The 55,926-nt window shown below is 70.3% G+C and carries 51 protein-coding genes, 5 tRNA genes, 1 other RNA gene and 1 pseudogene (1 of these 58 cut by a window edge); 20 read left to right on the top strand and 38 right to left on the bottom strand.

Annotation, left to right across the window (positions count from 1 at the left end):
- Positions 1-46: 46 nt before the first annotated feature.
- Positions 47-424 (bottom strand): hypothetical protein, encoded by a 378-nt coding sequence (locus tag IE206_RS25750; RefSeq protein WP_189965971.1) that lies wholly within the window; start codon positions 422-424, stop codon positions 47-49.
- Between the two features lie 84 nt (positions 425-508).
- Here IE206_RS25750 and hrpA point away from each other — a divergent pair, with 84 nt between their 5' ends.
- The 3 genes from hrpA to IE206_RS25735 all read left to right on the top strand — a co-directional run bounded on the left by hrpA (position 509) and on the right by IE206_RS25735 (position 5,139).
- Positions 509-4,429 (top strand): ATP-dependent RNA helicase HrpA, encoded by a 3,921-nt coding sequence (hrpA, locus tag IE206_RS25745; RefSeq protein ID WP_189965969.1) that lies wholly within the window; start codon positions 509-511, stop codon positions 4,427-4,429.
- A 90-nt stretch (positions 4,430-4,519) separates the two neighbouring features.
- A tRNA-Asp gene (locus tag IE206_RS25740) sits at positions 4,520-4,594 on the top strand.
- Between the two features lie 371 nt (positions 4,595-4,965).
- Positions 4,966-5,139 (top strand): DUF6274 family protein, encoded by a 174-nt coding sequence (locus IE206_RS25735; protein ID WP_189965967.1) that lies wholly within the window; start codon positions 4,966-4,968, stop codon positions 5,137-5,139.
- A gap of 388 nt (positions 5,140-5,527) precedes the next feature.
- Here the strand turns inward: IE206_RS25735 and bldC are convergent, their stop codons facing one another.
- Together bldC and IE206_RS25725 are read right to left on the bottom strand one after the other, a co-directional pair.
- The gene (gene bldC / locus IE206_RS25730) at positions 5,528-5,734 is read right to left on the bottom strand and encodes a developmental transcriptional regulator BldC (RefSeq protein ID WP_003949541.1); all 207 of its coding nucleotides are present in this window, start codon (positions 5,732-5,734) and stop codon (positions 5,528-5,530) included.
- A gap of 575 nt (positions 5,735-6,309) precedes the next feature.
- Positions 6,310-7,152, bottom strand: coding sequence for a DUF8083 family protein (locus IE206_RS25725; protein WP_189965965.1), 843 nt, complete (start codon positions 7,150-7,152; stop codon positions 6,310-6,312).
- Between the two features lie 165 nt (positions 7,153-7,317).
- Between IE206_RS25725 and IE206_RS25720 the strand changes: the two genes are divergently transcribed.
- A complete protein-coding gene (locus IE206_RS25720) occupies positions 7,318-8,406 on the top strand; it encodes a Leu/Phe/Val dehydrogenase (RefSeq protein ID WP_189965963.1) in 1,089 nt (362 codons plus the stop codon).
- Positions 8,407-8,686: 280 nt separating this feature from the next.
- Positions 8,687-8,950 carry a DUF3073 domain-containing protein gene (locus IE206_RS25715; protein ID WP_189965961.1) on the top strand — a complete coding sequence of 88 codons (264 nt, stop codon included), beginning with the start codon at positions 8,687-8,689 and terminating at the stop codon, positions 8,948-8,950.
- A gap of 107 nt (positions 8,951-9,057) precedes the next feature.
- Here the strand turns inward: IE206_RS25715 and purM are convergent, their stop codons facing one another.
- From purM to IE206_RS25695, 4 genes are all read right to left on the bottom strand, one after another.
- Entirely contained in the window at positions 9,058-10,125 is a 1,068-nt protein-coding gene (purM, locus tag IE206_RS25710; protein ID WP_189965959.1) for a phosphoribosylformylglycinamidine cyclo-ligase, read from the bottom strand.
- A gap of 35 nt (positions 10,126-10,160) precedes the next feature.
- On the bottom strand, positions 10,161-11,687 hold the full coding sequence (gene purF / locus IE206_RS25705; protein ID WP_189965957.1) for an amidophosphoribosyltransferase: 1,527 nt from the start codon (positions 11,685-11,687) through the stop codon (positions 10,161-10,163).
- Positions 11,688-12,190: 503 nt separating this feature from the next.
- On the bottom strand, positions 12,191-12,988 hold the full coding sequence (locus IE206_RS25700; protein WP_189965955.1) for a maleylpyruvate isomerase family mycothiol-dependent enzyme: 798 nt from the start codon (positions 12,986-12,988) through the stop codon (positions 12,191-12,193).
- A gap of 10 nt (positions 12,989-12,998) precedes the next feature.
- Entirely contained in the window at positions 12,999-13,637 is a 639-nt protein-coding gene (locus IE206_RS25695; protein ID WP_189965953.1) for a TetR/AcrR family transcriptional regulator, read from the bottom strand.
- 80 nt (positions 13,638-13,717) lie between these two features.
- Between IE206_RS25695 and IE206_RS25690 the strand changes: the two genes are divergently transcribed.
- A complete protein-coding gene (locus tag IE206_RS25690) occupies positions 13,718-15,262 on the top strand; it encodes an MFS transporter (RefSeq protein ID WP_226598971.1) in 1,545 nt (514 codons plus the stop codon).
- Positions 15,263-15,320: 58 nt separating this feature from the next.
- On the opposite strand, the gene purL is transcribed toward IE206_RS25690, so the two are convergent.
- The 3 genes from purL to purS are packed head-to-tail and all read right to left on the bottom strand — an operon-like array spanning position 15,321 to position 18,507.
- The gene (gene purL, locus IE206_RS25685; RefSeq protein ID WP_189965951.1) at positions 15,321-17,570 is read right to left on the bottom strand and encodes a phosphoribosylformylglycinamidine synthase subunit PurL; all 2,250 of its coding nucleotides are present in this window, start codon (positions 17,568-17,570) and stop codon (positions 15,321-15,323) included.
- The gene (gene purQ, locus IE206_RS25680; RefSeq protein ID WP_189965949.1) at positions 17,567-18,250 is read right to left on the bottom strand and encodes a phosphoribosylformylglycinamidine synthase subunit PurQ; all 684 of its coding nucleotides are present in this window, start codon (positions 18,248-18,250) and stop codon (positions 17,567-17,569) included. Before purQ ends, purL begins: the two co-directional genes overlap by 4 nt.
- Positions 18,247-18,507: a phosphoribosylformylglycinamidine synthase subunit PurS gene (purS, locus tag IE206_RS25675; RefSeq protein WP_078966365.1), complete on the bottom strand. Its 261-nt coding sequence runs from the start codon at positions 18,505-18,507 to the stop codon at positions 18,247-18,249. The genes purQ and purS overlap by 4 nt, the downstream gene beginning before the upstream one ends.
- Positions 18,508-18,822: 315 nt before the next feature.
- Between purS and IE206_RS25670 the strand changes: the two genes are divergently transcribed.
- The 8 genes from IE206_RS25670 (at position 18,823) to IE206_RS25635 (ending at position 23,391) form a co-directional block, all read left to right on the top strand.
- Positions 18,823-19,140, top strand: coding sequence for a histone-like nucleoid-structuring protein Lsr2 (locus IE206_RS25670; protein WP_189965947.1), 318 nt, complete (start codon positions 18,823-18,825; stop codon positions 19,138-19,140).
- A 134-nt stretch (positions 19,141-19,274) separates the two neighbouring features.
- Positions 19,275-19,346: transfer RNA gene (locus IE206_RS25665), tRNA-Gly, on the top strand.
- Positions 19,347-19,424: 78 nt separating this feature from the next.
- Positions 19,425-19,497 (top strand) — tRNA-Gly (locus IE206_RS25660).
- A 133-nt stretch (positions 19,498-19,630) separates the two neighbouring features.
- A complete protein-coding gene (locus tag IE206_RS25655; RefSeq protein ID WP_189965945.1) occupies positions 19,631-20,629 on the top strand; it encodes an ABC transporter ATP-binding protein in 999 nt (332 codons plus the stop codon).
- The gene (locus IE206_RS25650) at positions 20,626-21,441 is read left to right on the top strand and encodes an ABC transporter permease (RefSeq protein ID WP_189965943.1); all 816 of its coding nucleotides are present in this window, start codon (positions 20,626-20,628) and stop codon (positions 21,439-21,441) included. The genes IE206_RS25655 and IE206_RS25650 overlap by 4 nt, the downstream gene beginning before the upstream one ends.
- A gap of 29 nt (positions 21,442-21,470) precedes the next feature.
- A complete protein-coding gene (locus IE206_RS25645; RefSeq protein WP_189965941.1) occupies positions 21,471-22,688 on the top strand; it encodes a sensor histidine kinase in 1,218 nt (405 codons plus the stop codon).
- On the top strand, positions 22,685-23,296 hold the full coding sequence (locus tag IE206_RS25640) for a response regulator transcription factor (protein ID WP_189965939.1): 612 nt from the start codon (positions 22,685-22,687) through the stop codon (positions 23,294-23,296). The genes IE206_RS25645 and IE206_RS25640 overlap by 4 nt, the downstream gene beginning before the upstream one ends.
- 22 nt (positions 23,297-23,318) lie before the next feature.
- Positions 23,319-23,391, top strand: a tRNA-Gly gene (locus tag IE206_RS25635).
- Positions 23,392-23,434: 43 nt separating this feature from the next.
- On the opposite strand, the gene IE206_RS25630 is transcribed toward IE206_RS25635, so the two are convergent.
- From IE206_RS25630 to ffs, 6 genes are all read right to left on the bottom strand, one after another.
- On the bottom strand, positions 23,435-24,334 hold the full coding sequence (locus tag IE206_RS25630) for a phosphoribosylaminoimidazolesuccinocarboxamide synthase (RefSeq protein WP_189965938.1): 900 nt from the start codon (positions 24,332-24,334) through the stop codon (positions 23,435-23,437).
- A gap of 97 nt (positions 24,335-24,431) precedes the next feature.
- The gene (locus IE206_RS25625; protein WP_189965936.1) at positions 24,432-25,922 is read right to left on the bottom strand and encodes a N,N-dimethylformamidase beta subunit family domain-containing protein; all 1,491 of its coding nucleotides are present in this window, start codon (positions 25,920-25,922) and stop codon (positions 24,432-24,434) included.
- A gap of 258 nt (positions 25,923-26,180) precedes the next feature.
- A complete protein-coding gene (locus IE206_RS25620) occupies positions 26,181-27,851 on the bottom strand; it encodes a M48 family metalloprotease (protein ID WP_189965934.1) in 1,671 nt (556 codons plus the stop codon).
- A gap of 443 nt (positions 27,852-28,294) precedes the next feature.
- Positions 28,295-29,551 (bottom strand): phosphoribosylamine--glycine ligase, encoded by a 1,257-nt coding sequence (purD, locus tag IE206_RS25615; RefSeq protein ID WP_189965932.1) that lies wholly within the window; start codon positions 29,549-29,551, stop codon positions 28,295-28,297.
- 58 nt (positions 29,552-29,609) lie between these two features.
- The gene (locus tag IE206_RS25610; RefSeq protein ID WP_189965930.1) at positions 29,610-31,883 is read right to left on the bottom strand and encodes a DNA polymerase III subunit gamma and tau; all 2,274 of its coding nucleotides are present in this window, start codon (positions 31,881-31,883) and stop codon (positions 29,610-29,612) included.
- Between the two features lie 114 nt (positions 31,884-31,997).
- Positions 31,998-32,096, bottom strand: an RNA gene (gene ffs, locus IE206_RS25605) — signal recognition particle sRNA small type.
- 71 nt (positions 32,097-32,167) lie between these two features.
- Between ffs and IE206_RS25600 the strand changes: the two genes are divergently transcribed.
- Positions 32,168-32,255 (top strand) — tRNA-Ser (locus IE206_RS25600).
- Between the two features lie 79 nt (positions 32,256-32,334).
- Here the strand turns inward: IE206_RS25600 and IE206_RS25595 are convergent.
- From IE206_RS25595 to IE206_RS25555, 9 genes and pseudogenes are all read right to left on the bottom strand, one after another.
- Positions 32,335-33,594 carry a tyrosine-type recombinase/integrase gene (locus IE206_RS25595; RefSeq protein ID WP_189965928.1) on the bottom strand — a complete coding sequence of 420 codons (1,260 nt, stop codon included), beginning with the start codon at positions 33,592-33,594 and terminating at the stop codon, positions 32,335-32,337.
- A gap of 8 nt (positions 33,595-33,602) precedes the next feature.
- Entirely contained in the window at positions 33,603-33,845 is a 243-nt protein-coding gene (locus IE206_RS25590; protein WP_189965926.1) for a helix-turn-helix domain-containing protein, read from the bottom strand.
- 459 nt (positions 33,846-34,304) lie between these two features.
- Positions 34,305-35,783 (bottom strand): annotated as a pseudogene (locus IE206_RS25585) (AICE element replication initiation protein).
- Between the two features lie 5 nt (positions 35,784-35,788).
- A complete protein-coding gene (locus IE206_RS25580) occupies positions 35,789-36,679 on the bottom strand; it encodes a bifunctional DNA primase/polymerase (RefSeq protein WP_189965924.1) in 891 nt (296 codons plus the stop codon).
- An 85-nt stretch (positions 36,680-36,764) separates the two neighbouring features.
- A complete protein-coding gene (locus tag IE206_RS25575) occupies positions 36,765-37,034 on the bottom strand; it encodes a hypothetical protein (RefSeq protein ID WP_226598972.1) in 270 nt (89 codons plus the stop codon).
- A 19-nt stretch (positions 37,035-37,053) separates the two neighbouring features.
- On the bottom strand, positions 37,054-37,521 hold the full coding sequence (locus IE206_RS25570; RefSeq protein WP_189965920.1) for a hypothetical protein: 468 nt from the start codon (positions 37,519-37,521) through the stop codon (positions 37,054-37,056).
- 205 nt (positions 37,522-37,726) lie between these two features.
- Entirely contained in the window at positions 37,727-39,826 is a 2,100-nt protein-coding gene (locus IE206_RS25565; protein ID WP_189965918.1) for an FtsK/SpoIIIE domain-containing protein, read from the bottom strand.
- A 93-nt stretch (positions 39,827-39,919) separates the two neighbouring features.
- Positions 39,920-40,096: a hypothetical protein gene (locus IE206_RS25560; protein WP_189965916.1), complete on the bottom strand. Its 177-nt coding sequence runs from the start codon at positions 40,094-40,096 to the stop codon at positions 39,920-39,922.
- A gap of 38 nt (positions 40,097-40,134) precedes the next feature.
- Positions 40,135-40,701 (bottom strand): hypothetical protein, encoded by a 567-nt coding sequence (locus IE206_RS25555; RefSeq protein WP_226598973.1) that lies wholly within the window; start codon positions 40,699-40,701, stop codon positions 40,135-40,137.
- Positions 40,702-40,774: 73 nt separating this feature from the next.
- Between IE206_RS25555 and IE206_RS25550 the strand changes: the two genes are divergently transcribed.
- Positions 40,775-40,927, top strand: coding sequence for a hypothetical protein (locus IE206_RS25550; protein WP_189965914.1), 153 nt, complete (start codon positions 40,775-40,777; stop codon positions 40,925-40,927).
- A gap of 4 nt (positions 40,928-40,931) precedes the next feature.
- Here IE206_RS25550 and IE206_RS25545 read toward each other — a convergent pair whose 3' ends face one another.
- The 5 genes from IE206_RS25545 to IE206_RS25525 form a co-directional block, all read right to left on the bottom strand.
- Positions 40,932-41,318, bottom strand: a complete 387-nt coding sequence (locus IE206_RS25545) for an RRQRL motif-containing zinc-binding protein (protein WP_189965912.1) — start codon at positions 41,316-41,318, stop codon at positions 40,932-40,934.
- On the bottom strand, positions 41,318-42,175 hold the full coding sequence (locus IE206_RS25540; protein ID WP_189965910.1) for a DUF2637 domain-containing protein: 858 nt from the start codon (positions 42,173-42,175) through the stop codon (positions 41,318-41,320). The genes IE206_RS25545 and IE206_RS25540 overlap by 1 nt, the downstream gene beginning before the upstream one ends.
- A complete protein-coding gene (locus IE206_RS25535) occupies positions 42,172-42,483 on the bottom strand; it encodes a hypothetical protein (protein WP_189965908.1) in 312 nt (103 codons plus the stop codon). Before IE206_RS25535 ends, IE206_RS25540 begins: the two co-directional genes overlap by 4 nt.
- A complete protein-coding gene (locus tag IE206_RS25530; RefSeq protein ID WP_189965906.1) occupies positions 42,480-42,743 on the bottom strand; it encodes a DUF6284 family protein in 264 nt (87 codons plus the stop codon). The genes IE206_RS25535 and IE206_RS25530 overlap by 4 nt, the downstream gene beginning before the upstream one ends.
- 87 nt (positions 42,744-42,830) lie before the next feature.
- Positions 42,831-43,286 (bottom strand): DUF3307 domain-containing protein, encoded by a 456-nt coding sequence (locus tag IE206_RS25525; protein ID WP_189965904.1) that lies wholly within the window; start codon positions 43,284-43,286, stop codon positions 42,831-42,833.
- Between the two features lie 419 nt (positions 43,287-43,705).
- Between IE206_RS25525 and IE206_RS25520 the strand changes: the two genes are divergently transcribed.
- Positions 43,706-44,479: a GntR family transcriptional regulator gene (locus tag IE206_RS25520; RefSeq protein ID WP_189965902.1), complete on the top strand. Its 774-nt coding sequence runs from the start codon at positions 43,706-43,708 to the stop codon at positions 44,477-44,479.
- Entirely contained in the window at positions 44,476-45,042 is a 567-nt protein-coding gene (locus IE206_RS25515) for a GNAT family N-acetyltransferase (RefSeq protein ID WP_189965900.1), read from the top strand. The genes IE206_RS25520 and IE206_RS25515 overlap by 4 nt, the downstream gene beginning before the upstream one ends.
- A 373-nt stretch (positions 45,043-45,415) precedes the next feature.
- Here the strand turns inward: IE206_RS25515 and IE206_RS25510 are convergent, their stop codons facing one another.
- Both IE206_RS25510 and IE206_RS25505 read right to left on the bottom strand, forming a co-directional pair.
- Positions 45,416-45,799 (bottom strand): STAS domain-containing protein, encoded by a 384-nt coding sequence (locus tag IE206_RS25510; RefSeq protein ID WP_189965898.1) that lies wholly within the window; start codon positions 45,797-45,799, stop codon positions 45,416-45,418.
- Positions 45,800-46,043: 244 nt separating this feature from the next.
- The gene (locus IE206_RS25505; protein WP_189965896.1) at positions 46,044-46,565 is read right to left on the bottom strand and encodes a response regulator; all 522 of its coding nucleotides are present in this window, start codon (positions 46,563-46,565) and stop codon (positions 46,044-46,046) included.
- Positions 46,566-47,057: 492 nt separating this feature from the next.
- On the opposite strand from IE206_RS25505, the gene IE206_RS25500 reads away from it, so the two are divergent.
- On the top strand, positions 47,058-48,260 hold the full coding sequence (locus IE206_RS25500; protein WP_189965894.1) for a hypothetical protein: 1,203 nt from the start codon (positions 47,058-47,060) through the stop codon (positions 48,258-48,260).
- Positions 48,261-48,352: 92 nt separating this feature from the next.
- Here IE206_RS25500 and IE206_RS25495 read toward each other — a convergent pair whose 3' ends face one another.
- From IE206_RS25495 to IE206_RS25475, 5 genes are all read right to left on the bottom strand, one after another.
- Positions 48,353-48,907: a GNAT family N-acetyltransferase gene (locus tag IE206_RS25495; RefSeq protein WP_189965892.1), complete on the bottom strand. Its 555-nt coding sequence runs from the start codon at positions 48,905-48,907 to the stop codon at positions 48,353-48,355.
- A gap of 211 nt (positions 48,908-49,118) precedes the next feature.
- Positions 49,119-50,648 (bottom strand): alpha/beta hydrolase, encoded by a 1,530-nt coding sequence (locus IE206_RS25490; RefSeq protein ID WP_189965889.1) that lies wholly within the window; start codon positions 50,646-50,648, stop codon positions 49,119-49,121.
- A gap of 79 nt (positions 50,649-50,727) precedes the next feature.
- The gene (locus IE206_RS25485) at positions 50,728-51,588 is read right to left on the bottom strand and encodes an SDR family oxidoreductase (protein ID WP_226598975.1); all 861 of its coding nucleotides are present in this window, start codon (positions 51,586-51,588) and stop codon (positions 50,728-50,730) included.
- A gap of 96 nt (positions 51,589-51,684) precedes the next feature.
- Entirely contained in the window at positions 51,685-52,608 is a 924-nt protein-coding gene (locus IE206_RS25480) for a cation diffusion facilitator family transporter (RefSeq protein ID WP_189965887.1), read from the bottom strand.
- A 134-nt stretch (positions 52,609-52,742) separates the two neighbouring features.
- Positions 52,743-54,986, bottom strand: coding sequence for a terpene synthase family protein (locus IE206_RS25475; RefSeq protein WP_189965885.1), 2,244 nt, complete (start codon positions 54,984-54,986; stop codon positions 52,743-52,745).
- Between the two features lie 279 nt (positions 54,987-55,265).
- Here IE206_RS25475 and IE206_RS25470 point away from each other — a divergent pair, with 279 nt between their 5' ends.
- Positions 55,266-55,844, top strand: a complete 579-nt coding sequence (locus IE206_RS25470) for an HhH-GPD-type base excision DNA repair protein (RefSeq protein ID WP_189965883.1) — start codon at positions 55,266-55,268, stop codon at positions 55,842-55,844.
- Between the two features lie 53 nt (positions 55,845-55,897).
- Here the strand turns inward: IE206_RS25470 and IE206_RS25465 are convergent, their stop codons facing one another.
- On the bottom strand, positions 55,898-55,926 hold the final stretch of the coding sequence (locus tag IE206_RS25465) for a helicase HerA-like domain-containing protein (RefSeq protein WP_226598988.1). It continues 1,453 nt past the right edge of the window; only the last 29 of its 1,482 coding nucleotides appear in the window; its start codon lies beyond the right edge, outside the window — the gene reads right to left on this strand; the stop codon is at positions 55,898-55,900.

The raw sequence follows: 55,926 nt of genomic DNA, 5'->3' as shown, positions 1-55,926 counted from the left end.
GCGTACGGATAAGGGGACGGCGGTCGCGAGAAGGCGGGACCGGCGTCTAGACCCTGAGCACCGAGAGTTCGACGGGGGTGGGCGCGCTGAGCGTGGGGCCGCGCACCGGCGGGTTGCGGTGGGCCGCGTACAGGCCGCACAGCGCGGCGGGGGCGACGCGGTCCTCCAGGACCGGGGCCTGGTCGTGGGCGGAGCGGGCCCGGACCGGAGCCGCCGGATCGGAATCCTGGTGCTGACCACCCTGCTTGCAGCCGGGCGCGGCCGAGCCGTCCGTGAAGGCGGGCGCCGATGCCTTCTTCGCCACGGCGCCCGCGGGCGCGGCCGAAGCCGCCGGGGTCGGCCCGCACAGCGCCACCGCGAGCACCCCGAGCACCATGAGCAGCACCGCGGTGAGGCGGCGGCGCGGGGCACGGGAGCGGGGCATGCCCGAAATGGTACGGGGTGGGTCCGGGAGCGCGCCTAAATGCGTTCGCCACTCGTCCTCGGCGGGTGAGATCCTGAATCAGGTATGTCTACTTCCTTCGCCGATCTCCAGACGCTGCTCGACGGGGCCTCGCTGCGCGACGCCCACCGGCTCGGCCGCCGTCTCGAAGGCGCCCGCCGCATCCGTAAGCCCGAGGCCCGGCAGGCCGTGCTCGACGAGATCGCCGCCGAGGCCCAGAAGTCCGCCGACCGCATCGCCCGGCGGTCCGCCCGCATGCCCGAGGTCAGTTACCCCGAGCAGCTCCCGGTCAGCCAGAAGAAGGACGAGATCCTTCAGGCGATACGCGACCACCAGGTCGTGATCGTCGCGGGTGAGACCGGCTCGGGCAAGACCACCCAGATCCCCAAGATCTGCATGGAGCTGGGCCGGGGCCTGCGCGGCATGATCGGGCACACCCAGCCCCGCCGGATCGCGGCCCGCACGGTCGCTGACCGCATCGCGGAGGAACTGAACGTTCCGCTGGGCGAGGCCGTCGGCTGGAAGGTCCGGTTCACCGACCAGGTCGACCAGGACGCCACGTTCGTGAAGCTGATGACGGACGGCATCCTGCTCGCCGAGATCCAGACGGACCGCGAGCTGCGCGGCTACGACACGATCATCATCGACGAGGCCCACGAGCGGTCCCTCAACATCGACTTCCTGCTCGGCTATCTGGCCCAGCTGCTGCCGAAGCGCCCCGACCTGAAGGTCGTCATCACCTCGGCGACCATCGACCCCGAGCGCTTCTCGCGGCACTTCGGGGACGCCCCGATCGTCGAGGTCAGCGGCCGTACGTATCCGGTCGAGGTGCGTTACCGCCCGCTGCTCGAAGAGGACTCCGAGGATTCCGACCGCGACCAGATCACCGCGATCTGCGACGCCGTGGACGAGCTCCAGTCCGAGGGCCCCGGCGACATCCTGGTCTTCCTGTCCGGCGAACGCGAGATCCGCGACACGGCGGACGCGCTGATCAAGAAGAACCTCCGGTTCACCGAGGTGCTCCCCCTCTACGCGCGCCTCTCGCACGCCGAGCAGCACCGCGTCTTCCAGCAGCACAGCGGCCGCCGGATCGTGCTCGCGACCAACGTCGCCGAGACCTCGCTGACCGTCCCCGGCATCAAGTACGTCATCGACCCGGGCACCGCCCGCATCTCGCGCTACAGCCACCGCACCAAGGTGCAGCGCCTGCCGATCGAGCCGGTCAGCCAGGCCAGCGCCAACCAGCGCAAGGGCCGCTGCGGCCGTACGAGCGACGGCATCTGCATCCGCTTGTACAGCGAGGACGACTTCGTCACGCGGCCCGAGTTCACCGACGCGGAGATCCTCCGTACGAACCTCGCCTCCGTCATCCTCCAGATGACCGCGGCCGGCCTCGGCGACATCGAGAAGTTCCCGTTCATCGACCCGCCGGACCACCGCAACATCCGCGACGGCGTCCAACTCCTCCAGGAATTGGGGGCGTTGGACCCCACGGAGAAGGATCCGAAGAAGCGCCTCACCCAGCAGGGCCGCAAGCTGAGCCAGCTTCCCGTGGACCCGCGCCTGGCCCGCATGGTCCTGGAGGCCGACCGCAACGGCTGCGTACGCGAGGTCATGGTCATCGCGGCCGCGCTCTCCATCCAGGATCCGCGCGAGCGCCCGAGCGAGAAGCAGGCCCAGGCCGACCAGCAGCACGCCCGCTTCAAGGACGAGACGTCCGACTTCCTCGCCTACCTCAACCTGTGGCGGTACGTACGCGAGCAGCAGAAGGAGCGCGGCTCCAGCTCCTTCCGCCGGATGTGCAAGCAGGAGTACCTGAACTTCCTGCGCATCCGCGAGTGGCAGGACATCTACTCGCAGCTGCGTACGGTCGCCAAGACCATGGGCATCCACCTCAACGAGGAGGACGCGCCGGAGCAGTCCGTCCACACCTCCCTCCTGGCCGGCCTGCTCTCGCACATCGGGCTCAAGGACACCGACAAGAACGAGTACCTCGGCGCCCGCAGCGCCAAGTTCGCGATCTTCCCGGGCTCGGCGCTGTTCAAGAAGCAGCCCAAGCTCGTGATGTCGGCGGAGCTGGTGGAGACGTCCCGGCTGTGGGCCCGGGTCAACGCCAAGGTCGAGCCCGAGTGGATCGAGCCGCTCGCCCAGCACCTGGTCAAGCGCACCTACAGCGAGCCGCACTGGGAGAAGGACCAGGCCGCGGTCATGGCGTACGAGCGCGTGACGCTGTACGGCGTGCCGATCGTGGCCAACCGCAAGGTCAACTACGGCCGCATCGATCCCGAGGCCTCGCGCGAGCTGTTCATCCGCAACGCGCTGGTCGAGGGCGACTGGCGCACGCACCACAAGTTCTTCTCGGACAACCGCAAACTCCTCACCGAGGTCGAGGAGTTGGAGCACCGCGCCCGCCGCCGCGACATCCTCGTGGACGACGAGACGCTGTACGACTTCTACGACCAGCGGGTGCCCGAACACGTCGTGTCCGGCGCGCACTTCGACTCCTGGTGGAAGCACAAGCGGCGCGACGAGCCCGAACTCCTCGATTTCGAGCGCGAGATGCTCATCAACGAGAAGGCCGGGGCCGTCACCAAGGACGACTATCCGGACTCCTGGCGCCAGGGCCCGCTGAAGTTCCGGGTGACCTACCAGTTCGAGCCGGGCGCGGACGCGGACGGCGTGACCGTGCACGTGCCGCTCCAGGTCCTGAACCAGGTCACCGACGAGGGCTTCGACTGGCAGATCCCGGGCCTGCGCGAAGAGGTCGTCACGGAGCTGATCCGCTCCCTGCCCAAGCCGATCCGCCGCCATTACGTACCGGCGCCGAACTACGCCTCGAAGTTCCTGGAGCGCGCGGTGCCGCTGCAGGAGCCGCTGCCGGTGACGCTGGCCCGCGAGCTCCAGCGGATGGTGGGTGTTCCGGTCACGGCCGACGACTTCGACCTGTCCCGGGTGCCGGACCACCTCAAGATCACGTTCCGGATCGTCGACGAGCGGCGCCGCAACCTCGCCGAGGACAAGGACCTGGAGGCGCTCAAGCTCAAGCTGCGCCCGAAGGCCCGTCAGGCCCTCTCCAAGGCCGCCGCGGCCACCGCGGGCCCCTCGGGCGAGTCCATCGAGCGCTCGGGCCTCACGGACTGGACGATCGGCACCCTGACGAAGGTCTTCGAGACGCGCAGAGCCGGCCAGCCGGTGAAGGCGTTCCCGGCGCTCGTGGACGCGGGCGATTCCGTCTCCGTACGGCTCTTCGACACCGAGGCCGAGCAGCAGCAGGCGATGTGGCGCGGCACCCGGAAGCTGATCCTGCTGAACATTCCGGTGAACCCGGCCAAGTTCGCCTCGGACAAGCTGACCAACCAGCAGAAGCTCGCCCTGTCCCGCAATCCGCACGGCTCGATCCAGGCGCTCTTCGACGACTGCGCCATGGCGGCCGCGGACAAACTGATCGCGGACCACGGCGGCCCGGCGTGGGACGAGGAATCGTTCCGCAAGCTGTACGACAAGGTGCGGGCGGACCTGGTGGACGCGACGGTGCGCACGGTCGGCCAGGTGCAGCAGATCCTGGCCGCCTGGCAGGCCTGTGAGCGCCGCCTGAAGGCCACGAACAGCCTGACCCTGGTCAACAACGTCACGGACGTACGGAACCAGCTGGCGGCCCTCGTGCCGCCCGGCTTCGTCACGAAGACCGGCCTCAAGCGGCTGCCCGACCTGATGCGCTACCTGGTCGCGGTGGACCGTCGGCTCCAGCAGATGCCGACGGCCGTCCAGCGCGACACCACGCGCATGGAGAAGGTCCACGAGATGCAGGACGAATACGCGTGGCTGCTCGAACAGCTGCCGCAGGGGCGGCCCGTTCCGCAGCAGGTCCTGGACATCCGCTGGATGATCGAGGAGCTCCGGGTGAGCTACTTCGCGCACGCGCTCGGCACGGCGTTCCCGGTCTCCGACAAGCGCATCGTGAAGGCCATCGACGCGGCGGCGCCGTAGCGCGGGTATCGCTGTGAGTGAGTTCGACCTGACCCGCTGACCTGCTGTACAGTCTGTTTCGCAGCCAAGCGCCAACGGGCTGCGAAACAAGGTCCTGTGGAGCAGTTTGGAGTGCTCGCCACCCTGTCAAGGTGGAGGCCGCGGGTTCAAATCCCGTCAGGACCGCAGCAAATCGGAGCCCGCATCCCTCACCGGATGCGGGCTCCGGCGTTTGTCGGGTGCGGCCCCCCGGGAGGCCGCGCCCCGCGGCGGAGCCGCGAACGGACACAGCAAATCCCCTCAGGACCGCCGCCACTTCCGAGCTCGCACCCTTCACCGGATGCGGGCTCCGGCGTTTTCCGGGCCCGAGCCCCGCGCCGGGGCTCCCCGCTCGTCCCCAGCGCCCCGGGCCCGGATGCCCCCCCCATGCGAGCTCAGGCGTTCCTTGTGGCCCGGATCCCCCAGGATCCGGGCCTTCTCGCCGTCTTGACGGGGGCACCTGCCGCCGGTACCCCTGCAAGGGAGGGGAACGGGGGCGCTCCCCGAGGAGGTGGCGCATGGCGGCGTCGTCGAGGCACGAGACGCGTGCGCTGCTGCGTGCCCATCTGTCGGCCGCTCTGGGCTACCGCCACCTCACCCGTCACTGCGCGGTCTGCCACCGGCTCCTGAGGCTCGCCATGGAGGTCGCCGAGCCCGCGCGACCCGAGGACGAAAGTCCCCCCAACCGGTGACCTATGGCGGGCCGGTGGCCGCCGCCGGGGTGGGAGGCTCTGACTGCGGGACTCTTGACGGTGTGACGGGAGTCACGGAATGAGTTTCCGGAACGACTGAACTTACGCACCCCATACAACGCCCCGATTTAATATGTACAATTGCACCACCCCGGATGGTGGTGCCACGGAGCCGGCGGAAGGCCCCCCTCCGGAGCGGCCGCACGAGGCCCCGGGGAGCTGCCGGAAGTGCCGGACAAGGCCGGACATAAAAAAATCGCGCTGGACCCGGCGGAGTCCAGCGCGATCAATGACGCAGCCCGTTGGGGCGGGCTGGGCGTCATGCGGAGCTATAGGCGGACCGGGTCGGGGTGGGGGCCCCGGATGGTCCGGATTATTGGGGTGTTGTTCAGGCCTCGCTGCGCTGCTGCGGAATACCCGCCAGCAGTGCGCGGACCTCTGCCTCGCGGTACCGGCGATGCCCACCCAACGTGCGGATGGACGTGAGCTTGCCGGCCTTGGCCCAGCGGGTCACCGTCTTCGGGTCCACGCGGAACATCGTGGCAACCTCAGCCGGGGTCAGCAGCGGCTCGGCATCAGGGGTGCGAGCGGTCATGAGCGGCCTCCTCGGGAGAACCGAACCTTCTCGGTTCTTTCCTCTAAATTCTGCACCTTGACCCGCGTTGCCCGAAATGGCGGACGCGAGCCGAGTCGGTTATAGGACGAACGGCTTGTCCTCGGCACTACAACTACACCATCCGTCCAGCCACGTCGGCCAAACCGATGGAATTGCCCTCCCAGGTGTTCATCAGCGACGGAAGCCGATGGACCATGCCATAGCGGACAGTCACGCCACAGTGACGATCAGTCACAGAGCGATCAGGAGTCGTCAGACCCCCCATAGCAAGCAATACCGAGCAATCCGCCCTTAGTTGGGCGGAAGGGATCCTCCCCGGACCCCTTGTCCTATTTTGGCACGAGGGTGGGGTCTGGGCGCAAGGGTGAGATAAGTGCGGTCCGTCACGCTTAGGGCAAAGGCCCGGATCAGGACCTACGTCCTGCGGCAACCCCCCGAAGACCCTCCGAAGGCCGCTCCAAGACCCCCCGAAGGCCGCACGAAGATCCCACGGATGGCCTCATGAAGACCCTCCTACGGCCCCCCGACGGCTCCTCAGAACCGGCCGGGCGACCTCAGTTGGCCATCCGGCGTTCCTTGACGGCCCGCCAGCGCTCCGTGAAGCGGCCGTACGCCTCCTCCGCGCCGGTGTCGTCGCCGGCCCGCAGCGCGGCGATCCCCTCGGCCACGTCGGCCGCCGAACGGTCCGCCTCCAGGCTGTCCCGCGAGAGCGCGTGCACGAGGCCGCCGTAGTCCAGCTCGACCAGCGAGCGCGGATGGAATTCCTCCAGCCAGCGCCCGACGTCCACCAGGCCCTCGGTCAGCGGCCCCTCGTCGATGTGGTCCCGCAGCGTCCGCAGCGCCCTCGCGAGACGACGGCGGGCCTGGACCATCGGGGTGCGGTAGCGCAGCACGGGTGCGGTCGCACCCTCACCCGGTGCATACTCCCGCTCTTCGTCCGAAAAGACTGTGAACCAGCTCACAGGGATGTGCCAGACACTCGTCAGGATCCACGGCCGGGCGTCCGGATTCCGCTCCCGCCAGTGCTCGTAGTCCGCCTCGGCCTGCCTGCGCACCACCGGAGGCAGCAGCGCGTCCAGGACCGGCTCGGGGAACTGGCCCGCGAGCCCTTCCAGGGCCTGCCAGCCGCGCAGCCGGGTCCGCCAGGGGCACACGCACACCACCCCGTCGACCTCGGCCACGAACGCGTCCCCGCTCTCGTGCACCGGCACCGGGACGGGCGGGGTGGGCACCAAGTCGGCCAGCGCGCGCCGGAGTTCGTCCTGGGCACCTGGGGTGCGCCCGCGCTCGGCGTAGCGCTGCCAGTGGCCACGCTCGGGTTCGGGGAAGGCGGCAAGGGGCTCGTACACCCGCAGGTAGGACGCATACGGAACGAGCACCGAGGACACCACCGCCATGTCCCGCATCGTCCCACGGGCACGCCCCCCTGTGCTCCTGACGGGGGTGATCCTGAGCACTGCGCCTGATCTACGGGCGCGTAGGACTTAACCTGCTCCCCAACCGGGCCCGCCCCACCCACAGGCGGGCCGTCAACCGCCGCTTCGTACTTGGGAGTCACCACCGTGACCGATGTGACCGGAGCCGATGACGTACTGCACACCCTCTTCCGCTCCGACCAGGGCGGACACGAGCAGGTCGTGCTGTGCCAGGACCGAGCCACCGGGCTCAGAGCCGTCATCGCCATCCACTCCACCGCCCTGGGCCCGGCCCTGGGCGGTACGCGCTTCTACCCGTACGCGACCGAGGCGGAGGCCGTCGCCGACGCCCTCAACCTGTCGCGCGGAATGTCGTACAAGAACGCCATGGCCGGCCTTGACCACGGCGGCGGCAAGGCCGTGATCATCGGTGATCCCGAGACGATCAAGACCGAAGAACTCCTGCTCGCCTACGGCCGGTTCGTGGCCTCGCTCGGCGGGCGCTACGTCACGGCCTGCGACGTCGGCACCTACGTCGCCGACATGGACGTCGTGGCGCGCACCTGCCAGTGGACGACCGGCCGCTCCCCCGAGAACGGCGGCGCGGGCGACTCGTCCGTGCTGACCGCGTTCGGCGTGTTCCAGGGCATGCGGGCCTCGGCCCAGCACCTGTGGGGCGACCCGACGCTGCGCGGCCGCAAGGTCGGCGTCGCGGGCGTCGGCAAGGTCGGCCGCCACCTCGTCGGGCACCTGCTCTCGGACGGCGCCGAGGTCGTGATCACGGACGTGCGCGAGGAGTCGGTACGCACCATCACCGACCTGCACCCCCAGGTCACCGTCGCCGCCGACACCGAGGCGCTGATCCGCACCGAGGGGCTCGACATCTACGCCCCGTGCGCGCTGGGCGGCGCCCTGAACGACGAGAGCGTGCCCGTGCTCACCGCGAAGGTGGTGTGCGGCGCGGCCAACAACCAGCTCGCGCACCCGGGTGTGGAGAAGGACCTCGCGGACCGCGCGATCCTGTACGCACCCGACTACGTCGTGAACGCGGGTGGCGTGATCCAGGTGGCCGACGAGCTCCACGGCTTCGACTTCGACCGCTGCAAGGCGAAGGCCTCGAAGATCTTCGACACCACGCTGGCCATATTCGCTCGTGCGAAGGAAGACGGCATTCCGCCGGCCGCCGCGGCCGACCGGATCGCCGAACAGCGCATGGCGGAGGCACGTCAACACTGAGCCTCCCGGGCGCCCGCCGACCGGGCTGAGAGACATGACTCACGCCGGTCGGCGGGTCGGGCGCCAAGAAGAGGTTAAAATCGCGGTTGACCAGCGAGGACAGGGCTCTTTGTTGGTTCTGCCAAGTGGCGCGTCATGCGGGCGGCGTACCGTATGGCCGCGGAAGCAGGTACCGTTGAAGCCCTACGGACGCGGTCTCTCCACGGAGAGTCCGTTCCGGATCATGAACGCGTGTCAAGACTCTGGGGCCGTCGAGCCCCGTCACCGAGGGGGTCGAGCCATGGGGCGCGGCCGGGCAAAGGCCAAGCAGACGAAGGTCGCCCGCCAGCTGAAGTACAGCAGCGGCGGGACTGACCTGTCGCGTCTGGCCAACGAGCTGGGCGCATCTACTCCGAGCCCGACAGTGAGCCAACCGCCGAACGCGGAGCCACTGGAGGACGACGAGGACGACGACCCGTACGCCCGCTATGCGGATCTGTACGGGAATGACGACGAGGACGAGGACGAAGAGTCCGGCCCGTCGTCGCAGCGCCGCGGCGCTTGACTACGCTGATCCCGCTTTCGCAGCAACGCGTCTGTTCGCTGCTCTGAGCACACCGACCCGGTCCGGGGCCTTCGCCCCAGACCGGGTTTCGTGCTGCCTGTAGCGGCCTACTTCGAGTAGTCACCGGTCAGCTCGGCGCCGTCGCGGTGATCGCCGCGCTCAAGGATCTCGCCGGCGACCCAGGCATCCACGCCCCGGTCCGCGAGGGTCTGGAGCGCGACGTCGACCGAGGCCTCGGGGACGATCGCCATCATGCCGACGCCCATGTTGAGCGTCTTCTCCAGTTCGAGCCGCTCGACGTTGCCCGCCGTGCCGACGAGGTCGAAGACCGCGCCCGGCGTCCAGGTCGAGCGGTCGACCGTGGCGTGCAGGTGGTCGGGGATGACCCGGGCCAGGTTGTTGGCAAGACCGCCGCCGGTGATGTGGCTGAAACCGTGCACCTCGGCAGTGCGGGTCAGGGCCAGGCAGTCGAGGGAGTAGATCTTGGTGGGTTCCAGGAGCTCCTCGCCGAGCGTGCGGCCGAACTCCTCGACGTGCTGGTCCAAGGTCATCCTGGCCCGGTCGAACACCACGTGCCGGACGAGTGAGTACCCGTTCGAGTGAAGACCGGACGAAGCCATGGCGATGACCGCGTCCCCTTCACGAATGCGGTCGGCGCCCAGGAGCTGGTCGTACTCGACGACACCGGTGCCGGCGCCCGCGACGTCGAAGTCGTCGGGGCCGAGGAGGCCCGGGTGCTCGGCGGTCTCGCCGCCGACCAGCGCGCAGCCCGCCAGGACACAGCCTTCGGCGATGCCCTTCACGATGGCCGCGACGCGCTCGGGGTGGACCTTGCCGACACAGATGTAGTCGGTCATGAACAGCGGCTCGGCGCCACACACGACCAGGTCGTCGACGACCATGCCGACGAGGTCGTGGCCGATGGTGTCGTACACGCCCATCTTGCGGGCGAGGTCGACCTTCGTGCCGACGCCGTCGGTGGCGGAGGCGAGCAGCGGGCGCTCGTAGCGCTTGAGGGCCGAGGCGTCGAAGAGGCCGGCGAATCCGCCGAGGCCGCCCAGGACCTCGGGACGCTTCGTCTTCTTCACCCACTCCTTCATCAACTCGACGGCGCGGTCGCCCGCCTCGATGTCGACGCCCGCGGCTGCGTAGCTGGCACCAGTGGTCTCAGACATGTCTCTGGAGAACTTTCGTGTCGTACTGCAGGGTTTTACGGGCGGCGCAGGGCGTCGGCGGCCGCGGTCGCGGCGGGGCCGGAAGCCAGCTCGGACTCCAGGAGCTGCTTGCCGAGCAGCTCGGGGTCGGGGAGCTCCATCGGGTACACGCCGTCGAAGCAGGCGCGGCAGAGGTTGTCCTTGGGGATCGTCGTCGCTTCGATCATCGCGTCGGTCGAGATGTACGAGAGCGAATCGGCGCCCAGGGACGTGCCGATCTCCTCGATGGTCATGCCGTTGGCGATCAGCTCCGCGCGGGTCGCGAAGTCGATGCCGAAGAAACAGGGCCACTTCACCGGCGGCGACGAGATCCGGATGTGGACCTCGGCGGCGCCCGCCTCGCGGAGCATCTTCACGAGCGCGCGCTGGGTGTTGCCGCGGACGATCGAGTCGTCGACGACCACCAGGCGCTTGCCGCGGATGACTTCCTTCAGCGGATTCAGCTTGAGCCGGATACCGAGCTGGCGGATGGTCTGCGAGGGCTGGATGAACGTACGGCCGACGTAGGCGTTCTTCACCAGGCCCGAGCCGTACGGGATACCGCTTGCCTCGGCGTATCCGATCGCGGCGGGGGTGCCGGACTCCGGAGTCGCTATCACCAGGTCGGCCTCGACCGGGGCTTCCTTGGCGAGTTTCCGACCCATCTCCACTCGCGAGAGGTAGACATTCCGGCCGGCGATGTCGGTGTCCGGGCGCGCCAGGTAGACGTACTCGAAGACACAGCCCTTGGGCTTCGCTTCTGCGAATCGCGAGGTGCGCAGACCGTTCTCGTCGATGGCGACGAGCTCGCCCGGCTCGATCTCGCGGACGAAGCTGGCGCCGCAGATGTCGAGCGCGGCGCTCTCCGATGCGACGACCCAGCCGCGCTCCAGGCGGCCGAGCACCAGCGGGCGGATGCCCTGCGGGTCACGGGCGCAGTACAGCGTCTGCTCGTCCATGAAGACCAGCGAGAAGGCGCCCTGGACCTGGGGAAGGACCTTGGCGGCCGCTTCCTCGACGGTCAGCGGCTTGCCGTCGTCGTCCGTCTGGCCCGCGAGCAGCGCGGTGACCAGGTCGGTGTCGTTGGTGGCGGCGAGCTGGGTGGCCCGGCCGTTCTCCTTGGGCAGCTCGGCGACCATCTCCGCGAGCTGCGCGGTGTTCACCAGGTTGCCGTTGTGGCCGAGCGCGATCGAGCCGTGGGCGGTCGCCCTGAAGGTCGGCTGAGCGTTCTCCCACACGGAGGCACCCGTGGTCGAGTAGCGGGCGTGACCGACCGCGATATGCCCCTGGAGGGAACCGAGCGAGGTCTCGTCGAAGACCTGGGAGACAAGTCCCATGTCCTTGAAGACGAGGATCTGGGAGCCGTTGCTGACCGCGATGCCCGCGGATTCCTGGCCCCGATGTTGGAGGGCGTAGAGCCCGAAGTAAGTGAGCTTCGCGACCTCTTCACCCGGAGCCCAGACACCGAAGACGCCGCAAGCGTCCTGGGGGCCCTTCTCACCGGGGAGCAGGTCGTGGTTGAGTCGTCCGTCACCACGTGGCACGCCACCGAGTGTAGGCGAGATCGACCACTGGTCCGAATTGGGGATACGGACAGGCGGACACCCTGCCCGCTTTTGTAGCTTTCGCGCCTCGCCCCCTCGCAGGGGTCCCCTTTTGCCCTTCGGCCGCGTCCCCGCAGGTGGGCCGGGGTACGCGTCGGCCACTCGCGGTGTTTGCGACTGCGTCGCGAGCCCGCGCCGAGTGTGACGGAGTTCGCTTCGCGGGACGGGGTCGGGCCGGGGCCGGGTGCGGGGGCATGTGCGCTGCGTGAGGACACCCCCTGATTGCGCAGTTCCCCGCGCCCCCAGCAGGGTCGGTGCGGGCTCCCCCGGGCTGCGCCCCGGACCTCGACGACCTTCGGCCCGCTGGCCGTGCGTGGCTGGTCGCGCAGCTCACGCGCCCTGAACCCGATTTCGTCCGCGGGCCGTCGTGGTTGCTCGCACAGTTCCCCGCGCCCCCAGCAGCGTCCGTGCCGGTCCGCACCGGGCATCTTCAGCCCGTCCGGCTACGCCATCACCGGCAGGACCGCCGACAGGTCCGCCCGCTCCCCGCTCGCCGCGACCTTCGCCGAGTCCCGCGCCTCGGCCCACCCCGTACGCCCCGTCGCGAGCCGGATCCACGTGAGCGGGTCGGTCTCGACGACGTTCGGCGGGGTGCCCCGGGTGTGCTTCGGGCCGGCCACGCACTGGACCACCGCGTACGGCGGGATCCGCACCTCGACCGAGCCGCCCGGCGCCTTCACGGCGAGCGCGTCGGCGAGCAGCCGGGTGCAGGCGGCGAGCGCCTGCCGGTCGTAGGGGACGCCGAGTTCGGGCAGGGCGTCGTTCAAGTCGTCGGTGTGGACGACGAGTTCGACGGTCCGGGTCACCAGGACGTCGGCGAAGGTCATCGCGCCGAACCGGGTCGGCATGAGCCGGGTGTCGGCGGTGGCCGCGAAGAGCTCCTCGGTGCGGGCCGCCCGCTGCTCGAAGAGGGCGTCGAGGTCGGCGGTCGAGGCCGCCAACTCCCTTGTTCCGTCGGCCACTTGGTCACCCACCGCCGCCGTGCGGAACGGCCAGTCGAGCAGCCCGACCTCTTGCTTGAGCGGCTCCTCCTCGGCGAGGTAGCGATCCAGCATGCCGAGCGCCATCGTGTGGTGCACGGCGAGCTCGCGCACCGTCCAGTCGCCGAGCCGGGTGGGCCGGGCGAGCTGCTCGGGCGTGAGCGTGCCGACGGCCTGGCGTACGTGACCGAACTGGGCGAGGACGGCGGCCCGGATCTTCACCGGGTCGTACTTGCGGGCGCGCTTCTTGGCCGGGGGCATGAAACCGAGCCTACGCCGGGCCGGGATAGCTCCCTAGGCCATTTTCGACCTGCGCGAACGCCCGCTCGGCGCGCTCCGCGGCGTCGGTCACGACCCACTGCACGGACTCTCCGCCGAGGATGCGGCGGTGGTGCTCGGCGATCAGCGCGTTGCGGGCGCCGGTCAACTGGGCGGCCGCGACCGCGGCGAGCATCGGGTCACCGCCCTCCTCGGTGAGCAGCTCGGCCAGCTCCTGCTGTGCTTCGCGGAAGGCGACGGAGGCGCGCTGGAGCAACACCGGTGTGTTCATGATGAGCTGGCGGGCCTGGAGGGAGCGCGGGTCGTCGTTGAGGCCGACCGACGGGTCGCGCAGCTCGATCATCTCCAGGAACTGGCGGCGTACCGCGGCCACCGCCGACTCGCCGGCCTCTCGCTCGCGCACCGCCCGTACGACATCGCCGACGTCGTTCATCATCGGCGCGGTGACCAGGTCTTCCTTCGTGCCGAAGTAATTGAAGACGGTCATCTTCGAGACGTCGGCGGCGGCGGCGATCTCCGCCACCGATACATGGTCGAAGCCGCGCTCGGTGAACAGGTCGAGCGCGGTGCGCCAGATCCGCATCGCGGTCTCCCGCTTCTTGCGCTCGCGCAGCCCCTCACCAGCAGTCATGCGCATCACTGTACCAGGATGAAATTTAATCCAGGATGAAAGATTGACTCGGTCTATCTTTCTGGTCCATGGTGGTGCCCATGACGAAGACCACGAACACCGCTCGGCCCCTCATGACCAAGACCCAGACCCTCATCGCCATGGCCGTCTGCATCGCCACGATCCTGCTGGCCGTGCTCGACATGAACATCGTGTCGGCGGCCACCGTGCCGATCGCCCGCGATCTCGACCCGGCACATGGAGTCGACAAGATCCCCTGGCTGATCAGCGCCTTCGCGCTCGCCTCGGCCGCGGCGCTGCCCCTGTACGGAAAGCTCTGCGACACCCTCGGCGCGAAGAAGGTCTTCGTCGGCGCCGTCGCCGCCTTCCTGCTCGGCTCGGCGCTGTGCGGTGCCGCCCAGTCGATGACCGAACTGATCGCGGCCCGCGCCCTCCAGGGCCTGGGCGGCGGCGGGCTGATGAGCGTCACCATGGTCGTACTCGCCCAGCTCGGGACCGCGGACGGCAAGGGCGGCAAGAGCGGCAAGAGCGGCAAGAGCGGCAACAAGGGGAGCGGCGTCGGCGGGATCGTCGCGGGCACCGGCATGGCGATCGGCCCCTGGATCGGCGGCACCCTCGCGGACCACGCCAACTGGCGCTGGATCTTCTACATCAACCTGCCGCTCGGCATCGCCGCGCTGATCGGCGCCGTCCTCGTACTGAAGCTCCCGGTCTCCCCGGCCCGCCACCGCATCGACTACCTCGGCGCGGCGCTCGCCGCCGCGTTCACCAGCAGCCTGCTCCTGGCGACCAGCTGGGGCGGCAAGCAGTACGCATGGGGCTCGCCCGAGATCGTCGGCCTGCTCGTGGCCTGCGTCCTGACCCTCGCCCTGTTCCTGCGCCGCCAGACGACCGCCGCCGAGCCGGTCCTGCCGCTGTCGATGTTCAAGGTGCCCCAACTGCGGTACGGCTTCGCCATCCAGGGGCTGCTCGGCGCCGCGATGATGGGCGCGCTGGTCTACGTCATGATCTACCTCCAGGCGGTGCGCGGCCTGGCCCCGGCGGCCTCCGGCCTCTACCTCGTCCCCATGGCGCTCGGCATGACCGCCGTCGGCCTCGCCGCGGGCAGGCTCACCGACCGCGGCTGGCGCATGAAGACCTTCGTGCTGACCGGCACCGTCGCCTCCGCCCTCGCGCTCGCCGTGCTCGCCACCCTCGACGCCGGCACCTCGCTGTGGCAGGTCCGGGGCGCGCTCCTGCTCATGGGCTGCGGGTTCGGCCTGCTGATAGGCCAGCTCATCCCGTACGTCCAGAACGCCGCCCCCGCCCACCAGCTCGGCATCGCGACCACCAGCATCCGGTTCTTCCAGACGCTGGGGAACGCGCTGGGCGCCGCCGTCTTCGGCACGCTGCTCAGCCGGGTGTACGAGGCGAAGGTGCCGGGCGGCTCGACCAGCACCATCGCCCACCTGACCGGCGCCGCCCGCGACACCGCGGTGCACGGCTTCGTCTCCGCGATGGACGTGGTCTTCCTGGTGGCGGCCGGAGTCATGGCGGTCGCCGCGGTCCTGGCCGCCCGCCTCCCCGCCGAGACCCGGCCCGTGCCCTCCACCCCGGTGGAGAGCAAGCAGCTCGTCGACGCCTGAACGCACTTCGGCCCCGTACCTCATCAACTGAGGTACGGGGCCGAGGAGTTGGCGCGTACTAGGCCAGCAGGGCGGGGATGGTCGCCTCGTGGGCCGTGCGCAGTTCGGTCAGCTCCAGGGTGAACTCGCCCTGGACGTCGATGGATTCACCGTCCACGACACCGATCCGGGTCGCCGGAAGACCGCGCGCCCCGCACATGTCGGTGAAGCGCAGCTCCTCGGAGCGCGGCACGGACACGATCGCGCGCCCGGCCGACTCGGAGAACAGGAACGTGAAGGCGTCGAGGCCGTCGGGCACGACGAGCCGCGCTCCCTTCCCGCCCTTCAGGCAGGACTCGGCCACGGCCTGGATCAGACCGCCGTCCGACAGGTCGTGCGCGGCGTCGATCATGCCGTCGCGCGAGCCCGAGATCAGGATCTCGCCGAGCAGCTTCTCGCGGTCCAGGTCGACCTGGGGCGGCAGCCCGCCCAGGTGGTCGTGGACGACCTGGGACCAGGCCGAGCCGCCGAACTCCTCGCGCGTGTCACCGAGGAGGTAGAGCAGCTGCCCCTCCTCGGCGAACGCGATCGGGGTGCGCCGGTTCACGTCGTCGATCACGCCGAGCACCGCGACCACCGGGGTCGGGTGGATGGCGGTCTCACCGGTCTGGTTGTAGAGCGAGACGTTGCCGCCGGTCACCGGAGTGCCCAGCTGGAGGCAGCCGTCCGCGAGACCACGGGTGGCCTCGGCGAACTGCCACATCACGTCCGGGTCCTCGGGGGAGCCGAAGTTCAGGCAGTCCGAGATGGCGAGCGGCTTCGCGCCGGAGGCCGCGACATTGCGGTAGGCCTCGGCGAGCGCGAGCTGGGCGCCGGTGTACGGGTCGAGCTTGGCGTACCGGCCGTTGCCGTCGGTCGCCATGGCCACGCCCAGGTTCGACTCCTCGTCGATCCGGACCATGCCCGCGTCCTCGGGCATCGCGAGCACCGTGTTGCCCTGGACGAAACGGTCGTACTGGTCGGTGATCCAGGACTTGGAGGCCTGGTTCGGGGAGCTCACGAGCTTGAGGACCTGGTCCTTCAGCTCCGCGCCGGACTGCGGACGCGGCAGCTTGCCCGCGTCGTCGGCCTGGAGCGCGTCCTGCCAGGAGGGGCGCGCGAACGGCCGGTGGTAGACCGGGCCCTCGTGGGCGACGGTGCGCGGCGGCACGTCCACGATCTGCTCGCCGTGCCAGAAGATCTCCAGCTGGGAGCCCTCGGTCACCTCACCGATGACGGTGGCGATGACGTCCCACTTCTCGCAGATCTCCATGAAGCGGTCGACGTGCTGCGGCTCGACGACCGCACACATGCGCTCCTGCGACTCGCTCATGAGGATTTCCTCGGGCGAGAGGGAGGAGTCGCGCAGGTGGACGGTGTCCAGTTCGACGCGCATGCCGCCCGAACCGGCACTCGCCAGCTCCGAGGTCGCGCACGACAGGCCCGCGCCACCCAGGTCCTGGATGCCCGCGACGAGCTTCTCCTTGAAGATCTCCAGGGTGCACTCGATGAGGAGCTTCTCCTGGAACGGGTCGCCGACCTGGACGGCCGGGCGCTTGGCCGGGCCGGTCGACTCGAACGTCTCGCTCGCCAGGACCGAGACGCCACCGATGCCGTCGCCGCCCGTGCGGGCGCCGTACAGAATGACCTTGTTGCCGGGGCCCGACGCCTTCGCGAGGTGGATGTCCTCGTGCTTCATCACGCCGATGCAGCCGGCGTTGACCAGCGGGTTGCCCTGGTAGCACTCGTCGAAGACGACCTCGCCGCCGATGTTCGGCAGGCCCAGGCAGTTGCCGTAGCCGCCGATGCCCGCGACGACGCCGGGCAGTACGCGCTTGGTGTCGGGGTGGTCGGCCGCGCCGAAGCGCAGCGGGTCGACGACCGCGACCGGGCGGGCGCCCATGGCGAGGATGTCGCGGACGATGCCGCCGACGCCGGTGGCCGCGCCCTGGTAGGGCTCGATGTAGCTGGGGTGGTTGTGCGACTCGACCTTGAAGGTGACCGCGTACCCCTGGCCGACGTCGACGACGCCGGCGTTCTCGCCGATGCCCACCAGCATCGCGTCGTTCTCGGGGACCTTGTCTCCGAACTGCTTCAAGTGGACCTTGCTGCTCTTGTACGAGCAGTGCTCGGACCACATGACCGAGTACATGGCGAGCTCGGCGCCGGTCGGGCGGCGGCCGAGGATCTCCCGGATGCGCGCGTACTCGTCCTCCTTGAGGCCGAGCTCCTTCCAGGGCTGCTCGACGTCCGGGGTCTCGGCGGCGTGCTTGACAGTGTCGAGAGTCATGAGGCGTTGACCAGCTTCTTCAGGATCGAAGTGAAGAATCCGAGGCCGTCGGTACGGCCCGTACCGATCAGCGGCTCCACGGCGTGCTCGGGGTGCGGCATCAGGCCGACGACGTTGCCGGCGGCGTTGGTGATGCCCGCGATGTCGCGGAGCGAGCCGTTGGGGTTCATGTCCAGGTAGCGGAACGCGACCCGGCCCTCGGCCTCCAGCTCGTCCAGCGTGCGCTCGTCGGCGACGTACCGGCCGTCCATGTTCTTGAGCGGAACCTGGATCTCCTGGCCGGCCTCGTAGTCGGCGGTCCAGGCGGTCTCCGCGTTCTCCACCCGCAGCTTCTGCTCGCGGCAGATGAAGTGCAGGTGGTTGTTGCGGAGCATGGCGCCCGGCAGCAGGTGCGACTCGGTGAGGATCTGGAAGCCGTTGCAGATGCCGAGGACCGGAAGACCGGCCTTCGCCTGCTCGATGATCGTCTCCATCACCGGCGAGAACCGGGAGATGGCCCCGGCCCGCAGGTAGTCGCCGTAGGAGAACCCACCGGCGAGGACGACCGCGTCGACCTGCTTGAGGTCCTTGTCGCGGTGCCAGAGCGAAACCGGCTCGGCGCCGGCGATGCGCACGGCCCGCAGACTGTCCCGGTCGTCAAGGGTGCCGGGGAAGGTGACAACGCCGATGCGTGCAGTCACTTGGACTGCTCCTCGACCTTGACGGTGAAGTCTTCGATGACGGTGTTGGCGAGGAAGGTCTCGGCCATCTCGTGGATGCGGGCGAGGGCGGCCTCGTCGACCGGCCCCTCGACCTCCAGCTCGAAACGCTTTCCCTGACGTACGTCGCCGATCCCCTCGAAGCCGAGACGGGGCAGTGCGCGCTGCACCGCCTGTCCCTGCGGGTCGAGGATTTCCGGCTTGAGCATGACGTCGACTACGACGCGTGCCACTGGCACTCCCGGTGTGGTGTGGTGCGAAGGCGGTTCCCTCAGAGTACCCGCCCAAAAAATCTACGCGGGTAGATATAGCTGACCCCCGATCACGTTCCGGTTTCGGCCGCGACAACACGTGGGAAAAATCCCGAGAAAAAGTCGCCGAAGTCATTGCGTCGGGACACGCTGATGCAATTGGCTGGGCTTCACATTGCAATGGGTGCCGCTGTACAAAGGAATCCCAGCGAAAGCAACATTGCTCCATAACAGCCGGAAGGCCGGTATCGCCGCACGTCAGGCACGTGGGAGTGGCGAGACCGTAGGAAGGAACCGATATCCGTGGCTCAGCGCGTAGTGGTCACACTCTCCGATGACATCGACGGCGGAGAAGCGGCGGAAACGGTCACGTTCGGCCTGGACGGAAAGGTCTACGAGATCGACCTCAATCCCGCCAATGCAAAGAAACTGCGCAAGGCGCTCGCGCCTTACGTGACGGCGGGCCGGAAGCACTCGAAGTCCGGGAAGACGTATCGGCACACCGCCGTCGCGCCCGACCCGGCGGCCGTCCGCGCCTGGGCGCGCTCCAACAAGATGGACGTGCCGGCCCGCGGCCGGATCCCGAAGAAGGTCTACGAGGCCTTCGCCGAGGCGAGCTGACCTCCCGCCCGGGTCCCGTCCGGGGCGGCCCTGCACCCGCCCCGGACACCGGAGTTGCAAACCCCCCCTGCTGATCAGCTAGAGTCTGGAGCACGCCGAGGGGCAAGGCCGAAAGGCCCGGTCCACCGGAGCGTGCGGGTGTAGTTCAGTAGCAGAACATCCCCCTTCCAGGGGGAAGGCGCAGTGTGCAATTCCTGTCACCCGCTCTGCATTGCGTACCGATCCCTCTTGTGGATCAGGTAGAGTAGTGCTCGCACCACGCAGTGAAAGCTGTGTGGCGGCATGCGGACGTGGCTCAGTTGGTAGAGCATCACCTTGCCAAGGTGAGGGTCGCGAGTTCGAATCTCGTCGTCCGCTCAGGAAGCACTGAAGGCCCCAGTTCATCGAACTGGGGCCTTCAGTCATGTCCCGGTCCTCTCCTGACATTTGTCATGGCCGGTGATGACACCGCGCACTGCCCGCGCCCTGTTTCCCGCGGAACGCTGAAGGCATGGCAGGCACAGCGAATGTGATCGAGGCCGAGGAGCTGCGGCGGACCTACGCCGGGGGCTTCGAGGCCGTTTCCGGAATCTCCTTCTCGGTGGCGCGCGGCGAACTCTTCGCGCTGCTCGGCACCAACGGCGCGGGCAAGACCTCCACCGTCGAACTCCTCGAAGGCCTCGCCCCGCCCAGCGGCGGCAGCGTCCGGGTGCTCGGGCACGACCCGTACACCGAACGGGCCGCCGTGCGCCCCCGTACCGGCGTGATGCTCCAGGAAGGCGGCTTCCCCGCCGAGCTCACCGTCGCCGAGACCGTACGGATGTGGGCGGGCTGTACCAGTGGTCGACCAGAAGGTGCGCGGCGGAGCCGCTCGGTGAGGGGCGGTGGTCGGGCGACGGGCGGGGCCGTGGACGAGGCGCTGGAGCTCGTCGACCTGGGACGGCGCTCCGATGTACGGGTCAAGCAGCTCTCGGGGGGCGAGAAGCGGCGGCTCGACCTGGCGCTCGCGCTGCTCTCGCGGCCCGAGGTGCTCTTCCTCGACGAGCCGACGACGGGCCTGGACGCCGAAGGGCGGCGCGACACCTGGGAGTTGGTGCGGGCGCTGCGCGACGGCGGCACCACCGTGCTCCTGACCACCCACTACCTGGAGGAGGCCGAGGCGCTCGCCGAGCGGCTCGCGATCCTCCACAACGGGCGCATAGCGGCGAGCGGCCGGGTCGACGAAGTCGTCGCCGCCCAGCCCTCGCACATCGCCTTCGAGCTGCCCGACGGCTACCACCTCGGCGATCTGCCGCCGCTCGACCGGCTCGGCGTCAGCAGCCACGAGACGAGCGGCCGCACCGTACGGCTGAAGACGAACGCGCTCCAACAGGCCGCCACCGGGCTGCTGTTGTGGGCCAGGGACAGCGGGGTCGAGCTGCGGGGGCTCGACGTGCGCTCGGCCTCGCTCGAAGAGGCGTTCATGAAGATCGCGCAGGACCAGCGCCAGGAAGAGGAGACCCTCCGATGACGACCACTTCGGACGCGGTACGGAGCCCGGTGCGGGCGAGGGAGCGGACCCCCAACACCGCGGCGGACCGCATGAAGGCGCTGGGGCGCGCCGAACTCACCCTGCTCGCCCGCAACAAGTCCGCGATGTTCACCGTCCTCGCGCTCCCGACCGTGCTCACCGTCTCGATGCACTCGGCCGTCAGCAGCATGGACCTGAAGCAGACCGGGCTCACCGTCGGCACGGTGCTGCTGCCCGGCGCGCTCGGCTACGTGCTGCTGTTCGCGGTGTATTCGACGCTGACGGGCGTCTACGTCGTACGCCGTGAGGAACTCGTTCTGAAACGGCTGCGCACCGGGGAGTTGCGCGACCTGGAGATCCTGGCGGGGGCGGCGCTGCCCGCGGTGCTCATCGGGCTCGCGCAGGCCGTGCTGCTCGCGGTGGGCGGCTCGGTCCTGATGGACGTGCCGGTTCCGGGGACCCTGTGGCTCGCGGTCGTCGGGCTGCTGCTCGGCATGGTCGTGATGGGCGCGCTCGCCGCAGCGACCGCCGCCGTCACCAAGTCCGCGGAGGGCGCCCAGATCGCGGTCATGCCCATGATGATGCTGTCGATCGCCGGCTCGGGCATGGTCGTACCGCTGGACGTGCTGCCCGGCAAGCTGGCCTCGTTCTGCGAACTGCTGCCGCTGAGCCCGGTGGTGGGCATGATCCGGGACGGCTGGACCGGCGCCGGTACGGGCGAGGTGCTGCGGGAACTGCTCGTCATGGTTGTCTGGACGTTCATCGCGGTACTGGTCGTGCGCAAGCGCTTCCGCTGGGAGCCGCGGCGTTGAGACAGTGCTGAGACAGGGGGGACGGCAGGGTGTTCGGCCGGATACGAGCGTGGCATCGACGGCACTGGCACGACCGCAGCAGGGTCGAGAAGGTCGAGGTCCAGAGCCGGCTGTTGTGGCGGTGCTCGACCTGGTTCCTCTTCCTCAGCTGGGATGTGCCGTTCGTCGCACCGGGCATGCGGCACGGCCCGTTGCAGCTGGCCCTCGGCGTAGCGACGGTCGTGGTCGGCGCAGCGCAGGCCTTCCAGGGCAACAAGGTCCACCGGCTGGCCTGCGACCACTACCTCGGGCGCATCGAGGAGCCGCGGCGCGGGCTGCTGGTGGCCGGGGGCCTCTGCGCGCTCTCGCTCGCCCTGCTCGCGGGGCTCCGGGCCGCGCACGGCATCGGTGATCCGACGCTCCTGCTCGTCGTGCTGTACATCATGATGCCGTTCGGAATGACGTACTGCCTGCTCGTCCCGCCCCGCACCTTCCTCTGGCGGTTCGCGCTGCTCGGCATCCCGGTCGTGGCGGTGCTGGCGCCCGCCGAAGTGGCGGGCGCCCAGCTGTTCGGCCTCGCGATCGGGGTGGCCCTGTCCGGCCTGTACGCCCTGCTGGTCTCGCGCTGCGGGGCCTGGACGCTGTCGGTGATGTGGGAGTCGGACCGGGCCCGACAGACCGAGGCCCGGCTCGCCGTCGCCGAGGAACGGCTGCGCTTCGGGCGGGACATGCACGACGTGCTCGGCCGCAACCTCGCCGTCATCGCGCTGAAGGCCGAGCTCGCCGTCCAGCTCGCCCAGCGCGGCCGGCCCGAGGCGGTGGCACAGATGGTGGAGGTGCAGCGCATCGCCCAGGAATCGCAGAAAGAGGTACGGGAAGTGGTGCGCGGCTATCGCGAGGCGGACCTCGGCGTGGAGATCGAGGGCGCCCGGGGCGTCCTGGAGGCGGCCGGGATCGGCTGCGACTACAGCGGGCCTTCCGAGGAGCTGACCGTCGAGGTGCAGTCGGCGCTCGGCTGGGTGGTGCGCGAGGCCACCACCAACGTGCTGCGGCACGGGGACGCCCGCAGCGTCGCGATCAGGCTCGCCGTCGGCGGGCGCACCGCGACGCTGGTCGTCGAGAACGACGGCGTACCCGAGCGGCCCCACACCACCCCCGGTTCCGGCCTCGCCGGCCTGCGCGAACGGCTGTCCGCGCTCGGCGGCACCCTGGAGGCGGGCCCCGCGGGCGAGGGTCTTTTCCGGCTGACCGCGGAGGTGCCCAGATGAGCCGCGTACGCGTGCTGCTCGCGGACGACGAGCATCTGATCCGGGGCGCACTCGCCGCCCTGCTCGGCCTGGAGGACGACCTGGAGGTGGTCGCGGAGGCCGCGTCCGGGCCCGAGGCGCTCGCGATGGCGCGGGCCCACCGGCCCGATGTGGCGGTCCTCGATCTGGAGATGCCGGGGGCGGACGGTGTGACAGTGGCCACAAAGCTGCGGGCCGAACTGCCGTCCTGCCGGACCATGATCGTGACCAGTCACGGGCGTCCCGGCCACCTCAAGCGGGCGCTCTCGGCGGGGGTGCGGGGCTTCGTCCCGAAGACGGTGAGCGCCCAGCGGCTCGCCGAGATCATCCGCTCCGTACATGCCGGAAACCGTTATGTGGACCCGGAGTTGGCCGCCGACGCGATCTCCGCAGGGGACTCCCCGCTGACCGTGCGCGAGGCCGAGGTGCTCGGGTTCGCGGCCGACGGGGCGCCCGTCGCGGAGATCGCCGAGCGGGCCGCGCTGTCGCAGGGGACGGTGCGGAACTACCTCTCGTCGGCCGCCGCCAAGCTGGGCGCGGAGAACCGTCACACGGCGGTGCGTCTCGCCCGCGAGCGCGGTTGGGTATAGTGGTCTCCGCGCCACGGCGCATGCGAACGTAGCTCAGCTGGTAGAGCACCACCTTGCCAAGGTGGATGTCGCGAGTTCGAACCTCGTCGTTCGCTCAGAAGAAGAAGCCCCCGGCCACCCGGCCGGGGGCTTCTTCGCTTACGACCAGCTGTTGCCGGTGAGCTGCTCGTAAGCCTCGATGTACTTGCCCCGGGTCGCGTCCACGACCTCCTGCGGCAGCGCGGGCGGCGGGCGCTCGCTCGTGCGGTCCCAGCCGGAGGCCGGCGAGGTCAGCCAGTCACGCACGTACTGCTTGTCGTACGAGGGCTGGGCGCGGCCCGGCTCCCAGGTCGCGGCCGGCCAGAAGCGCGAGGAGTCCGGGGTGAGGACCTCGTCGGCGATGACGAGCTCGTCGCCCGCGAAGCCGAACTCGAACTTGGTGTCCGCGAGGATGATGCCCCGCTCGCGCGCGATGTCGCGGGCCCGGCCGTACACGGCGAGGGTGGCCTGGCGCAGCTGGGCGGCGGTCTCCGCGCCGATCCGGCGGGCCACCTCCTCGTAGCTCACGTTCTCGTCGTGGTCGCCCACGGCGGCCTTGGTGGCGGGCGTGAAGATCGGGGCGGGCAGCTCGGAGCCGTTGGACAGGCCCTCGGGCAGCGCGAGGCCGCACACCGTACGGGACGCGTTGTACTCGACCAGGCCGGAGCCCGCGAGGTAGCCGCGGGCGACGCACTCCACCGGGACCATCGCGAGCGACCTGCACACAAGGGTGCGGCCCGCCCAGTCGGCCGGGGCACCCTCGGGGAGCTCCTCGGAGATGACGTGGTTGGGCACCAGGTCGGCGAGCAGCTCGAACCACCACAACGAGAGCTGGGTGAGCACCCGGCCCTTGTCGGGGATCTCGGTGGGCAGCACCCAGTCGTACGCGGACATCCGGTCGCTGGCGACCATCAGCAGGTCGCCGGCCTCGTTCTGATAGAGGTCACGCACCTTGCCCGTGTGGAGGTGGGTCAGGCCCGGCACCTGCTGGGGCTCGGGCTTTTCTACGAATCCGGACACGGTTCCTCCGCGTAGGTTGATCCAGGAGCGATTCCGATTCTCTCGCATGCGGCCGGGTACCCAGATCGCGGGTCTTGCGCGGGGGCGTACGTCGGAGTCAGTCCCGCTTGCAGATGCGGTCCAGGAGGTTGGCCGTGGCGCGCTGGATGCGGCTGTCCACGTGGCCGGGCCGGTCGAGCGCCGGTGACCAGGCGAAAGTGCCCGAGGCGAAGACGAGCGCGCCGGAGGGGGCCCGGTACAGCGACGTCTCCTGGTGGCGGACGTGCTGCTCGCCGTCCCGGTACGGGGAGTGGGCGAGCAGGATGCGGTCCTGGTGCTCGGGGAGCGCGGTGCGCGGGTAGTAGCGGTCGGCCTCGCCCGCGACCAGGCCGTCGATCTCGTCGCCGTCACCGGCCCCGGTCGCCTCCCACAACCAGTGGTCCGCGTTGCGTACGACCATGGGGTACGGCTCGGGCACGCGGCCCGCGTACTGGATGCCCAGGAGTTGCTGCTCGGGCCGGGCGACCTCGCGCCACAGGGCGGGGCGGCCGGGGCCGCGCCGCTTGCGGCAGGTGAGGAGGCGGTCGGGCACGCCGGACGGGGACGGCCCCAACTCCACTTGCCAGTAGAGGGAGTTCGCGGAAAGGAAGACGAGCGAGGTGCCGCCGTCGCGAGCGAGCTCCACGGTGCGGCGCATCGGGGCCGACCAGTACTCGTCGTGGCCGGGGAAGACGAGGCCCCGGTAGCGGGACGGGTCCACACGGCCCGCGTGCAGGTCGCGGGCGTCCGCGTAGGCGAGGTCGTAGCCGTAGCGCTCGGCCCAGCGGATGAAGTCGTAGGCGTGGCCGACGTGCAGGGGCAGGCCCGCGCCCGCGAACGGCCGGTCGAAGGAGACCGTGATCGCCGCGTCCACCTCGCCGAGCAGCCGGCCCTCCTCGTCCCAGGCGTGGTAGAGGCTGGCGCCGGTGCGGCCGTCCTCCGGGAAGAGGTTGTACGCCTGCCAGGTGATGTCGGGCAGCAGCAGGAGCAGATCGGCGGGGTGGCTGTCGCGGACGGTGAACGGGATGTGCGAGCGGTAGCCGTCCGCGGTGGTCAGCACGGCGACGTGCGCGCCGATCGAGGCGTGCGAGGGCACCTGGTAGCGCCAGGACTGCCACCAGTGGTGACAGGAGACGGTGCGGTCGGCCGCCAGCGGGGGCGGCTGGACGATCCCGGAGAGCCGGGGGCTGGTGGCGATCTTCGCGGCCCCGTCGCCGCCGTAGTGTCCGATCCGGTAGACGTCCACGGTGAACTGCTGCGGGGGGTCCACGGTGATGTGGAAGTCGATGGCCTCGCCCGGAGCGACGGCCCCGCTGGAGGCGAACCCCTTGATCTGCTGGTGTACGTCGTCGGCGGTGCGCGGGCCGGTGGCCCGGGCGGTGCTGCGCGGAGTGCCGCGCTGGGCCGGGACGTGGTCGACGTACCAGGGCACCACGTGCCCGGTGTCGTCGAAGTAGGTCTCGCTGCCGCGCAGCCAGGGCAGCGGGCCCTGCCCGAAGGGGTCCGAGACGGCGTGCGCGAGGGCACCCGACTCCCAGCGCCGGATGTGGTCCGACCGTTCCACCCCCATGTCACTCCCCTCCCTCGATCCCCCGAGACAACAGTTGATGCGACTGTGGTGCGCCGTCTGACAGCTACCGGTCCCCAGCACATCACATAACGCACGCACTCCGTCACCGTTCGTCGCGAATTGACGTTAAGGGGAAGGGTTCATTCCGGATGTGTTCCGGCTGCGGTGCGGATGCATTGCGGATACGCGGGGCCAACTCGGCGCGGTGGGGGCCCTGTTGGGGGCGGGCCGAGGTGCCGATGCCGGGCGGGGGCTCGCTCAGACCAGCCGTACCGGCTTCTCCGGGCGGATGCCGACGGAGGACAGCCAGGTGCGCAGCGCATCAGCGTCGCCGTCCTCGACCAGGGTCAGCACGGGCGAGGCGAGGTCCGAGCGGCGTACGTCGTCGACGAGCAGCGAGGGGCCGTCCAGCCAGTCGAGCCCGGGCAGAGCGCCCGCCGTGTCGACCGCCGCGCAGCACACCATCGCCGTCACATGGTCGGCGAGCAGCTCGCGGCCGGTGCGGGGCGGCTGGAGCGGGAAGAGCGGCACCGCGTCGGCCCCCCAGGACTCCGGGCCCGGTGCGGGCGGCGCGGACGCGGCCTCCTCGCCGGCCACTTCCGCCGCGATCCCGGCGGCCAGGCGCTCCCCGGCCTCGCCGTCGGAGGCGGTGAGGTGGTCGATGACGCGGGCCAGCGTCGGGGCGGCGGGCTCCGTGTCGCGGCGCTCGCCCAGCGCGTCGAGGACCCGGTGCAGCCGGGCCGCCTCGGTGCGCCACTTGCGGTCGACGACCTCCTCCGGGTACGCCGCCCAGTCGACCGGCGCCCAGGCGGGGCCGGGCTCGGCGGGGCCGCCGTGGAACAGCCGGGCGGCGAGCAGCGAGGTCGCCTCGTCGGCCGCGCCGGGCTCCTCCAGGAGGTCGCAGGCCGGCCGCTCGCCGAGCCGGGAGGCGAAGCCCTCGGCCAGCCGGTCGCGCCGGGACAGCTCGGTGAGCGCGGAAACCACTCCCGCATCGAGCCGGGAGGGCCAGCGCCCCATCCGCCAGGCGGGCAGCGCGACCCGGGTCAGCAGCCGGTCCCAGCCCGCGTAGGCGAGCCCGACCTGCTCCTGGGCGACGATGCGCACCCCGTAGTCCACCGCCTGCGCTCGCTCGGACGCGGCGGCGGCGACCCCGCGCTCCATTTCGGCGGCGTGCACCCGGCAGCCGCGCAGGAGCAGCCGGGCGATCGATCCGACGAAGCCGAGCGGTATGCGCCGCAGCAGGCCGAGCCCGGGCCTGGCGGCCACGCCGACGGCCGCGTCGAGGCCCCGTACGAACCGGCGGGCGGCGGCTATGTCCGGGTGCGCCGAGGGACCCGTACCGGCGACAACGGGGGCGAGGATCGCGCGCAGCTCGCCGACGCGCATCCACCACATGAAGGGCGAGCCGATGACCAGGACCGGCGCGGCCGGCACCCGCCGGGCACGGCCGGAGCGCACATCGGCTCCGCGTATGAAGCGAGCGGGCATCGCCCCCTGCCCGGCACCGGTGTGCGCCGGATGCGTACGGTCCTCCAGCCAGCTGTCGCAGTCCGGGGTCAGGGCTATCGCGGAGGGCGGAGGCACATCGAGCCGCTCGGCCAGGTCCCTGACCAGGCGGTACAGGTCGGGGGCGGCCGATTCGGCGAGGTCCACCGTGGGGGACAGGGCCGGTCTTGCCCGGACGATCACCGCCGCCACGGCGGCCGCGAGCAGCAGCACGAGCAGCGCGGTGGCGATGACCGCCCAGCGAGCGCTGTCCCAGCCGCTGCCCTCGATGCGCCCCTGCGCGGCCGCGACGATCAGCACGACGGCGACGGCCGCCGGCAGCAGGGCCACGGCCAGCGCCCTGCTACGGATGCGCAGCACGGCGAGAGCCCGCGAGCGCGCATGCTGCGCACCCGCCTCTCCACCCATTCCTGTACCGGACACGGCCGGACTTCACCCCCTCTGCCCTGCGGCGTCGTTGCTCACTCCCCCACTGTGGCACCCGCCACTGACATCGCAATGCCGGTGGGCCAAGTGCCGGAACGCCTTCGCCGCACCCTAGTTGGGGCGTCGGCAGGAGTCATCCGGATGGGCCACTCGTCACCCGATGGAATGGCTTTGGGCAAAGGTGCGGTTGTTCCGGGCCGGGCTACCGCGGGGCTTCCGCCGGGGTTCTTCGGGTCTTCCGCCGGGGCTCTCCGAGGCCGGTACGGGCTGATGCGCAGCTTCTCCAGGGCTCCCGCGCGGCTGCTACTGGGCTGGTGCGGGGCTTCGACGGGGCCTCCAAGGGGCTTCTACGGCATGGGCCAAGCGCCCGCCGCGCCCCGGCGGGCACAACAGCGGGGCCCCGGTGCGCACACCGGGGCCCCGCGGAATTCTGGCGCAGTTCAGCCCTGTGCCCCGGCCGCCTTGCGGGCGATGTCGGTGCGGTGCTGCGAGCCGTCGAGCCGGATCCGGCCCACCGCCGTGTACGCCCGCTCCCGGGCCTGGGCGAGGTCCTTGCCGGTCGCGGTGACCGAGAGGACCCGGCCGCCCGCGCTGACGACCGTGTCGCCGTCCCGCCTGGTCCCGGCGTGCAGGACGTACGCGGTGGGCTCGTCCTGGGCCGCGACCTCGGCCAGGCCCTCGATGGGGTCGCCGGTGCGGGGCGTCGCGGGGTAGTTGTGGGAGGCGATGACCACGGTCACAGCCGCGTCGTCGCGCCAGGTCAGCGGCGGTTCGGCGTCCAGGGTGCCGTTGGCCGCGTGGAGCAGCACGCTCGCGAGCGGAGTCTTGAGGCGGGCCAGCACGACCTGCGTCTCGGGGTCGCCGAACCGGGCGTTGAACTCGATGACCCGCACCCCGCGCGAGGTGATCGCGAGGCCCGCGTACAGAAGGCCGGAAAACGGCGTTCCACGGCGGCGCAGCTCGTCGACGGTCGGCTGGAGCACGCTCGCCATGACCTCGTCGACGAGCTTCGGGTCGGCCCACGGAAGCGGCGAATAGGCGCCCATGCCACCGGTATTGGGGCCTTCGTCGCCGTCGAGCGCGCGCTTGAAGTCCTGTGCGGGCTGGAGCGGCAGGACGGTGACGCCGTCGGTGATCGCGAAGAGCGAGACCTCGGGGCCGTCGAGGAACTCCTCGATGACGACGCGTTCGCAGGCCAGCGCGTGGTCCCGGGCGACGGCGAGGTCGGCCGTCACGACGACGCCCTTGCCGGCCGCGAGACCGTCGTCCTTCACCACGTACGGAGCACCGAAGGCGTCGAGCGCCTCGTCGATCTCCTCGGGGGTGGTGCAGACGTAGGAGCGGGCGGTCGGCACGTTCGCCGCCGCCATCACGTCCTTGGCGAAGGCCTTGGAGCCCTCCAGCTGGGCGGCCGCCTTCGAGGGGCCGAAGCAGGGGATGCCCGCGGCGCGTACGGCGTCGGCGACTCCGGCGACGAGGGGCGCCTCGGGCCCGACGACGACCAGGTCGCTCTTCAGCTGGACGGCGAGGCGGGCGACCGCGTCCCCGTCCATCGGGTCCACGGGGTGGAGCTCGGCGACCTCCGCGATCCCGGCGTTGCCGGGGGCGCAGTACAGCGCCGTCACGTCGGGGTCGAGGGACAGGGAACGGCACAGGGCGTGCTCGCGGGCACCGCCGCCGATGACAAGGACCTTCACGGCAGCCAGCCTAGCCGCCGCGATGGCGTGATCTTTGTGCGGGCCACCAGGTGGACCCCTACCCCTCGTTCGTATATTCCTCCACCACGGTCGCCCCGAGCTCGCGCACGATCAGGTCGTGCCCGGACAGCGCGTTGTCCACGAGATCCGGGTCGTCGTCCTCCGGAGTGTCGTCCTCAAGCCGCACGGGCGGAGGCTCCTCGTGGCGTACGTCGTGCCGTACGGGAGCGGCGGCCTGCGGCGGCTGCTGTGTGGGCTGTACGGGAGCGGGCGCGGCCGGGGTCGCGGGCCGGGGAGCCTGCGGGGAGGCCTGCGGCGGCTGGTACTGCTGGGCGGGCGGGGACGGGGGCCGGGACGGGCCGCCGCCGAAGTTGCCCGCGGCGGGCGGGGGCTGGGCGCCGCCCGACGGGTCGATGATCGCCTCGACCTTCCACTGCACCCCGAACCGCTCGGAGAGCACGCTGCGCAGCACGTCCTCGCTGCCGCTGCTCGCGAAGTTGTCGCGGGCGCCCGCGTTGATGAAACCGAGCTGGACGGTGGTGCCGTCGAACCCGGCCACCTGCGCGTTCTGACTGAGCAGGATCCAGGTGAAGCGCCGCTTGTTCTTGACCGCCTCCAGAATGTCCGGCCACATGTTGCGCACCTGCATGGCGTTGCCCTGGGCGACGGGGGCGGGCGCCTGCTCGGCGGGAGCGGGGGCGGGGGAAGCCTGGGGAGCCGGGGCGGGCTCGGGAGCAGGCGTGGCCGAGGGCCAGGCGCCGGCGGAGGGCGCGGGGGCGGGCGACGCGGGGGCCGATGCGCCGGGCCACGCCCCGGGGCGGCCGCCCCCCTGCCCGGGCGCGGCAGCCGACGGCCAGGCCCCGGCGGGACTCTGCTCCGCGGGCTGAGCGGGCTGGGCCTGGGCGGGCCGGCCCTGGGCCGCCGGCGCCTGCTGAACGGGCTGCTGCTGGACAGGGGGTTGCTGCACGGGCGCCTGCTGCACCGGCGGAACGGGAGGCGCACCGGCCCCCGCGTGGGCGGGCCCGCCCACGGGCGCGGGCCCCCCGGCTCCCGCACCCCGCACAGCAGCCCGAGCAGCCTCGGGCCCGCCGGGTCCGCCCTGCATCGGCGCATGCGCCTCGGGCCCGGGCACGTACCCCATGGCGGGCCCACCGGCGGGCGCCGCCTGGAAGTTGGCCCCGCGCTCAAGGCGGTCGATACGGGCCTGGAGCGAGCGCTCGTCGTCGTACGCGGCAGGCAGCAGCACCCGCGCGCAGATCAATTCGAGCTGGAGCCGCGGCGAGGTGGCCCCGCGCATCTCGGTGAGCCCGGCGTTGACGAGATCGGCGGCCCGGCTCAGCTCGGCGGCCCCGAACACCGAGGCCTGGGCCTGCATCCGCTCGACGACATCGGCGGGGGCGTCGATGAGCCCCTTCTCCCCGGCGTCGGGAACGGCGGCGAGGATGACAAGATCACGCAGCCGCTCAAGAAGATCGGCAACAAACCGCCGAGGGTCATTCCCGCCCTCGACAACCCGGTCGACCACCTCAAAGGCAGCAGCACCGTCGCCCGCCGCGAAGGCGTCGACAACGGAATCGAGCAGAGACCCGTCGGTGTACCCGAGCAGGGCGGTGGCCATGGCGTACGTCACACCGTCCTCGGCGGCACCGGCGAGCAGCTGGTCCATGACGGACATGGAGTCACGCACGGACCCGGCCCCGGCCCGCACGACGAGCGGCAGCACGCCGTCCTCGACCGGAATGCCCTCGCGCCCGCAGACGTCCCCGAGGTACTCCCTCAAGGTGCCCGGCGGAACCAGCCGGAACGGATAGTGATGCGTACGCGACCGAATGGTCCCGATGACCTTCTCGGGCTCGGTGGTGGCGAAGATGAACTTGAGGTGCTCCGGCGGCTCCTCGACGACCTTCAGGAGGGCGTTGAAACCGGCCGAGGTCACCATGTGCGCCTCGTCGATGATGTAGATCTTGTACCGGCTGGACGCGGGCCCGAAGAAGGCCTTCTCGCGCAGCTCACGGGCGTCGTCGACACCACCGTGCGAAGCGGCGTCGATCTCGATCACATCGATGGAACCCGGCCCGTTGCGCGCGAGGTCCTGGCAGGACTGGCACTCCCCGCAGGGCGTGGGCGTCGGGCCCTGCTCGCAGTTCAGACATCTGGCAAGGATTCGGGCACTGGTCGTCTTGCCACAGCCACGCGGCCCGCTGAACAGGTACGCGTGATTGACCCGGTTGTTCCGCAGCGCCTGCTGCAGCGGGTCGGTGACATGCTCCTGCCCGATGACCTCGGCGAACGACTCGGGGCGGTAGCGGCGGTACAGCGCAAGGGACGACACACATACGAGGTTATCGGGGCCCACCGACAACCGGCTCCGCCGACGGCGGCCCACCCGCCGTGCGCCCGCCGAAACAGCGCCCCACCCAGGGGAAACGAAGCCCCCCGCCCCACAAAATCAAGCGCCCCCCACGCACCCGCCAGAGCCGACCTACCCTTGCTGCCTTCCGGCCCTGGGGGAGTTCAGTCAGATAGCGCCACGTGAGGGGCTCCGCACAGGGTACCCGATCCCTGACGTGGGAACGAGTTCGCGAGCACCCCTCAACGTCTTGTATTGTTTGCCGCGGAGGATTCGCCTAGTGGCCTAGGGCGCACGCTTGGAAAGCGTGTTGGGGGCAACCCCTCACGAGTTCGAATCTCGTATCCTCCGCCAGTGCCTCACCGGGCACGATGTCGAAGGGCCCCACCGTTCGCGGTGGGGCCCTTCGACGTTCGTAGTCTCATCTACAGTCTCAACGCGCTCCGGCGGAGCCGTCCGAACCGTCGTTGTCGGCGGTCTTTGCCACCTCCCAGATGAGACCGCCGACCCGCTGCGCCACGTCGGCCAGGATTCCTCCCGTCACGTGCTGATAGCGGGCAGCCATCGCCGTGGACGACCAACCCATGATCTGCATGACGACCCGTTCCGGGACTCCGAGGATGAGCAGCACCGTGGCGGCCGTGTGCCGGGCATCATGCAACCGCCCGTCGCGAACCTTCGCATCCGTGAGCAACTGCTTCCACGCGTCGTAGTCGGTACTGGGCACCAGCGGCGTACCCACAGGGGAGGCGAAGACGAATCCCGTCTCCTGCCACTCCTGAGCGGCCCGCACCCGTTCACGCTCCTGCTCCTGCTTGTGCAGCTCCAAGAGCCGGACCAGTTCGTCAGGCACCCCGATCACCCGGCGGCCGGCACGCGACTTCGTGTTCGCCGTGTCCTCGTTCTTCCGGACGCGCTGCTTGCAGTACCCCGACTTACGGCCACACTCGCCACCGCAACCGTGCAGGTACTTCGGGCGAAGCCGGTTCTTCCGCACGCGCAGGACGCCCGCCTCCAGGTCGACGTCAGACCAGCGCAGCCCCAGGGCTTCCCCCTGCCGTAGCCCAAGGGCGAGCGCGATGGACCAGCGAGCGCTGTTCCGGAGCTTGGCCGCTTCGGAGAGGAGGCGCTGCACCTCTTCGATGTCGTACGGCTCGACCTCTTCGTCCTCGATCCGGGGCGGCACGGCGAGCGAGGCCACGTTCCGAGTGACGTGGCCGCGCCGCATGGCGTGGTTGAGCGCCGTGCGGATCGTGCGGTGGGCCTGATGCGCGGTGGCGGGCTTGCTGCCGTTGGCCAGCATCTTCGTGTAGAAGCGCTCCAGGTGTTCCGGCTCCAGCTTGTCCAGCCGGTGAGCACCGACCCCGGGGACCAGGTGCACCCTGACAGCCACCTCATACCCGGCGTACGTGTTCTCGCGGACCGACGGTTTCGCGATCTCCTCCACCCAGTGCAGGAGCCAAGCCTTCACGGTCCACGGCCGTCCAGGCTTCCGGACCTTCCCCGCGTCCCGCTGCTTCTCCAGCTCACGGACCTTCTTGATGACTTCCGCTTCGCTGACCTTGCTCATGACGTGGCGCCGGTCCGGCCGTCCGTCGTCACGGACGCCGACCGTCACCCGGCCGTGCCAATACCCGTCCTTTCCAAAGTAGATGGACGATGCCCCATCAGGGCGTTTGGCGCGCTTCTCCATGATTCTCCTTACGCGGCAACGGACTTGGGGCGGGACTGCATGTGGGCGTCCAGGTAGGCACTGATGGCCTTAACGGGAACGCGGCGGAGCCGACCGATAGGCACGGTCTCCACCTCTCCCTCGCGGATGAGGGCGTACATGGTGGTGCGTCCGACGCTGAGGCGGCGGGCCGCCTCCTCGACCGTGAGCGCGAGGAGTGTGGGGTCGAACTCGACTTCGGCGTCCGATACGAACGCGGCGGTGGTCGTCACGGAGCAACCTCCTGGGCAGAGTTCCGGAATGGCGGGGGATTCATGGGCAGTGCTGTCCGAAGCGGGGATTTCTGCGTCATCGCGTCATCCGCGTCACCCGGGTCTTTGACCTGCGGTTTCGGGTGACGCAGAGGCGCGGGGTCTGCGTCACCGGTGACACAGGCCGTCCGTCATCGGGTGACGCAGGTGACGCACGATGACGCAGGATTCGGCGGTCTGCGTCACCGGCGTTATCGCAGGTCAGGGGCCGTCTGGCGGGCCGTGGTGACGCGGGTGACGCAGGTCTTCCCTTCTTAGGAAAAGAAGGGGCTGGTTTCTGTGGTGGTGCGGCCGTCGCTCAGAGCGTGAATGCGGAGCCGCGTTCGCGGCACGACCTTTGCAGCAGCGGCAAGCCGCCGGAACAGCAAGAGGAGCACCCGTGCGGGCGTGCTCCTCTTGCTTGTCCGCCCGTACGGCCGGTTAGAAGGCGGTCTGTTGCTCGTGCGACAGGGCTCGGGCGGCCGTACGGCTCATCTCGATGTACCGGGCGGTCTTGTTGCGGCCTCAGTCGACCAGGACGCCCCGGGCGGCCAGGGTCGGCTGTAGGCGCTTGAGGCGGTCGGACAGCACCTTGCCGGTGGTCGGCCAGCCCTTGGGTAGGGGGCGGCATTCCTCCCCGCTGTAGAGGCCGGTGAGGGCGTGCAGCCACTCCGCCGACGTCATCCGCACATCGGCACCCGGATCGAGGGTGGCGGCGTGCTTGAGAACGGTCTGCGCCAACAGGTCGCCCTCGATGACGTCATCGTTCAGGTCGTCCAGGCTGGCCCGGTAGGCGTCCAGCGCACCGAGCCCGCAGACCGCATCGAACTGGGCGCACAGGTGCGCGAAGTCGGCCATCCGCAGGTCGGTCGGCGTGACCGCCTCGGCGGCCCGCACCTTCACCGCCAGGTCCAGCAGCGACCCGAGCACGACGGGCAGCGCTTCGGCGTAGTCGGCCCACAGCTCGGCTTCGGTGCGCCGGATCCGGGGCCGCTCCAGCCGCAGCGGCAGCAGTCGCTCAGCCAGGTCGGGCCGGATGACGCCGACGTCGATACCGGTCAGCAGCAGGGGGCGCCGGTAGCGGGAGCGGTAGACGTCCCCGTCGCTGAACAGCGCGCGCTTGATCGACTCAGCGCCGGTCACGATGCAGCACATCAGGTCCGACAGGTCCGGGGGCAGGTGGGAGAGGTTGTCGAGAGCGGTGACCCATCCGGCGGCCACGGCCGTGATCAGGTTCTCCTCATCCTTCGGAGCCCGCCGCAGGTCGCCGGTCATCCCTTCGAGGATGCGCACCAGCATCCGGCCGCCGGTCGACTTCCCCGCGCCCTGCGGACCGGTCAGGAACGGGGCCGGGACGGGCACGGACGGCTCCAGACAACCGAGCAGCCAGGCGATAGCCAGGCACTCGGTTGCCGGGCCCGCGAAGTTGCACAGACCCAAGAGCAGGTCGATGCCCTTGCCGTCGGTGTCCGTCGCGGGCAGGGGCAGTTCGCCGGTGAGCTGGGTGCGCCGCCAGCACACCTCACGCGGGTCGGGAACGGCGATCTCCCACCCGGTGGGGTGGATACGGACGGACTGCCCGTCGTCGCGGCCCAGGTCCAGCCAGGTCGCCCCGTCGAACCCTGGGGCGACCCGGATGTGCGTGGGTTGAACGTCCTGGGCGAGTGCGAGTGCTTCGATCAAGTCCAACGCCTCCTTCATGGCGGTGCCGTTGAACACGCCAAGACCGTCCCGGAACAGATCGACCATGAGTTCCTGCCGGTGGCTCCCGGTCGTGCCCTGCGAGCGGATCGGCCGCGCGACGGGGTGGCCGTTGCGCTGCGCGTACACGGTCCCTTCCGTGGTGCGGAAGTACCGGAAGTGGGACTGCGCGTAGTCGGTGATGATCTGCCGGGCGGGGTTCTTGTCCTCCTCGGACATCGCGCTCACATCCCCAGGGCAGTACGGGCGTTGGCCCACGCATCCGCGCAGTGCCGGGCGGATTCGCCCCTGGCCTGAGCGGCCGTGAACAGCCGGGCCGTGTGGGCGTCGGTGAGGCAGCCGCACCGGCCATGCGTGGACAGCACCGCGAGGAACGTGCGGTACACAGTCGCGTGCACCGCGCTGCGGGCGTCGGCGATGCGCTGCTCCGCCATGGCGATACCGCGCTCCAGGTAGGCGGGTGTGCGGTGACGGCACTCCCCGCCCCCGTCCAACGCGGCCACGGTGACCACGGACGGACGCCGGACCGTGGACGGCTTCACGACCAGCGCACGCACCACGTCCGGCAGGGCAGTGAGGATGCCGGTGCCGTGGCCGCGCCAACGGGCGTAGGCCATCGTCGACTTGATGTCGACACCGTCCCGGACGCCGTTCACCGACCGCATGGCGCCCTGGTAGACCCAGTGCTCCCCGCGCGTGGTGGCTACCGTCCTGGTGGCTGGCAAGCTCTGGCGGGCCCACACCACGGCGGCCGGCGTATCGAGGTCCACCACCGTGAGCCCCGCGCCGCCGGGGTGGTAGCCGATCCCGATCGCCCGGCGCCATGCCCGCGCCCAGGCCGGGGAGTTGATGACGTCCGGGTCGGTGGTGGCAGCGGCCCACGCGTGGCACACGTCGAGGCACTGGCAGGGGCCCGCGTACTTCATGTTCGACCGCCCGCCGCACGCGTTGCGGGCGCAGGTGGGGCAGTTGCCGAACGGGACCTTGCCCCGGCGCAGGGGCAGCACCGGCAGGCCGGTACGGGCCAGGTCGAGCGCGGTGGTCAGCAGGTCACTCACGGCAGCGTGAGACGGGCACTGAACGCCTACTCGCCCGTTGTCGGTGGGTTGCGTCATGCTGGGTGTCTCCAGTTCTGTGAGAAGCACTGGCAGGCAAGGGCGGCCCCGGACTTTGGCGAGACGGGGGCCGCCCTTGGCGTAGCTAGAACGGGGGTTCGTCGCTCCACGGGTCGCGGTGGTCGCCACGTCGGCGCAGGAGGCGGGGCAGGCGCGGGAGGGGCAGAAGGGTCCTGCGCCATTCGGTCCAGCAGCCGCAGGGCTCCCAGTCGGTGCCCGCGTACTCCCCGTCGTAGTCGCCGTAGTCGCATCCGATAGCGCCGTCACCCGCACAGTCAGGGCAGTCCGGGCGGGGGGTGTCGGTCAGGATCAGCGTCCGGCGGGACCAGCCGATGAGCTGCAAGCGGAGTCGCATCACAGGTTGTCCTTCCTGGTCAGCCGTGGAAGTGGTTGCGCTTGAAGATCGCTTTGCGGATGTTGACGACCGTGCCGCCGTCGCCGTGCTGGGGTCCGAGGATCTGCACGGCGATGAAGCCGCCGAAGATGACGGCCGCCAGGATGATGAGTTGCTGGATCAGCGCGGCGAGTGCGGCGATGAACGTGGTGAGCAGGAGCAGTCCACCGCACACGGCAGCGAAGCCGATCCCGCCGAGCGCGACGTTCACGGCGGTGCGGGACACGGCGGGTTTGGCGGTGGCGGGTTCGGGCTTGGCGGGCTCGATGGCGTAGCCGGTGACGATGCGCCCGTCGGGCAGGACGATGCTCGCCACGGCCGGGATGGTGCCTGGCTGCATCGGCACGAGCGGCGCCGCAACGGTGACCGTGGCGGGCGGGATCGGGGTGGGGTGGTGGACTTCCACGCCCCGCTCAGCGGGCGCGTGGCCGGGGTGTTCGGGGTACATGCGGAATCCCTTCCGGAGTGAGCCAGGGAGGCAGAGACACCCCCTGCCAGGTGGCGTGTGGAGGGGGTTTCTGGGGTGCTGACCTGCGGGCCTCCCTGCCTCCCTGGCAGATCATTTGTGCAGCTCAGGGCCAGGGAGGCGGGTCAGGGAGGGGGTCAGGGAGTTCTCCCTGTCTCCCTGACCCACCGGGGCTCGGCTCCCTGCGTTATGCGGCGGAAGCGGAACCGTCGTCGTCGCGGTTGGCGAGAGCCCGGGCGACGCGGTCACGGCCCACGACCATGACACCGTCGGACTTCCACGGCTCGGCTCCGGCGCCGTCGAGCACTGCCTTGAGGTCAGTGAACGACCAGCCGCCGTAGGTGTCCGCGTTGAGGGCGCCGAGCCGAGCGAGAACGTCCTTGGTCCGCACACGGTCGGCCGTGCCGATCACGGCGGCGATGTCGGCGAGCGGGTCACGCTCCTCGCCCCGCTCAATCACGGTCAGCGTGGTGACCCCGTCGCGCAGCGCCTTGGCGCGGTCGGTGATGGCTTCGGCCGCGTCGTCGTCGATGTAGTGCGTGCGCACCGTGATCGAGGCCTGCCCGGCGGGGATGTCGATGCCGTCGGACGCAACCACCAGCGTTCCCCTGTCGAGCCCCGGGCGGAGCAGGTTCGGGGCGGCGCCGCCGTCGACGGCCTTGTCCCCCAGGGCCATGCGGGCCTGGGACTCGGTGCCGAGCGCGAGCGATGCCCGGGTGTGGGCGCCTTCGCGGACCAGCTTGGGGAGGTTCTGGTCGGTGGGGTCCTGGGTGCCCTGCCACATCAGGACGTTGACCGCCCGCCCCTGGTTGTGGATCTTCCGGACGGCCATGAAATAGCGGGAGTTGGCTTTCGAGCCGCCATAGGGCCGCTTCTCGTCGTCCTTCACCGGGCACATGAACGCCACCTGCGCTTCGTCGACCAGCACGATCAGGGCGGGGAAGACGGTGCCGGGCGGGGCCTGGAGACGGCGGTTCATCTCGTCCACCGCGCCCTCGACCATCTCCGTGACCTGGATGACGTGGTCGTCCGTCGGACCCTGGATCAGCGTGGTGGCCAGACCGTCGAACATGGCCCAGTCCCCAATGCCCTTGAGGTCACCCATGAGGAACTGCACCGACTTGTCCAACGCCAGCCACAGCGCCAGCGAGCGCAGCGCCACGGTCTTGCCCTGGTTCGACAGACCCGTGATCAACAGGTGGCGCTGGTAGAGGCTGAGCGCTGCCGCGTCGCCGCGCAGGTCCTGGCCCCAGGGGGCGCGGCCCTTGGCGTAGTCGGCGGTCATCGTCTCGTCGGTGACCAGCGGGGACGGGCCGATCGGCTCATCCAGCGCGCCACTGTCGGCGATCCACAGGCGGACCGTGCGGGCGGCTTGCGGGATGGTGATGAACACTTCGTGCTCGTGGCGGGTGAGGTTCTCGGCGAGCTTGCGGCGCTTGTTCTGCACCTCGTTCGTCGACACCCCGGACGGGAGGGTGACGTCGACTTCGACGCCGCATCCGGCGATGCGGATCGGACCGAGCATCGACGCTCCCGCGTCGCCCATCTCCTTGATGGCCCTGCCCAGGGCGGGCACGCCTAGGTCGCGAAGGGCCTTGACGACGATGGACGGGGTGATGGGCTCGCCCTCCCCGTTGCGGACCGCTGCGGGGAGCGCCCAGTTCGGGGCGGCTTGCTGGTGGCGGCCGACGGCCCACAGGGCAAGCAGCGCGAGGAACGGGCCGATGGTGACGGCCGGGCCCCACACCACGGTGACGATGACGACGAGGAGCCGGACCAGTTCGACGACGGCCATGAGGGGGGTGACGACGTCGGCGGCGTCCTTGTTGGCGATGGCCAGCACCACCCCGAGCGCGACCAGGGAGCCGATGCCCATGCCGGTGCCGACCAGGACGCTTTTGGCGGCGTCGACGGGGGCGGTGAGCAGGTCCATGCGGCGGCGGTGGCGGGCGTCGCGGAAGCGCTGTCCGCGCTCTTCCCACTCGGCTGCGACCTCGTAGTTCCCGGCCGCTTCCGCAGCCCGGAGCATGCGTTCGTAGCGGGTGGCGGTGCGGCCCTCCCAGGTGCGGCGGGCCACGATCCTGGTGCCGCCGACCACGTACATGCTGTGCCGCACGGCCAACCGGGCGGCAGTGCGGGTGTGCTCGTGGGTGACCGCACCGCGCACGGCACGCCCGGAACGCACCCACAGCGGCAGGTGCGGCTTGGCGGTGCCCGTGTCGGCTTCGGGGGTTACCGCGGGGCCGGGGGCGAGATCCTTGGTGAGGCGAATGACATTCTCGGACATGCTGGGGGTACTCCTGTCTGGCTCGCGAGTGGGAGAGGGGTTCCGGGGCGGCCGGTTTCCTTGGCCGGGAGGGCCGCCCCGGGGTCGAGAACGTCAGCGCCGGGTGGCGGTGCGGACGTGCGTGCCGACCTTGTTGAACGCGGTGGTGTAGTCCGAACTGGTCACCGTGAAACCGCACGAGCAGGAGGCGACGAACTTGCCCCGCAGGTCGCGGCCGACGCGGGAGGTGTGCCGGAAACCGAACTTCTGCGTCTTGCTCTTGCCAAACACGTGATGCCTCCAGGCAGGGATGCGAGCGGGGAAGTGGTTCAGGCAGCGGCGGTGATGAGCTGCTGGGCGAGGTACTCGCGGCCGTAGGCCTCGTTCTCTTCCGCGCCCAGCAGGCGCATGTGCTCGCGGGACTGGCGGCGGGACTGGGGCTCGACGCCGAAGGCGTCCCGCAGATCGCGCACGATGCGTTCACGCACGCCCCTGCGGCTGAACTGCATGGCGTGGACGAGCTCGTGCACGAGCGTGGTGGCGAAGTCGTCCGGGGTGCGGTGCTGGTCGATGTTGACCAGCACCAGCACCGAGCCGTCCGCGATCGGGATCGCGCGGCCGGCCACATCGCGGGCAACCTTGCGGGCATCTCGCTCCGCCCGGGCGAGGACGCGGCGATCGGTCTGCCCGGCCAGTTCCGCGTCGGCGGTCGTGGCCAGCTCGGCCAGGCCCCGGGCGGTGGTCAACGTGATCTGGACGTTGGGCATGCGGCCCGGCACGGACCGTTCCACCAGCCGTCCGGCCTGGTCGGCCAGTTGCTGGGCGGTGCGCAGGGTGGCGCGGTAGCCGGACACTTTGTGGGTGGTGACGGTGAGCTTCACAGCATCTCCGTTCATCGCCGCATCTCAGGCGGCGGCATCAGCGGGGTAGGCGCCTTCGGCGCGAAGAGGGGCCGTTAGAGTCGCGGCCATGGAGGGGACGAACGACAGTCGGCCGTGCCGTTGGTGCCAGCAGCCAGTCACCCGGCGCGGCCGGTGGGGCGTGAAGCGCTACTGCAACGGCTGGCACCGGCTCAAGGCCTACTTGATGTGGCCGTTGGCCGTTGTGCTGGAACTCTTCTGACCGCTCAGGCGACGCGCTGTTCCTCCGGAAAGGCGCAGAGCACGCACATGCCGAGCGAGCGCGGAATGCAGTAGCTGTAGACCACGCGGCACTTGGGGCAGGTGCGGCGGGCGAGCATCGCCAACGCGAGCGCGCCCCACTTGCGCGACGTCATCGGGCGGACCGGCAGGGCCAGGTCGACCCGGTACAGGTACGCGAGACTCACGCCGGACGTGCGGCGGCGCGAGCGGCGCATGACCTGGGCCGCCACCGGCTGACCGCCGGGCCGGAGCCCCTGGGCCCGCAGTTGGCGGCGGGTGGCGTAGCCGTCCGGGGCGAACTTCCACGGGAAGGTCGGTATCCCGTAGCGGACGCCGGACGGGTCGAAGCACTGCGCGTATGCGGCGGCCATCAGGCGGCCCGCTCAGCAATCAGCGCGTCCCGCAGACCGCGCGCCTTCTCCGCCGACGTGTGGACCGTCTTGCGGATGCGGTCGGCCGTCAGGTGCGCGTCGGGCCAGTCGGCCGACGCGGCTCGCGCCTCTTGCAGCAGTTCGCCCGGGGTGCGCTTGGGTCGGGTCGACCGTGCGACGTCGGGAACCCGACCGGTCGCCCGACGGGTCCGGACTGAGTCGGCCGCGACCGTGGACGCGGGACGCGCCGGTACCGGCTCGATCGCGGGCATTGGCTTGAGCGGAAGAGTCGGCTTGAGGAAGCCGACCTGCACCGGACGCGGGATCGGTACGGCGTTCACCACGCGGGGCTCCGGAGTGGGTTCGCCCTGGTCAGCCATCGACCGATTACTCACGCTCTCAACCGTTTTCTCCGCATTCGCGGCAGGTGTCGGCTGATGGTGGAGAACCTTGGCGACGAGATCGGACCCGAAGTAGATCGACCCGACCGGAAGCGACGTCGCCAGCAGCACGAGCGCCCAGTTCGCCGGGTTCCAGTCGGCCAACCGTCCCCAGTCGACCGACGCACCGTGCAGGGCGGGGACCAGACCGTGGACGTAGTTGAGGACCAGCGACGCGCCGGTGTAGGTGCCCAGCACCCGCAGGGCGAAGCGCCGGGCGTCGGCGGTCAGGACGAGCGTGGCGACCAGCGCCAGCGCCATCAGACCGTCGACCACGAACGGGTAGAGCGTCGCGGCCGTGTGGTCCGCACCGATCGCACGGGCCACGTCCCTGAGCGCGTTCCACGACACCCGGAACGCCATACCGACCACGACCACCAGCGCGAGCACGAGCAGCGTCTTGGGGGTGCGTTTCATGCCGCACCGCCCGGACGGGGCAGGAGACGACAGCGTTCGGCGTGTGTCCGCGCGCGCTTCTTGGTGACCGGCAGCCAGTATTCGAACCGCTCCCGCTCCTGTTCCGGGGTGTCCGTGCACAGGCCCTGGGTGTCGGTGCGCTCGCTCCAGCCGCACAGCTCACCGGTGCAGGAGGCGACGATCGTGCCGGTAGCTGTCTCGTATGTGAGGTCAACCGTGGCGCCCGCCACGGTCAGGAAGCGGGCAAGAACACCCTCCGGCCAGGCGTCCACCCAAAGCCCGTCTTCCGCCTTCTGGGATGCGTTCATGCCGCACCGCCCGCAGTGCGCGCGTGCTGGTTGCCCAGCGCCCGGCGGGCCGCGAGGACCTTGCGGCGGGCCCGCCGGATACGGCGGGTGTCCAGCTCGTTCGGGACGCGGTCGAGCGTGATGATCTGCGCATCCAGCAATTCGACTTCCGCCAGGATCAGCGGCATCTCGACGTCGATCGCGTCCAGCTCGGCCGCCGACGGCTCAACGTCCGGCAGCGCGGCGGTAACGGCCGTCTGAAGTGCAGCGATGTTCTTCATGAGTCGCGGTCTCCCTAGCAGGTGAAACGGCTCGAAAGCGGCCCCGGAGTTGCACCTCCGGGGCCGCGCGCCGTTGGGATGGTCGGGTCAGACGGTGGCGATGATCAGAGCTGCGATCAGGAGCCACAGGTGGTGGAAGGACTGGTCCAGCGCGTAGGCACCGGTCCCGATGTGCGGGTTGTCGCCCATGCCGGGGCGCGGGGCACCGAGCCGGTAGAACTCGCCCTTGCCGGTGACCTTGGCCAGCCACGCGAGCGTGCTGCGGCGGTCGGCCCACCAGTGCGAGACCGCATCCACACCGAGCCCGACCACGATGCCGGGCACGGACAGGCGCAGGTCCAGCAGCAGCGCGACGGGCAGGAGCAACGCGACCTTGGTGAGCGTCAGGGTGGCGACGTGCCGGGTGTCCGCGAGACGGCCGACCCAGCCGGGACGGCCCTTGTTCAGGGACTGGTGCGAGGACTGCACCCAGTGGTCGCCCACGCTGTGCGAGACGTACAGGGCGACGAACACAGCAGCGAAAACAGCGGCGCTCTGGTTCACAGTTGATCCACTCCTCAACCGAGTTGGGGTGGAGCGTTCCGGCTCCCTGCCACCCCGCCCGTACAGCGCAGAAGCGCCGGACGGGCAGAGGAGGCAACCGGTCGCCGCAGGAACCGGCGAATGGCTGAGCTGTACAAGTCCCCTTTGAGAGCAGAGCTCCCGTTTGAGGCGTATGGGGACGTGACCTTTCGGTCTCAAGCCCTCCGGCTGACAAGGCGCCGGGAAACCTCCCCCCGACCAACGCGGGGCTCCTGGTCATGCAGGTTCAGCGCAATCGGAGCAACTCGAAGGAATTGAACCGCTTGCTCAGCTTGTTGGTACAAGCTGATGCAGTGATGCTGCACCCACAGACAGTGAGTCGTCAAGGGATTGGGGCCCACATGTACCAACAAGTTGCGCGAGTGCGTCATGATGAAGGCATGAACAAGCAGCCGAAGTACCGGCAAGTGGCCGACGCGCTCCGCCGAGAGATCGACAACGGCACCTACCCGCCGGGGTCTCGGCTGCCCTCCGAGAGCGAGCTTTCCGCCCGCTTCGACGCGTCTCGCAACACCATCCGCAATGGCCTGAATCTCCTGGTCACTCAAGGGCTTGTCTCATCCAGCCAAGGACTGGGCTACGAGGTGACCAAGCACGAGGTGTTCGAGCTGAACGCCTCACGCTTCGAGAATCTGGAGTTCCCGCAGAACGGCGACGCGTACAGCACGGACGTCACGAACGCCGGGCGTCGACCGCATCAGACCTTCCGAGTAGAGCTGACCCCCGCCCCCGCGTACGTGGCGGAGCGCTTGAAGGTCGAAGAAGGCTCCAGGGCCGTGCTCCGGTTCTGTCATCGGTTCGTGGATGACGTGCCGTGGTCGACGCAGGCCACCCACTATCCGGAGTGGCTAGTGGAGCAGGGCCCCCGGTTGACCGAGCCCGGGGACATCGCCGAGGGGACTACGCGCTACTTGGCCAGCCTCGGTATCGAGCAGGTCGGGTACTTCGACGAGATCTCTGCCCGCATGCCGACACCCGAAGAGGCTCGGCTACTGGAGATCGGCGCCGGTGTCCCCGTGCTCCTGTGGACACGTACTGGGTTCTCCAACGACCGCCCGATCCGGTGCACCGTCACGACCTTCCGGGGAGACCTAAACCGGATGAACTACGAGATCGGCGACCTGTCAGCCCGGAGTGAGAACGAACCCCAGTGAGAATCTGCACCGCCACGCCGGCCGACCTGTCCAAGCTGCTCGCCTTCCGTGAGGAGGCAGCAGCTTGGTTGGGCGCGCTAGGCACGGACCAGTGGAAACGGCCGTATCCGGCAGACAAGCTGCTCGCCACTATCGACGACGGCGTGGTCTTCATGGTCCGAGACGGGGAGACGACGGCCGCGACCATAACGCTGACTCCGGAGGCAGAAGACGGACTCTGGTCGGGGGCGGAACTCTCCGAGCCGTCGATGTTCGTGAACAAGCTAACGGTGGCACGGACGCACGCCGGTAAGGATCTCGGCGGACGTCTGCTCGATTGGGCAGGGGATCGGGCGTACCGTTCCGGCGCCGCATGGCTCCGCCTGGACGCCTGGACTACGAACGAGCCGCTCCAGCGCTACTACCTCCGCCACGGATTCGAGCACATCCGTACGGTCACCGAGGGGGGCGCCGTGAACGGGGGGCCACGCGTCTCAGGCTGGCTGGCTCAGCGTCCGACCCAGCCCATGAAGCACGGATTCGTAGATGACACGGCCGCCCCAAAGCCGCTTCGGTCTGCCTGATCACCCCAGCCGCGCAGTCTCAACCGCAGTCTCATCCGTGCCCGTTCGGGGGCGTTCAGAACCGGATCAACGACACCCTGACTCCAGTTGCTGAACGCCCCCGAACAGCCACGGAGCCGCCCGCGCAGAGTTGGAAAGCGTGTTGGGGGCAACCCCTCACGAGTTCGAATCTCGTATCCTCCGCCAGTGCCTCACCGGGCACGATGTCGAAGGGCCCCGCAGTTCGCTGCGGGGCCCTTCGACGTTTGTGGCCGGCGTGATGACGACGGGCCCATCGGGGCCCCGCTGATCATGGGTGGTACAGCGTCCCGCCGAGGTCAGCGCCGCGGGCGGTGGGCAGCTCACCGGACGCACCCCCGTGGCCGGCCAAGCCTCAGGGTCCGCCCGGCAGGGCGAGTTCCTGGTCGCCGTCCGTCAGGGGCGGTGGGAGCCGGTCGAGGACGGTGAAGGCGGAGTCCAGGCCGGTGAGCCGGAACAGCCGCATGACGCCGCGCCTCCCGCGGACCAACCGCAGGGTGCCGCCTCGTGCGGTCACGCCGTCCTGAACCTCGTCGAGGAGTCCCAGGCCGCCGGCGTCCAGGAACGTGACCGGCCGCAGATCGACCACCACTTCCGGCGCTTCCCGGTCGATCATTCGCTCCACCGCGGGACCGAGGACGAGCCGCGCCTCGATGTCGATCTCCCCGAACAACTCCAGGACGGTGGTCGCTTCCACCTCCCGGTCCCACAGGCCGAACCCGGACACATCGGCACGCATGAGGAACCCCCCAACGATCCCCTCGGGTCAACGATCCCCTCGGGACGGACAGATAGCACACGGACCGGCCGGCCACACCCCGGCGCCGGAGCGGAGCAGAGCCCCCGGGGCCCGGGGCCGCACTGCTCGTGGCGTCCTTTCATCATGCCCGTTTGCCACCCATCCGACCCGCTTCCGACCGGAGTTGACCAGACCTGGCCAGCCCCTTACGTACCTGTACGTACCCGCTTCATCACGCCTCGCCTCACAGCGGCGGCTCCTCCGACTGGCGGGGGACGCGGATCGTTTCTGTGGGGCGTAACTGGCGCCTTCTGGTGGGGAGTTGAACCGGTTCCGCCGGGTGGTTGCGGGGGCCGCGGGCGCGGGGCGCGGGGCCGGCCAGGAGGGTGCTCGTGCGGTACAGGTACTGGACCTTGATGCGCAGGGCCCAGGGATCGAGGGGCTTGATCAGGTAGTCGGCTACACCCAAATGCAGGGCCTGGGCCGCCATTTCGCTGTCCTGGCCCATGCCGGTCACCAGGATGACGGGGATCAGCTGGGTCTGGGTCAGGCGGCTCAGATAGCGGGCCACGTCCAGACCGCTCACGCCCGGCATCACGACATCGAGGACCGCGACCGCTATTCCCCCGTGCAGCGCGGCCTTGAGGGCGGCGTCCCCGCTGGTCGCGAGCTCGAGCGGATATCCGAGCGGCGCGAGGATGCTCTCCATGGCGAACAGGTTGTCCTCATGGTCGTCGACCAGTAGCACCTTCATGTCCGCGGACATGGCCCCATCACCTTCACTCGGGAGCGCCGGATAGGCATATGCCCGTTCGCGGCCGCTCGTACGCAGTCGGGGAGCACCACTGTGGTGTGCATGTGGGGGATGCACATGTGGCATGCATGTGCCGGGTCTGTCCGCACATAGTCTTCGGCTGGCTCGTGTGGACCGAATTCTCGCACCGGGCGCCCCGGAACATCAGGGTGTCGACAATGCCGGTTCCGCCTCGCTTGGCGACACGGGGTGCCGACACGCACGTGCCACTGGCTCATGTCCCGCCTTGCTCACACCTATGGGTGAACCCCTGGGACCCGGCTCCGGGGCCCGTCGGAGCTGCGAAAACCCCAAGATCCGCTTGCCGGGGACGCGGAAGCTCTCCTTCCTATGGTCTGAACCACCGTCCACCGTGCGGAACTTGATACCGATCAGCCTCCAGAATGACCGGATGATGATCCCGTCATCCCCTTTCGTACGGTACGCGGCCAGGAACGGCGAGCGATGAACACACCCGCCTCCCCCACGCTCTTCACTTCGTTCGAGCAAGGGGGACCCCCGTCGGGCCGAGACCACTCGGCCGCGCTCACCCCCGCGGTGATCGGCGCCGTACTCGTGCTCGTCGCCGGCTGGCTGCTCCTCGCCTCCGTGCCTCGCACGCTCGACGAGGAGCGGGCGTTCGCGTCGGCGCCCGGCTGCCCGGTAGCCGAGGTCTCCACGGAGTGCAGACACACCGTCGCGGCCACGGTGACCTCCGCCGCGGCCGATCACAAACACCACTCGACGGACTACTGGCTGGGCATCGGACACGTACAGGACGGGCCGGGTGCGCTGCCGGGGCGGCTCAAGTCCGGTCCGCTGAGGGCCGGTTCGTCGGCGCGGCCCGCCGCGGGGGCGCTGCGGCGCGTCAAGATGGAGGGCCGCACGCCGGTGTTCTCCGCCGTGCGGCCCGGCGCTACGCTCCAACTCACCTACTGGCACGGCGAGATCAGGTACGTCGAGTTCCGCGGCCTGCGCCAGTACACGGCGGCGGATCCGCGCGGCGGCTACCGGCTGCCGCTGGCCGCGGCGCTCGTGCTGCTCTCCGTAGGAGGAGCGTGCCTGCGCAGCGCGTACTGCTGGATCCGGCGCTCCGAGCCGCCCGCGCACGAGCCCTGGCGGATCACCATGCCGCTGGCGTCGGTGCTGCTCATCTCGTGCTTCGCCTTCGGTACGCCGTGGGTCACCGGCGGGGTGCCGACCGCCCTGCTGCTCACGGCGGTCGGGGCCGTGCCGGTGCTGGCCGGGGCCGTCTGGCTGGCGCGCCGTCACCAGCGGCGCACCACCGACACGATCAAGGTGACCCCTCTGATCCCGCTCGGTGAGCAGTGCTTCCCGGGCACCATCTTCGGCGACGTCCCGTACGGCCACGAGGAGTTCGGCTACCTGGTGGCCGCCCCGGGGCTGCTCGCCGCCACCCCCGATCCGGCCGGCCGCATCGCCCGCCGCTCCGTGCCCCGCACCCTCACGGCCATCCGGGTCCGCCCGCCGTACTGGACCGACCCGGGCCCCCGGCCCGCCCCCGGCGCGCAGGTGGTGGAGTGCCGGGACGGGACGACACCGGTGTATGTGGTGACCGAACAGCGTTACACCGCTTTGGTGTTGGGCGCGCTCAGGCGTCCTGCGGAGGCGCCGATGCGGGCGAGCTGCACCGCTCTGTGGGCGTAGCGCCCACGGCGGGGCACGCGCGGTCGGCGCCCGCGGGGCGGGGCGGCCCACGGCGGCGCGGCCCATGGGGACACAGCCCATGGGGGCCAGGCCTACACCCCGAACGGTGCCGGGTAGCTGATCACTCCCGTCGGCGCGGGCGCCCCGTCCGGCCGCAGCCGGAGCGCCATCATCGCCTCGTCCGGTACGTCGAAGGGGGCCCGGATGCCGAGGCCGGAGGCCGGGGTGAAGCCGAAGCGGGGGTAGTAGTCCGGGTGGCCGAGCACCAGGACCAGGTCCTCGCCCAGTTCCCGCGCGGCATCGAGCGCGGCCCGCACCGCGGCGGAACCGGCGCCCGTGCGCTGGTACTCGGGCGCCACCGCGACCGGCGCGAGGGCCAGCGCCGGGGCATCGCCGACCCGGCACCGGGTCAGCAGGGCGTGGCCCACAATCGTTCCGTCCGGCGCCTCGGCCAGCATCGAAAGGCCGGGGATCCACGCCGGGTCGTCCCGCAGCCCGTCCACGAGGTCCGCCTCGTGCGCGGTGGGGAACGCGGCCAGATTCACGGCCCGTACGGCTGCCCTGTCCGCCGCGTCGGCCATGCCCGCGGGCGCCTCGGGTCGCGTCCTCCAGGTGTGGATGGAAGCCACGTGCGGGCCTGAAGCCATGTGCGAGCCGGAATCCATGTGCGGGGACGATGTGGCGTCAGAGGCCATGGCGGCCAGGTCCGCCGTGTCGGCGGGAGACGTGTGACCGGGAGGCATGTGGTCAGGCACGTGGTCGGGAGGCACGTGGTCGGGAGGCATGTGTGGGGTATCCATATGCCGCCGATCGTTCCATTTGTCCCAGGCGCGGACCACTGAATTATCGCCGGGCACCCTACTCGTCCGGGACCTCCGCCGGGCAGCTCGTTCCCTCCTCCGGCACCGTGCCGCCCGTGAAGAAGGCGTCCACCTTGGCGCGGATGCACCGGGAGGCCGAGTACGCCCCGTGCCCCTCACCCTCGTATGTCATCAGAACACCGGAACCGAGCCGTTTCGCTGTGTCCTGGGCCCATGGGTACGGCGTCGCCGGGTCGCCCTTGCCGCCCACGACCAGGATCTTGGGCGCGCCGGGGTGGTCTATCCGGCGGATGTAGTCGGTGCCCGCCGGCCAGCCCGCGCAGGCGACGGCCCGCGCGGCCGAGCCGGGCCCGAAGTACGGGGATTCCTCGATGAGTTGCTTCTGTACGGCGGCGAACTCCTTTGCCGGGTCGGCCGGCCGTACCGGGTCGTCCGCGCAGTTGATCGCGAGCATCGCCTCGTCGGAGTTGTCGGCGGGCGCGTAGTCCATGCCCTCGTTGAGCGAGGCGAGGACCGTGGGGTCGTCCTCCTGAAGGAGGGCGGCGATCCCCGCGGACAGTGTGGGCCAGGCGGCCTGGCTGTAGAGGGCGGCCTGGACCGCGCTCTGGAGGTCGTCGCCGGTGAAGTCCTGATTGTCGGCGCCCGTCACCACGTTGCCGTCGGCGAGCTTCTCGACCGCCGTCTCGAACGTCGCCCTGACCTCCGCCGGGCTGGTGCCGAGCTCGCAGTTCTGCTGGGCGCAGCCCACGAAGAACGCGTCGAGCGCCTTCTGGAACCCCTTCGTCTGCACCAGCGCGTCCTGCTCGGCGCTTCCCTGCAGGGTGTCGACGGCGTCGAGGGCCATCCGGCCGGTCTTCTTCGGGAACTGGCTCGCATAGACCGCGCCGAGCCGCGTCCCGTACGAAATCCCCAGGTAGTTGAGCTTCTTGTCGCCGAGCACCTGGCGCAGTACGTCCATGTCGCGGGAGGCGTTGACGGTGCCGACGTGGTCGAGGACCGGGCCGGTCTTCTGGCGGCAGGCCTCGGCGATCCGCTCCGCCTCGGCGACCGCGGCGGCCCCCGTGTCCGGCGCGTCCTGGCGCTCGCCCTCCAGTTGCGCCGGCCCGTCCTCGCCGCCGCAGCGGACGGGGGAGCTGCGCGCGACGCCGCGCGGGTCGAAGCTCACCAGGTCGTAGTGCTTGCCGATCTTGGCGGCCTGGGGCCGGAACGCGGCCAGGCCGTCGACCCCGGAGGCGCCGGGCCCGCCGAAGTTGAAGACGACCGAGCCCTTGCGGTCCTTACCGTGTGCCGCGGTCCTGAAACGGGCCAGCGCCAGGGATATGGCTCCCTTGCCGAGGTCCCCGTAGTCGACCGGCACGCTGAGGGTGCTGCACTCCATCTCCCGTACGGAATCGAGGAGTTCACCGGTCTGGCCCTCGGTGGGCTTGCACGGCTCCCAGCCGATCTTCTGCTGGTAGAACCGGCTCAGATCCGGCTCCGGCCGGGCGGCGCGGGGTTCGGCCGCGGGGCCGATGAGCGCGAGGGCCGCTGCGCCGGCCCCGGCCGCGATTGCACGTCTCGCGAGCATGGGCTCTCTCCCTTCCAGGAGGCCGAGTCCCTCGTTCAGGCTAGGCACCACCGCCGGAACCCGCGCGCCGAGCCCGTGCTCACGATCCGTGGCCACCTTGTGACCGTTCTCCCAGCCACTCCGCGAAGCCCACGACCCCCTGGGCGTCGGGGTGGGTGGAGGCGAGGTGCCCGGCGCGGAGGGCTCGGCCCATGCGGCCGGGGATGGGGGCGGGCAGGAGGGCGGCCCGGCGCGCGGTGGTGGCGCGCCAGGTCGCGGCCAGGGTGTGCAGGTCGGTCCGCTCGGGGCCCGCCGCCTCGATACGGCCGTGGCGCGGGGCTGCCTCGGCCGCGTCCGCGACGGCCCGTGCGGCCTCCACGGCGGCCATCGGCTGCATGATCACGTTCCTCGATGCGAGCAGGACGCGGGCCCGGACCGTGGCCGTGAACACTCCCGCGATCAGCTCATGGAACTGCGTGGCCCGCACAATCGTCCACGGCACCGGGCCCGCCATGACGGCGTCCTCCTGGGCCACCTTGACCTTGTAGTACGGCATCGGAACCCGGTCGCAGCCCACGATCGACACGCACACGTGGTGGCCCACACCGGCCGCGCGCTCCGCCGCGACCAGGTGTTTCGTGCCGTCCACGAGAGTGGCGCGCATGGTGCGCGGCGAGACGGAGTTCGCGGCGTCGACCACCACGTCGCAGCCCGCGAGCGCGGCCTCCAGGCCCTCGCCCGTGGACAGGTCGACCGGATACTCGGCCGAACTCCGGCTCAGCACCCGCACGTTGTGCCCGCGCGCCCGCAGCTCGTCGACGACATGGCGGCCCAGCGTGCCGGTGCCTCCGGCGACGGCGATGTGCAGGGCGTCGGTGCCGTCGGCGTCATGAGTGTGGTTCGCGTCTATGTGGTGGGTCTCTATGTGGTCCATGCCCAGGGGACGGGACAGCCCCGCCATCTGTGACACCCGCCATCTCTGGCACCCGCCATCTCTGGCACCCGCCCTCGGTGACGCCCATCTGTGGCAATCACCCGTCACCCACACCGCTGACGATCAGGTGTGGAGGGATTCCGCGGCCTCACTGTGGCCTTCGGGTTCCAGCTGGATCGTGGAGTGGGCCACGTCGAAGTGGTCCCCCACACAGCTCTGGAGCCGGGTGAGCAGTGCCCCGTACCCACCTTCCAGGGCGGCCTCCTTCACCACCACATGTGCGGTGAGCACAGGCATCCCGGAAGTCACCGTCCAACCGTGCAGATCATGTACGTCGACCACACTCGGCTCGTCGAGGAGGTGGCGGCGCACCTCGGCGAGGTCGACGTCGTTCGGGGCCGCCTCCATCAGGACGTGCAGGGCGTCGCGCAGCAGTTTGTACGTCCTCGGCACGATCAGCAGCCCGATGACGATGGAGGCGATCGGGTCGGCGGCCTGCCAGCCGGTGAACAGGATGATCAGGCCGCCGACGATCACCGCGACCGAGCCCAGTGCGTCGCCGAGCACCTCCAGATAGGCGCCGCGCAGGTTGAGGCTCTTGTCCTTGGCGTCCTTGAGGAGCCACAGACCCACCAGGTTCGCGGCGAGCCCGCCCACCGCGACGGCGAACATCAGCCCGCCCTTGACCTCGACCGGCTCGCTGAAGCGGCGGATCGCCGACCACAGGACCCAGACGAAGATCGCGGCGAGGAGCAGGGCGTTCAGGACCGCCGAGAAGATCTCCACCCGGTAGAAGCCGAAGGTCCGGCGCGGTGTCGGGGCGCGCTGGGCGAGCGTGATCGCGCCCAGCGCGAGCGACACCCCGATCGCGTCGGTGAGGCTGTGCGCGGCGTCGGCGAGCAGCGCGAGGCTGCCGGAAAGCAGCGCGCCGACCACCTGGATGAGGGTGATCGACGCGCTGATGCCGATGGTCCACAGGAGCCGTTTGCGGTATGTGCCACTGAGCGTGCCGGATGCGGCGGAGGGCGCGCCGTGGTCGTGTCCCATGCGCGCCTCCTCGTGTGGGTGTGGCCCCCGCACATTAGAGGATCACGAGGTGTGGGCTCCCGCCACTGATGGCACGACGGCCACTGGTGGCACGACGACGGCCGACGGCACGACCGCCGCTGACGGCACGCCTCTCAAGGCACGACGACGGCCGTCGGCACCTCGGGCAGCCGCACCCGGTCCGCCGAGGTCCCCGTCCCGGTGGGCCGCATCCACCCCGGGGCCGCCCCCGTCTGGGCCGCGCTTTGGGGGTGGCTGCCATGCGGCAGGGCGTCCGGCAGGTCCTCGTCCCTGTAGCGGCGTGCCGAGACGTGCCAGTTCAGGATGCCCGCGATCCAGTCCTGGAGTTCGGCCACATAGGTGTCGAGCGTCGCCCGCCCGTGCTCGTCCAGCTCGAAGTCCTCGTAAAGAACCGGCAGTTCGTTCTCGATGACGTGCTGGAACTGGCGCAGCCGCGAGCGCATCAGGTCGTCGATGATGCGCAGGCCCGTCGGGTAGTCGCAGTCGAAGAAGTTCTGCACGACGAGGATGCCGTTGTGCAGCTCGCCCTCGTACTCGATCTCCTTCTGGTACGAGAAGACGTCGTTGAGGAGGCAGCAGTAGTCGGCCGCCGCGTTCTCCATGCTGCGGACGGGGCCGCTCTCGTAGATCCCGGGCGGCAGTTGGCCCGCGTGGCGGAGCCGCGAGAGGCTCATGGTGAGGTCGGAGCCGAAGGTGCTCCGGCGCATCTCGATGTAGTCGACGGGGTCGGGGATGCGGTGCTGGGCCTGGTTGTGCAGCTCCCACAGCCAGCTCTCCAGCATTGTGTCGACGGACCGGCGGAGGGCCACGCGGGCCTCGGGGGACATCGGGCCCGCGGTGCGCGCCCACAGGTCGGCGAGGGCGCACTCCATGGGGGTCCGGGCCAGCGCGAGCCCGGCCCCGGGCTCGTCGACCGGCATGCACGCGGAGAGCCGCTCGTTGTTCGCCCGCGCCCCGGCCAGGTTGCGCGGGCGCCCGTAGATCAGCGGGTAGTAGTCGTCGCCGTACGTGCCCCAGGTCAGCCACTGGGCGCTGAGTTCCAGCTCCTCCGGCGTCGCGTCGGGGTCGAGGCCGGCGGAGCAGAGCGCGAAGTCGTAGCCCGCCAGCTTCTCCCTGTCCCAGAGGTCGTGGAGCAGCCCCATACGCTCCGCCCAGTCGAGGGACGCCACACGTGCGCGGGCCACATGTGGGCTGAGCGACAGTGGGTACGGCACATCGAACTCGGGCAGCAGCGACGGGCCGACCTTCTGCATCGGTACGTGCGTGAAGCTGCGCTGCCGGGCCGCGGCCGGGCGCCCGAACAGCGTGGTGACGTCGAGCGCCGAGGTGCCGAGCACGCCGCTGAAGAGGGAGGGGCCGGTGACGGCGTCCTCGTTCATGTAGCGGCTGGAGCGCATGTGCCACTCGTGGCCGCCGGACTGCCAGTCCTGGAGCCCCTTGACGTACCCGGCGAGGCCCGCGCACTGGTCCGGCGTGAGGCCCTTCTCCAGGCACAGGGCGGGGACTTCGGTGAGCGCGGTGTTCTCGAACTGCTGGAGCCGCGAGGTCAGCAGATCATTGACGGCCTCGGCGGCCTCCTGGGTCGTGCATCCGAGGAAGGTCTCAAGTACCAGCACGCCATTGCTGAGTTCGCCCTCGTCCTCCACCTCGCGCTGGTAGGAGAAGAGGTCGTTGCGCAGGTGGACGGCGTCGGCGAAGGCGTCGGTGAGGACCCTGAGCGGCCTCGACCCGGCCACACAGGCAGGGAGCTCGGCGTTCGCGGCGTACTCGATGAGACCGGCCGACCAGGGCGCTCCGCCCACCTTGCGGCGCATCTCGATGTACTCGACGGGGTTGGCGATCCGCCCGGCGTTGATGTTGGCGAGCTCCCACAGCGACTCGTTGAGCAGGTTGCGGGTGCTGATGGCGAAGCGCTCGCGCCAGGCCTGCGTCATCGACGGGACGGTGCGCTCCCACAGGTCGGCGAGGCCCGCCTCGACCGGGTTGGTCGCCTCGGGGAACCCGTCGGCGAGGTCCATCGGCATGAACGCGGGCAGGCGGTCGAGGTACTCCTTGCCGCCCTTGCGGTCCAGGGTCCGTTTGAACATCTCCAGGAAGTGGTCGTCGAAGAAGAACACCCACACGTACCAGTCGGTGACCAGGGCGAGCTGTTCCGCGTCGCAGTCGGGGTGGGTGTACGAGCAGAGCAGCGCGTAGTCGTGCGCGTCGAGGTCCTTCGGCTCCCAGATCCCGGAGCCCTCCAGCATGCCCATCTGCCGGGCCCAGGTGCGGGAATGCGCCCTGGCGGACTCCAGATGGGGATTGAGCCGGGCCGGATACGGCAGATAGAAATCCGGCAGGACAAAAGGCTGGCTCACTGCGGTGGCCCCTCCTGGATACACACGTGCCCGAGACGCACATGGGTGGTCCGCACATGGCTGTTGCGCACGTGGCCGGTGCGCACATGGCTGGTGCGCACATGCTTGGTACGCACGTGATGGTCCGAGCCGAACTACCCGGCCGGAGCGAGGGCATTCGGGGCCCGTAGGTCTGTCATACGAAAGCGTGATGCGAAGCGGGACCCGATTCGAACGGGCCCTGGCGCCGGGTGGGGGTGTCCGCGTGCGGCGGCGTCCCCGGCCGTCGATCATCGAGGCATGAACACAACCCTTCGGCTCGCCCAGCAGCCCGAGGCCGACGAGCTGCTCGGCCGCAGCCCGCTGGCCGCGCTGGTCGGCATGCTGCTCGACCAGCAGGTCCCCATGGAATGGGCGTTCTCCGGCCCGTACACGATCGCCCGGCGCATGGGGGCGGACGATCTCGACGCCGGAGCCATCGCGGCGTACGACCCCGAGGCCTTCGCGGAGTTCCTCAAGGAGAAGCCGGCCGTACACCGCTATCCGGGATCCATGGCCAAGCGCATCCAGCAGCTCTGCCAGTTCCTCGTCGAGGAGTACGGGGGTGACGCGGCGGGGGTGTGGACGGGGGTCGGGACCGGCGCCGAGCTCCTGGCCCGCCTCAAGGCGCTGCCGGGGTTCGGCGAGCAGAAGGCGAAGATCTTCCTCGCGCTCCTGGGCAAGCAGCTCGGGGTCCGGCCCAAGGGGTGGCGCGAGGCGGCCGGGCCCTACGGCGAGGCGAATTGCTTCCGCTCGGTGGCCGACATCACCGGGCCGGAGTCGCTGACGAAGGTACGGGCGTACAAGCAGGAGGCGAAGGCGGCGGCGCGGGGGAAATAAGCGGGGCAGGGGCGGGGGGCTGTCTCCGCAGAACCCGCTCCCCTCCATCCCCCCTACCTCCGCCGTGTCCCGAAGAGCGACC

This window comes from Streptomyces violascens (assembly GCF_014649955.1).
Classification (GTDB): domain Bacteria; phylum Actinomycetota; class Actinomycetes; order Streptomycetales; family Streptomycetaceae; genus Streptomyces; species Streptomyces violascens.
Note: the sequence above shows the minus strand (reverse complement) of the source record. Positions and strands in the feature narration are given on the sequence as shown.

What these genes read in the sequence shown, in the direction of transcription:
- IE206_RS25580 (WP_189965924.1), bottom strand. Translation starts at nt 36,679, where the DNA reads ATGACGCAACCCACCGACAACGGGCGAGTAGGCGTTCAGTGCCCGTCT.
- IE206_RS25485 (WP_226598975.1), bottom strand. Translation starts at nt 51,588, where the DNA reads ATGGCGGGGCTGTCCCGTCCCCTGGGCATGGACCACATAGAGACCCAC.
- purM (WP_189965959.1), bottom strand. Translation starts at nt 10,125, where the DNA reads ATGTCTGAGACCACTGGTGCCAGCTACGCAGCCGCGGGCGTCGACATC.
- IE206_RS25530 (WP_189965906.1), bottom strand. Translation starts at nt 42,743, where the DNA reads ATGAAGAACATCGCTGCACTTCAGACGGCCGTTACCGCCGCGCTGCCG.
- IE206_RS25540 (WP_189965910.1), bottom strand. Translation starts at nt 42,175, where the DNA reads ATGAAACGCACCCCCAAGACGCTGCTCGTGCTCGCGCTGGTGGTCGTG.
- IE206_RS25595 (WP_189965928.1), bottom strand. Translation starts at nt 33,594, where the DNA reads ATGGAGAAGCGCGCCAAACGCCCTGATGGGGCATCGTCCATCTACTTT.
- IE206_RS25725 (WP_189965965.1), bottom strand. Translation starts at nt 7,152, where the DNA reads ATGGCGGTGGTGTCCTCGGTGCTCGTTCCGTATGCGTCCTACCTGCGG.
- IE206_RS25520 (WP_189965902.1), top strand. Translation starts at nt 43,706, where the DNA reads ATGAACAAGCAGCCGAAGTACCGGCAAGTGGCCGACGCGCTCCGCCGA.
- IE206_RS25650 (WP_189965943.1), top strand. Translation starts at nt 20,626, where the DNA reads ATGACGACCACTTCGGACGCGGTACGGAGCCCGGTGCGGGCGAGGGAG.
- IE206_RS25735 (WP_189965967.1), top strand. Translation starts at nt 4,966, where the DNA reads ATGGCGGCGTCGTCGAGGCACGAGACGCGTGCGCTGCTGCGTGCCCAT.
- IE206_RS25550 (WP_189965914.1), top strand. Translation starts at nt 40,775, where the DNA reads ATGGAGGGGACGAACGACAGTCGGCCGTGCCGTTGGTGCCAGCAGCCA.
- IE206_RS25480 (WP_189965887.1), bottom strand. Translation starts at nt 52,608, where the DNA reads ATGGGACACGACCACGGCGCGCCCTCCGCCGCATCCGGCACGCTCAGT.
- purL (WP_189965951.1), bottom strand. Translation starts at nt 17,570, where the DNA reads ATGACTCTCGACACTGTCAAGCACGCCGCCGAGACCCCGGACGTCGAG.
- IE206_RS25490 (WP_189965889.1), bottom strand. Translation starts at nt 50,648, where the DNA reads ATGCTCGCGAGACGTGCAATCGCGGCCGGGGCCGGCGCAGCGGCCCTC.
- IE206_RS25640 (WP_189965939.1), top strand. Translation starts at nt 22,685, where the DNA reads ATGAGCCGCGTACGCGTGCTGCTCGCGGACGACGAGCATCTGATCCGG.
- IE206_RS25500 (WP_189965894.1), top strand. Translation starts at nt 47,058, where the DNA reads ATGAACACACCCGCCTCCCCCACGCTCTTCACTTCGTTCGAGCAAGGG.
- IE206_RS25570 (WP_189965920.1), bottom strand. Translation starts at nt 37,521, where the DNA reads ATGTACCCCGAACACCCCGGCCACGCGCCCGCTGAGCGGGGCGTGGAA.
- IE206_RS25575 (WP_226598972.1), bottom strand. Translation starts at nt 37,034, where the DNA reads ATGCGACTCCGCTTGCAGCTCATCGGCTGGTCCCGCCGGACGCTGATC.
- IE206_RS25470 (WP_189965883.1), top strand. Translation starts at nt 55,266, where the DNA reads ATGAACACAACCCTTCGGCTCGCCCAGCAGCCCGAGGCCGACGAGCTG.
- bldC (WP_003949541.1), bottom strand. Translation starts at nt 5,734, where the DNA reads ATGACCGCTCGCACCCCTGATGCCGAGCCGCTGCTGACCCCGGCTGAG.
- IE206_RS25505 (WP_189965896.1), bottom strand. Translation starts at nt 46,565, where the DNA reads ATGTCCGCGGACATGAAGGTGCTACTGGTCGACGACCATGAGGACAAC.
- IE206_RS25555 (WP_226598973.1), bottom strand. Translation starts at nt 40,701, where the DNA reads ATGAACGGAGATGCTGTGAAGCTCACCGTCACCACCCACAAAGTGTCC.
- hrpA (WP_189965969.1), top strand. Translation starts at nt 509, where the DNA reads ATGTCTACTTCCTTCGCCGATCTCCAGACGCTGCTCGACGGGGCCTCG.
- IE206_RS25545 (WP_189965912.1), bottom strand. Translation starts at nt 41,318, where the DNA reads ATGGCCGCCGCATACGCGCAGTGCTTCGACCCGTCCGGCGTCCGCTAC.
- IE206_RS25700 (WP_189965955.1), bottom strand. Translation starts at nt 12,988, where the DNA reads ATGCCCCCGGCCAAGAAGCGCGCCCGCAAGTACGACCCGGTGAAGATC.
- IE206_RS25750 (WP_189965971.1), bottom strand. Translation starts at nt 424, where the DNA reads ATGCCCCGCTCCCGTGCCCCGCGCCGCCGCCTCACCGCGGTGCTGCTC.
- IE206_RS25690 (WP_226598971.1), top strand. Translation starts at nt 13,718, where the DNA reads ATGACGAAGACCACGAACACCGCTCGGCCCCTCATGACCAAGACCCAG.
- IE206_RS25565 (WP_189965918.1), bottom strand. Translation starts at nt 39,826, where the DNA reads ATGTCCGAGAATGTCATTCGCCTCACCAAGGATCTCGCCCCCGGCCCC.
- IE206_RS25625 (WP_189965936.1), bottom strand. Translation starts at nt 25,922, where the DNA reads ATGGGGGTGGAACGGTCGGACCACATCCGGCGCTGGGAGTCGGGTGCC.
- IE206_RS25695 (WP_189965953.1), bottom strand. Translation starts at nt 13,637, where the DNA reads ATGACTGCTGGTGAGGGGCTGCGCGAGCGCAAGAAGCGGGAGACCGCG.
- IE206_RS25655 (WP_189965945.1), top strand. Translation starts at nt 19,631, where the DNA reads ATGGCAGGCACAGCGAATGTGATCGAGGCCGAGGAGCTGCGGCGGACC.
- IE206_RS25510 (WP_189965898.1), bottom strand. Translation starts at nt 45,799, where the DNA reads ATGCGTGCCGATGTGTCCGGGTTCGGCCTGTGGGACCGGGAGGTGGAA.
- IE206_RS25495 (WP_189965892.1), bottom strand. Translation starts at nt 48,907, where the DNA reads ATGGCTTCAGGCCCGCACGTGGCTTCCATCCACACCTGGAGGACGCGA.
- IE206_RS25535 (WP_189965908.1), bottom strand. Translation starts at nt 42,483, where the DNA reads ATGAACGCATCCCAGAAGGCGGAAGACGGGCTTTGGGTGGACGCCTGG.
- IE206_RS25715 (WP_189965961.1), top strand. Translation starts at nt 8,687, where the DNA reads ATGGGGCGCGGCCGGGCAAAGGCCAAGCAGACGAAGGTCGCCCGCCAG.